This window comes from Thermaerobacillus caldiproteolyticus (assembly GCF_013761245.1).
In the GTDB taxonomy this organism is placed as follows: domain Bacteria; phylum Bacillota; class Bacilli; order Bacillales; family Anoxybacillaceae; genus Thermaerobacillus; species Thermaerobacillus caldiproteolyticus.
Genome location: NZ_JACDUT010000013.1, coordinates 1 through 57005 on the forward strand (window position 1 = coordinate 1; position 57005 = coordinate 57005).

The following is a 57005-nucleotide window of genomic DNA, read 5'->3' on the forward strand; positions in this document are numbered from 1 at the left end:
AAAAAATTAAACAACCTGAGTCCTTATGAATATAGGACTCAGGCTGCTTAAATGTTCTTTTTTATTCCTGTCTACTTGACAGGGGTCACTTCAATACAAAGGTGGTCTTCCATTTGCTTTAGAATCAACATTAAAGTTTAACAGAACAATAAGAAAGTGTCAGTCCCGTTCGGCTCACAGCGTGTCGGCTGCTTGAATTAACAGCTTCGCTGACACGCTTCCGGTCATCGCAGGCACAGCTAGTAGAAACAAGCATTTCTCGTTGGAAGAGGAGATACCCGCTCTCCTTACCTTTCTTAATGATTCCACTTATACGTCCAAAAACGCTCTGTTTTGAGCCATTCAAGCGCGTCTTGGCCTCGTTTCGCTGCTGCTTTCATCAGTCCCTCCGTTTGCGATCGATGCGCTTGGATGGCTGCGATTTTTTTGTCAATGACCGCGCTGACATCACGGACGATGTCGGGTTGTCCGAGTTCTTGTTCGCAGTTTTTCGCGAAAGCGATGCAATGGACGGGCGGACGCTTTTCTAGCGGCAGGCGTTCGAGGGCGCGGATGACCGCGGCACCGCACGCGTCATGGTCGGGATGGACGCTGTAACCGGGATAAAACGTAATGATCAGCGACGGATTCGTTTCAGAGATGATTGCGCCAATGTGGTCAGCAAGCATATCTTCGTCTTCAAATTCAATCGTTTTGTCTCGGAAGCCGAGCAAGCGCAAATCGCGAATACCAATCGCTTGGCATGCGTCTTCTAACTCTTTTTTTCGAATGAGCGGCAGCGTTTCGCGATTGGCAAAAGGCGGCGTTCCCATGTTTCTCCCCATTTCTCCAAGCGTCAGGCAAGCGTATGTAATCGGTGTTCCCTCTTCCGCGTGCAATGCTAATGTCCCAGATACACCAAACGCTTCATCATCGGGATGTGGAAACACGACCAATATATGTCTTTCCATTTTCAACATCCTTTCATTTTAAAATGGTTCATGGCTTAACTGTAACGCGACAGCGAGTCTTCCTTCGTAATCGTGGCCTGCCAACAGCAATTGTCCTTTGTCCGTGACTTCCCAATCCGTCAAACCTTCTGCATACACCCAGCCAAAATCAAGCTTCAATCCGACGCGGTAAGGTCCTTTTCCAACAATTTTTCCGTGGCTAAAACGAATACGGCCGTTGCGAATGTAAGCCCCCGCTGAGAAAAATCCTTCATTATGGTGCGACGCATACGCTCCGTTTGTTGTTTCTAAATGTAAATACACATCTTGATTCGCAAAACGATTGAGAACAGTCTGTACTTCTTGAATGTTAATTGGCTGCAAAAAAGCTCCCTCCTCGAGCCTCATTTTTTACTATTTTACATGAAAGAGGCACACAAAAGGAAACATTTCGCCTGTACGAATGTTTTTGTTTATAATAAAAAAGAAAGATATGCGAAAACGTAGCTTCATAGGTTTAGAAACTTGCACCAAAATGAGGATGAAAGAGGTGGTTTCGATGAGTTTTCATGGGGAAGGTGTAACGTTTTTAAACATAGATGGCACTTACGTTTCGCAGCAACAACTTCTTCGCATGCCGCATGAATGGATCGATTTGACGGATGTAGCTCATACGAATTTGTATTGTGAAGCTGAGTCATTGCGTGAACTTGAAACGCGTATCCGTCAACGCACTCGAAGAGGACTTGTCTTCATCGGTAGCGGAAACTATCATTATATTTCTTATTTGCTATTAAAAGAGATCAAGCAACCATTTACACTTGTCTTGTTTGACTACCATACTGATATCGGAACCGAGCAGGAAACGATGATTTCGTGTGGTTCATGGGTTTCTTATGCATTAAACAATATTCCTTTACTGCAGAAAGTAATTATAATAGGACCAATATTGCAGCAACATCCTCGTTTTTCTTCTAACATCACGATCTTTCCGAATGAATATCCATTGCTTTCTCCAAAACTTCTTTTGTCCAATATTCCATCTGAGTCTGTTTATATTAGTATTGATAAAGATGTGCTTTGTCGCGATGAAGCGGTGACAAATTGGGAACAAGGAACGATGACATTATCGTCTTTACTGGCATGTCTACATCAGCTGCTGTCTTACAAACGGGTAGTCGGTGTTGATGTGTGCGGTGAGTATCCGCAAGCTTCAATTGATGTGCTCCATCCGGTTTGCCGTGAAGCAAATCGAAAAAACGAGCATGCGAACTTGCACATTGCAGAAACGTGTCTGCAACATGTTGCATCACATCCGCGCTTTGCCTAATATCATTCTCACGCATTAAGCCCGGTCTTTTGCTTAAAAAGAAAAACCGGGCTTTTTTTTGTAAACGTGCGAAGGATAGTATATCAATAAATGATCCGAAATGTTTTTTCATTAGGGATGGGGGTGATGTCTTTTATTTCGATATTTGTTACTTTCGCAAACGGCGATCCTTCGTGCAGTTTTTCAATAAAGGATTGAATGGCTTCTTCGTTACCTTGTACCTCTAATTCCACTGTTCCGCTCTCATTATTTTTGACCCAGCCAGTTAACTGTCGTTTTGTGGCTTCGTATTGAGTAAAGTAGCGAAAGCCGACCCCTTGAACACGACCGTCAACGATGGCATGCAACCGTCTCATTTTCGTTTCCTCCTTGCATTTCTTTACAAAAATCATACAACAGCCCAAGCTATTTTGCATACGTTGAATACGTGAAACGATATTGAGTTTGACGGAGGGAAGATGATGCATCATCAAGAAAAAGCCACCGGTATGTACGCGCAAAAAGCGGTGATGTATGATTTGCTGGCTTGCTATTATAAATACCGTGATCCTCAAAAGCATATGATGTATTACCAAAAGCATTACGAATATATGAAAAAGTTCATGGAAGCGTACCATGAGCGTGAACAAGATGAAGATGTAAAAACGGCGATGGTCCGCGTATTCCATGCGTCACCAACCGCAACAGCAGTCGATGTGTATGTGAATGGACAAAAAATTCTTCAAGGATTCAAATATAAACAAATAAGCCAATACGTCAAAGTTCCGACCGGAGAATATCGAATTGAAATTTATCCATCCGGACAAACAGATCGCCCTGTACTCAGGCAAACTGTCTATATTTTACCAAGCTTGCGTTATACACTTACTGTCATTGATACAGTCGATCGGTTGCGGTTATTTTCATTTTTTGACAACCCATACGTATCGTATGGAGAAACGAAAGTGAGATTTGCTCATTTATCTCCTAACGCCCCGGCAGTTGATATCACGGTGAAAGGGAGAGATGTGCTGTTTGACAATGTACGTTACAGACAAGTAACCGATTATAAAAAAGTACCAGTGAATGAACGGTTAGACTTAGAAGTGCGTCTAGCAGAAACGAGTGAAGTCGTCTTACTGGTACCAAATGTGCGATTTGGCGCAAATAAATCATACACAATTGCGGCAACAGGATTAGTGAAAGGATCACCAGAATTAAAAGTAGTCTTAATGGAAGAATAGGTGAAGGTGAGGACAGTGAATGAAAGTGTCCTCGTTATTAGTATGAAGGAATTACATGTTGATAGTGAAAAAGAACAAGGATATCTGAAACGTCAGACACCCTTGTTGACTAGGAGCAGCCTGTTCACTTTTTCTTTCACAATTTCTTCAAGGAGGGGATGGTACCCTAAATAGTTGCATAAAATCCATTGTTTGTTGGACGACGAAAGGGAACGGAGCTTTGTTTCGATTGTTTTCATTAATACACCCGTAAATAATAAATAAGGAACGACGAAAATGTTTTTGTACGAAGAGCGACTTGCTTCGCGCAAACCATCTTGAAGAGATGGTCGAATGGCGGCTAAAAAGCATACATCGACACGCGGAACATTTGTTTTTTCTTGAAGCAATTGTGCGATAGTGGCGATATCTCGCCTTGTATCAGGGTCGCTGCTGCCTCGCCCGACAAGAAGAATCATTGCATCATCATCGGGCGATACGGATTGCTCAGCGATTCGTTCGGTTACAATTTGTATCATTTTTTCATGGACGCCGAATGGCTCGCCTAGAATGATATCAAGATGAGGATAGCGCTGTTGAGCTTTTTTGATTTCTTCTGGAATATCGTGTTTGGCGTGTCCTGCTGCCAAAAGCAAGACAGGAATGACGGCGATGCGTGTCGCTCCCTTATGGACGCATAGATCAATTCCAGTTGCAATATCCGGTTCCGTCAGTTCAATGAAGCATGTCTCTTGAATCGAAATATCGATGTTCGCTTGACATCGTTTTACAAATGCAATTGCTTCTTCACAGGCTTTCGCAATGCGACTGCCATGGCAAACGTATAATACGGCTTGCATGATGCACCTCGTTAAAATGCTTCGTTAGCTAGTGGTTGTTGTTGCAGTAATAGTTGTTCAAACCATTGGATTTTTTCTCGCAATGTGACAACTTCTCCAATAATAATCATGCTTGGATTTTTGATTTGGTGTTCGTTGACGACTTCGACAACCGTACCAAGCGTGGCAGTCACTGTCCGCTGTTCAAGTAATGTTCCCCATTGGATAACGGCCACCGGAGTTGTAGGTGATTTTCCATATTTCATCAACTGGTCACGAATGTATGGAAGGTTACTGATTCCCATATAAATTGCTAACGTATCGATGCCTTTTGCAAGGCTTTCCCATTTTATTTCTTCATGGCTTCCGTCTCGCTTATGCCCCGTAATGAAGGCAACGCTTGAGCTGAAATCGCGATGGGTAACAGGAATGCCGGCGTAAGCAGCTGCTGCAATCCCGGAGGTAATACCAGGAACGATTTCAAACTCAATGCCGTGTTTCACAAGTGCTTCTGCTTCCTCACCGCCTCTGCCGAATACGAATGGATCGCCCCCTTTTAAGCGAACGACTGTTTTTCCTTTTTTTGCATGATGGATAAGAAAATGATTGATTGTCTCCTGTTGCATCGTATGATAGCCTGGCAGCTTTCCGCAAAAAATGAGTTCCGCTTCCTTTTTGGCGTATGCTAACAATTCCTCATTAATGAGACGATCGTATAAAATGACATCGGCTTGTTGGATATATTTGAGTCCTTTCACGGTAATGAGTTCCGGATCGCCAGGACCAGCTCCTACCAAATACACTTTGCCCATCTTCGTTCAGCCCTTTCCTTTTCGATTAACGGCGGGGTTCACGATAGACAATGAACCCACTGCCGCGACGAATCGGTTTTTTTTCATGAAGAGAAATATCAATAAAGTCAGGTATTTTTAAAAAATGTTTTTCTAGTTCTACTTCAACGAGACGAAACGCTTGTTCATCATCGTGTGCCGCAATGACCACGTAAATGATGTCTGTTTGGGTTGTTACTTCAAACCGATAAAGATTCATCATTTCTACCTTTAAGCAACAGTGCTTAGTTGTTGTAAAATGCGGTCTAACTCAATTTGTAGAGTCTCTAAGCCGACACGATCAAGATAGTCTAAAAACGCTTCGCCCGGTAGTTTTGTTTCTTTGAAATAGGTTAGTAGTTGTAAAAGTACTTCTGGAAGTTGTTCGGCGTCAACTTTCCCTTTTAATTTTTCGTTGAATTTGCCTCCGTTTCGTAATGTACCGCCGACGTAAATTTCGAAAGCTTCAACCATACCTTTGTCCTTTGTCTTCATTTTAATTCCTTGCAAGCCGATGTCGCCGATTTGTCGCTGACCGCATGAGTTTGGACAACCGACCATATGGATCCGTACCGGAACATCAAGCTCCAGATGGTCATCTAAATATTCCGCAATGCGCCGCATACGCTCTTTTGTTTCAACGATTGCTAAGTTACAAAACTCTATGCCAGTACAAGAGACGGAATAACCGACGAACTTTTTGGGACGAATGGTAATCCGCTTAAATACTTTTTCTTGTAGCACCGCATCGACATTTTTATCTGGAATATTCGGAATAATTAAGTTTTGCGAGTTACAGAAACGAACTTCGCCGTTACCGTATTGACGGGTGATTCTCGCAATCTCAAACACTTCATCCGCGCTTAAGCGGCCGACCGGTACGTTAAAGCCGATATAGTTGAGCCCTTGCTGTTTTTGTGGATGAACGCCGTAGAAGTATCCTGCGTTCCAGCCTTTTTGCACATCTTCTCCCTTAGATGGAAGCGGACCAGTGAGTTCGAGAAGCTTTTCTTTAAATTTTTCGACGCCCCAGTCAGCGACAAGGAATTTGAGGCGGGCGCGATGGCGTTTTTCGCGATAACCGTAGTCACGGAAAATGGTTGTTACAGCGATCGCCACATCTTTCACTCGATCCGGTGTCACGAAGACATCAAGTGTTTGTGCAAGATGTGGAGCGGATGATAAACCGCCGCCTACTTTGACATGGAAGCCGAGTGTTTCTTTTCCGTCAATCACTTTTTTCGCCGGCGTAAACGAAAGGCAATGAATCTCGGCATTGGCCGTATTATAGACGTTTGCGCTGATGGATATTTTATATTTGCGCGGTAAGTTTGAGAAATCCTCATTATGTTGGAAAAACTCGTATACCTCCCGAACGATTTCTCTTGTATCGAACAGCTCATCTGGGTCGATACCAGCGATCGGGTTGCCAACGATATTGCGGGTAATGTCACCACAGGCGCCGGCAGTGGACAACCCAACCCGTTTTAATCGATCGAAAATGTCAGGAATTTGCTCGATTTGCAGCCAGTGAAATTGAACAGCCTGACGGGCTGTAATGTCAAACAGGCCACGACCGTAATCACGGGCGATTCCTGCTAATGTTTCTAGTTGTTCGTTATTTAAAATGCCGGAAGGGACGCAAACACGCATCATAAAGTAGCCAGCTTCTTTTGGGCGCTGCAAGTAGAGACCCGCCCATTTAAAATAATCCCATTCCTCTTGCGGAATGGATGCGAACCCATGTTCAGCATAGTATGGAATGTCTTCGAAAATTTTTAGACCATCTTTTTGTAATTTTCTCAACTCCGTTTTGTTTAAATTTGGATTGTTGGCCCATACTTTTTCATATGCCATTTATGACTCCCCCTTAATAAAATGTCGATCGCGCAAGTACGCAATCACTTTATTTACACATTCCTCAATGGAGTGAAGGTGTGTTTCAATCGTTAATTCGGGTGAAACCGGCTCTTCGTATGGTGAATCAATGCCGGTAAAATCGCGGATTTCACCGTTTCGAGCTTTTTTATACAGCCCTTTTGGATCACGTTTTTCACACTCTTCCAGTGGGCATTTCACATAAATTTCAATAAACTCATTATTCTCAACTAAACTGCGAACGAGTTCCCGGTCTTGTGCAAAAGGAGAGATGAAAGCCGTTAAGACGAATTGACCGCTATCGACGAATAGTTTGGCGACTTCGCCGATACGGCGAATGTTTTCAGTACGGTCTTTGGCAGAAAAACCTAAGTCTTTATTTAAGCCGTGCCGAATATTATCTCCGTCTAATACGTAATTTTGAATGCCAAGCTCAAATAGTTTTTTCGAGACAGCGTTGGCCACGGTGGATTTACCGGAGCCGGAAAGGCCTGTAAACCATAAAACGCAGCTATGATGACCGTTTCGCTTTCGCCGGTCTTCTTTTGTAATTGTGGTGTGATGCCAGACAATGTTCGTGCTCAATGTAGCTCCCCCTTTAATGAGTAGAATGGGAAACGGCTTCGCGTTGCTGTAATCCCTTTATGAGTACTTGAACAACTTCAGGGCGGCTGAATGTGCTTGGAGGTACTTGGCCGTTCCGCAACATTTCGCGCACTTTGGTTCCGGATAAAATGACATGGTATTCACGGTCATGCGGGCATGTTTTCGTTGATGCCATCGCTTCGCATTTCGTGCAATAAAAGCTATGTTCAAAAAATAGCGGAGTAATGCCGAGCTCTTCTTGTGTGAAATTCAAGAAAATTTTTTGGGCATCATATGTCCCATAATAGTTGCCGACACCGGCATGGTCGCGTCCGACGATGAAATGGGTGCAGCCAAAGTTTTTGCGTACCATCGCGTGGAAAATCGCTTCGCGTGGTCCGGCGTAGCGCATCGCTGCTTGGAAGACGCCAAGAAAAACTCGGTCTTTCGGATAATAGTTTTCGAGTAACACTTGATAGCTTTCCATACGAATATCGGCCGGAATGTCATCGGATTTCGTTTCACCGACCAGTGGATTTAAAAATAAACCATCAACAGTTTCAAGGGCGCATTTTTGAATATACTCGTGAGCTCGATGGACTGGGTTTCTGGTTTGGAAGCCGACGACGGTTTTCCAGCCAAGTTCGGCAAAATGCTTTCGTGTTTCCACTGGGTCGAAATAGAATTGAGCAAATTTGCCTTTATTAGTGCGTTTGACAAGGGTTATAGGCCCGCCGACATACACGTTCGGTTTTTCAAATAATTTCTTTACGCCTGGATGATTTAAGTCATCGGTTTTGTAGACAAGGAGCGCTTCTTTTTGTTTATCCGGTTGATAAATTTCTTGAACCTCGATGACTCCGTATACGTCGCCATCATAAACAAGCTTTACCGTTTCGCCGACGGAGAGCTCTTTTGCCTTTTCTTCGTTGATGGCAAGCGTAATCGGAATGCTCCAAACGGTACCGTCAGCAAGGCGCATCGTTTCAACGACTGCATTGTAATCTTCTTTTCTTAAAAATCCGGTAAGCGGGCTATAGCCACCGATTCCGATCAGTTCAAGATCGCTTAGTTCTGCGTTGCTGAGCGGAATTTCTTTGTGAAGGGAGTCAATAGGATAATCGGGATTCCAACGGTTGATTAATGTTCCTCCATGTGGAATGCTTACGCTCATTTTTCATTCCTCCTAGTATATTATTCGTATTGGATAACTATGCTTTACTATTAAATGCCGCTGCCATCTTCATATAAAGACCGATTTTCTTCGGCCATCGTTTTCTTTAAGCTGATGATGCCAAGAGTGGCAAGACAGACGCTAAAAATCGCTACGATCGTGTAAAGGTCGCTGTCTAGCAGTAATTTGACGAGACTGTAAGAAATAACAAGCGAAAAGATCGGCGAAATAAGCCAAACTTTTAATAATTGAATGACGACTCGTTTTTGCCAAATGTAAAATCCGGTTTTCGCCGTACCGATGCCAATGATGGCTGATGTTGTAATCTGTGTTAATGGTACCGGTAATCCAAAAATGGATGAGATGATGACGAGAATGGCACCGGTACCGGAAATAGCGATTCCTTCAAACGGAGAAAAGTTGGTAATCTTTTTTCCGTTCGTTTCAAGCACGCGCCTTCCTAGTAAAGTGGCGCCTAACGCAACGAACAATCCGCCGAAAATCGTTCCGTCTGTCACGGAAATTAATCCGGCACCGACTAGTGGCCCCACCGCATTAGCAACGTTGTTCATTCCGGCTGAAAATGCCTCGAAAAAGCCGGTAATAATGAGTAGTGTCATAAAACTTTTTTGCCACGTTCCTTGTTCGACTTGAGGATACTTTTTCTTGAGCTTTAAAAACCATTTGCCGACGACGAAGGTGAACGCGAACGCGATAATGGGAATGATCACCCAAATGGAAGCAATGAAAAGAAGTTTTTGCACGTATAAAGCTTGATAGGCGACTCCAACGCCGACAATAGAGCCAACAGTAATTTCGCTCGTTGATAAAGGAATGCCCATAATGTTCGCTGCAAATAAGGAGATTGCTGCAGCCGTTAAAATAATAATGACAATTTTAATCGTTAAAATGGATGAAGGAATAATGCCGGAGCCAATGGTTTTGACGACTTCACCTCCGCCGAGACTTCCAAGAAATACACCAAGGCCGCAAAGAAGAAGGGCGATATACTTTTGTTTAATTGCTCCGGACCCATAAGCAACTCCCATTGCGGCCGCCGCTCCGCTTGCCCCAATGTTCATCGCGAAGAAGAAGGAGACGATAAAAGCAATGGTGATTAACATGTTTTCGGCTCCTCCTATGATTCATGAAGACCGCATTCGATTTTTTCATGTCCGGCCCATCTTCCCGAGCGTAAGTTTTCTAAATCATAAACAGGGGAAGTGCATGGTTCGCAGCCGATGCTTGGATAGCCTTTATCATGGAGCTCGTTGTACGGAAGCTCATGCTTATGAACATAATTCCATACATCTTTCCATGTCCAATGAATTAATGGACATATTTTAATCGATCGGAATTTTTCGTCTTTGTTTAAATACTCGACATGTCGACGTGTGGACGATTGTTCGCGCCGCAAGCCGGAGATCCAAGCGGACACACCGGTTAATACTTCACGCAACGGCACGATTTTGCGCAATTCACAGCACTTATTCGGATTATGTTTCCACAATTCATCGCCAAATTGTTTTGCCTGCTCGTCAAGTGATAAGTTTGGTTGTTTCATAATGATGCGAAGAGATGGATATTTCTTTTTTACTTTTTCAATCGTTTCATAAGTTTCACGAAAATGAAGCCCTGTATCAAGAAAGACGATTTCGGCATCCGGTTTTACTTTGGCGATCAAATCGATTAAGACGATGCCCTCAATACCGAAGCTACAGGCATATACGATATCATCTTGATAATGGTCATATGCCCAAGCCAAAACATCTAATGCTCCTTTTGTTTCATTGTCACTTGAAAATGACGGTTTTTCTTCGTCCCACGTATGATACGTTAACATATGTTGTTCCCCCTACATGTGATTGCTATAAAAAAAGGCGATCTTCCCCTCTATGGTTTGCATGCAAAAAAAGGGAAGCCGCCTCTAGTTTGTCTAGTCAGCGTACTTTTTAATTTATCTTAATCTTACTTTCTCGTTTTTTTCCAGCTGAATAATTTTACCGTCTTGAATAACAAGAGTAATAGAACCAAACTTCATGGAATCTAACATTTCCTTAATTTTTGTAAAAATGGTCTCGAGTTGTTGCTGATCGTTGCCCACAACAGTCCCTCCTTGCCATCTTGGCTTTTCTTATTGTCTAGCTCGGCAGTTAGCTCTTCTGAGTCCAATCGCTTTCACGCCCTGAAGCGCACGTGAAGAACAATAGGATCGAGAGAGAATCACACTGCCTTTGACTTTGATAATAAAAAAACTTTCCATTTCGGAAAGACTGAAGAGGTAACGTATTCTACCTTATCTCCCCAAAATGGTTCCCATTTGGCTGGATTTAGCACCTTGCTTCTGAAGAAGTAGGTTGCCGGGGTTCATTGGGCCAGTTCCCTCCGCCGCTCTTGATAAGTATGGAATTGACTAAAATTTTAACATAATTCTTTCAAAAGTCAACCCGAGTTTTTCGATAGGAATTATTTTTAGATAGAATAAAAAGGGAGGTGAATGAAAAAGAAACCGCCCTCTTGAAGCGAACATTGTGGCTATAAAGCCGCTGTTTTATACGTTTGATGACAACGCTCACTTGTGCTGTAGTTCCATACGCATAAATTTTTCTTGTATTTGCCCTATAAATCCCGCAAAGCAGTATACATAGGTGGAAAGCGTCTCTGTTTGCTTTTCGTAGATGACATCCATACATTTTGGGTCAAAGCCGAGATGTTTTAATGCCCGCTGTAACATTTCGCCTTCGTCGCTTTAATTGATAATGGGAATTCCTGATGATGCAGCCGCTGTTTTACGATTTCTTAATGTTTGATGTTTCAAGATCTGGCAATTCCATCAGTGCGGAGACCGTACGCTTTGGAAAAGCCATAACCGCATCTTCTGTTTCTTCACCAAAAATGCCATTCGCTCCATACCTAGGAAGAGGGAAGACAAGGCGAATGAAATCTTCTTGAATTTTTTTCACAAAAGGTCTGTGATTTCTGATTTTTACAAGTAAATGTGATGATGCTCCTTTGACCTGTGGTTGCTTTACTGTTTTTTCATCTCTTTGTTGGAATGTGTCTGTTTACATCTTGAATACATCCATCCTATGTCACACCATAAAGACAAAAGGCATCAAGCGGATCGGTTCCTCGTTCTGGATCTAATGTGCGATGCGCGACAATGTGTTTCGTTGGATCGAGTCCGAAGATATGCATGGTGCCAGACATAAAGCTTGTGCGCCTCATAAAAAATTAATACGTTTCCTGTAACGGAGTTCCATCCCAATGAGCCGAGATTTCTTGTTGGTTGACGATAAAAACTTGACATTTCTAATTTTTCGCTTGAACGCGTATTTCTGTAGTTGATATAATCTTTTGTCATTTCGTACACCATGTTTGTCCATTCTTCTTGGCACTGTACGTGTGTTTTAGCGTATGTGACAATCGCCAAGTTTGTTAAAATAAAAAAGGACGGAATGCTCCATCCTTTCTATTTTTTTCGTAAATTTCCCAACTCTTCCGCAATGGCTTGCATTTCGCTTGGGCTAAACGTTGCTTTTTTCATGACCATCTCGTAAATGTCTTTTAACTCGTCATACCATTCTTCGGAAAAATGCGACGGTTTAATGGCATCGAAGTTTAATACTTTCAGTTTCTCTTTTATTTTTTCCACCATATATTCAACATTTTCAAAGGATTTCTTCGATAAATCCATTTTTGTCATTCCCTTCTTCTTCATAATTACGTTTATTGTAACACACATTTTAGACAATAAAAGTAGTGAAAGGTATGCATCGCTATTTTAATTTTGTTTATAATGGGTATCGAAGGGAGATGTAGAAATATGGTGAAAGTGCTATTTGTCTGCTTAGGAAACATTTGCCGTTCGCCGATGGCGGAGGCAATTTTTCGGGATTTAGTAAGAAAAGAGGGGCTAGAGGGAAAAATTACTGTTGATTCTGCCGGAACGGGAAACTGGCATATCGGGAATCCACCGCATGAAGGGACGCAACGGATTTTAAAAGAAAATAACATTGATTTTACGGGAATCCAAGCACGGCAAGTCAATGAAGAAGATTTGCAAACATTTGATTATATTATCGCGATGGATGCAGAAAATGTCGGAAGTTTACGGCGTTTAGCTGGTTATAATAAAACAGGATTCATCGGTCGCCTTCTTGACTTTGTACCAGATAGTGATATGGTTGATGTACCAGATCCATACTATACTGGAAATTTTACAGAAGTATACGAATTAATTCAAAAAGGGTGTCAACATTTGCTTGAAACGATAAAAAAAGAGAAAGGACTCTAGCCAGAAAAGGGGAGAGGAGAAAGTGAAAAAAAGCTCTAAGTTATGGCGAAATGTGATGATCGGTGCTGCGATCGGTGCTGCGATTTCGCTCTTTGATCGAGATGTGAGAGCATCACTATGGCAACATCGGACGGATGGCATACGCCAATTGCGCCAACGCATACAACAATATCGTCAATCGCTCGAATCATTGAGAGAAGATGTAATATTTACAGCAGAAAAAATAAAAGAAATAGCGGAAAAAACCCCTGAAATCATTGAGATATTAAAGGAGACGTACAGTTGGAATCCCCAAATGAAAAAGTGAAGGGGGAACAGTCCATGATGATTAATTTGACATTCATCCGTGAAATGGCGAGACGATTTCACGAGGATGAAATTCCTCGCTTATCAGCGGAGTTAGCGTATTTTTTTCTTCTTTCTCTATTCCCTTTTTTAATTTTCTTATTTACATTGTTGGCCTACCTTCCTTTGCCGCATGAGGATGTCTTGTCGTTAGTACGGCAATATGCGCCAGAGGAAGCGATCCATTTAATTGAGGCGAACATTCACAAAATTATGGATTACCAAAATGGAAAGCTTTTGTCCCTTAGTATTATTGGTGCGATTTGGTCAGCTTCTAATGGAATGAATGCGATTGTTCGCGCCTTTAATCGCGCTTACGATGTTGAAGAAAATCGGCCGTTTTTCATTGCGAGAGGCGTTTCGATATTACTTACGTTTGGCATGATTTTTGTCATCATTGTCGCATTATTGCTTCCCGTTTTCGGGAAAACGATAGGGCTGTTTTTGTTTTCTGAGTTTGGCTTTTCCCATACATTTTTAACAATTTGGAATGCGTTTCGCTGGGCGGTCAGTTTTGTTATTTTATTTATTGTGTTTACGGCTTTATATTATTTTGCCCCAAATAAGCGACTGTGCTATGCCGATGTCGTTCGCGGCGCTCTGTTTGCGACGATCGGTTGGATCATTACCTCGCTTGCTTTTTCCTATTACGTCGGTAATTTTGCGAATTATACCGCCATGTATGGAAGTCTTGGCGGCATGATTATTTTAATGGTTTGGTTTTACTTATCCGGAATGATTATTATTTTGGGCGGTGAAATGAACGCAATTTTCGATTGCGAGCGTAAGGGAAGAAAGCGAGAGCGTTAACATGTACAAACTTCCTTTCATAAGCAATGAGGAACAGGAGATAGTAATAACTGTAGGCCGTTTTATTCAAGATGAGGAGGGCTTCTGAATGACGAAGCGTACGAAAAAAGACGGTGGCACAAAGCAAAAAGGAAAAAATAAGCCAAAGCATAAAACAAGCAGCAGTGCCAACGGACAAAACGGATATCATTAAAAAAGAAAGGGCTGTCATATGTCGACAGCCCTTTTATTCAGCAATTTCTTCATAATGGTAATATGTCTGATTATAAATGTGTTCAATTTCGGCATCGGTCATGTAGACGAGCTGTTCCCGTGCGATTCCTTTCATTTTTTCAATAAAATCAATCATATTTTTCCGTTCCGCTCTACTCATTTGCCATCGCTCCTTTATTCTGTTTTAAAACAGTTTCTTTTTATCTTGCTTGTATTATATAACAGAACAGAAGAGCGGTCAACACCATTTTTGAAAAATAAGCAAAAAAATTGAGGTCATTTAGCAGCGACCTCGTGTTTCTTGTTATATAACAACATAATAAAAACAAAGAAAAGAAGAAAACTGATCGTAATAAAAAAGCTTCCATTTTGCTGATATTGCATAACTACTCCTGTAATAAAAGGACCACTCATGCTTCCAACGCTATAAAGAATGCCACATAGAAGGTTCCCAGTTGGCAATAGGTGCTTTGGAAGCAAGTCAGCCATATACGCAATCCCAAGCGAAAATAAGGAGCCGACAAACATTCCGGCAACAAAAAAGCAAGCAAATAAACCAATAAGTGAATGAACGAACAACCATGCGATTAGAAAGCTCGCACTGCCGATCAATAAAGCAAACGCAACAACGAATTTCCGTTGAAACCGATCGCTTAATAAGCCAAGCGGCAGTTGAAAGACGATACTCCCGATGGAAAAGGCGGGTAAAATGATAGAAACGTGCTGGATGGAAATGTGTTCCCTTAGGGCGTAAACGGGAAAAATTCCATGAATCGATGCTTCTAAAAATCCGTATGCCAATGGAAGTAATAAAGCGACCCATGCATATTGCCACACATTGAAAAAGCGGCGAAACGTATCAAAAAAGCGGGAGTGTTCTTCTTCTGTCTCCGGATGTTCATTTTTCAATAAAAACACGGTGAGCCATCCAACCAAGCTGAGCAACGATGACAATAAAAATGGCAATGCCTCGTTTATTTCTACGAGTGATGCCAACAGCGGCCCAACAGTAAATCCGATTCCAAAAAACAATCCATACAATGATAGGTTGCGACCGCGTCGATGAGGAGGAGAGAAATCCGTAATCCACGTTTGCGTCGCAAAATGAAGCATATGGTCGCCGATGCCGATCAGCAGCCGTAATAAAAACCAAAAGAAAAATGAATGCCATAGTGGAAATAAAGCGAGTGATAGTAGTACAATAAAACCACCCAGTATAATAATGAGGCGGTATCCATATTTTCGCAACGGCTTTTCCATCAAAGGCGAGATAAGTAATACCCCGATATATAACGATGTTGCATGTATCCCATTTACCGATGAGGAAACCCCGTTTTTCTCTAATAAAATGGAAATTAGAGGAAGGAGCGTTCCTTGAGACAAGCCGGAAATTGCAACAATACTGACTAAAATCCAAAACCGCATCATGCATACCCCGTTTTTCAAAAATACTATCTACCATAGTACATCGTCTCTGATTTGATGACAACAAAAAGAGGTGACACAAATGGAATTTACGATGAAAGAAGTAGGGTTTCAAACGACGTTGCCGTACGGAGAATTACATGTTGCTGGCGACGAAGCATACGGCTTTCGTCCTTATCAGCTGCTTGCCGCTTCCATTGCTGTGTGCAGCGGGGGCGTATTGCGAAAAGTATTAGAGAAAAAGCGGTTGCATGTGGAGGATATGACGATTCGTGCTGATGTCAAAAGAAACGAAGCAAAGGCGAATCGGATTGAAAAGGTTCATCTTCATTTTGTCATTCAAGGAAACGGGTTGCGTGAAGAACAGATAGCGAAATCGCTCGAGGTGGCGAGAAAAAATTGCCCGATGGTTCAATCTGTAGAGGGAAGCATTGAAGTAACGGAATCATTTGAGTTAGTCACAGATAGAAAGGTTGAATGCGGATGATAAACAAAGTGTTTTCGTTGATCGTGCTGATTGGTGTGCCGCTATCGGTCATAGGCGGGCTCCTTCATTGGCCGGCTGTGATCATGTTTGCTGTTTACTGCTTAACGATTATTGGATTAGCAAGCTATATGGGGAGAGCAACCGAAAGCTTAGCGATTGTCGCGGGTCCGCGCATTGGTGGTTTGTTGAATGCGACGTTTGGTAATGCTGTTGAATTGATTATTTCGATTTTTGCATTAAAAGCAGGGTTAGTCGAAGTCGTGCTCGCGTCACTGACAGGTTCTGTGCTCGGGAACTTATTGTTGGTGGCGGGATTATCCTTTTTTGTGGGAGGACTTAAGCATAAGCGTCAGGAATTTAACGTATACGACGCGCGTCATAACGCCGGATTGCTAACCTTTGCGATTTTGGTTGCTTTTGTGATTCCAGAAGTGTTTTCTATCCATATGTCAAAGGCGGAAACGTTATCGCTTAGCGTTGGCATTTCTATTATTATGATTGCTCTTTATTTGGCGGCTTTATATTTTAAACTTGTCAGCCATCGCGGGGTATACCAACATAAATCAGATGAAGTGGAAGAACACGAAGAACCGGAATGGACGAAAGGAAAATCGATTGCTATTCTAGCGCTCGCGACTGTAGCGGTTGCTTACATATCGGAGAAACTTGTTCATACATTTGAAACTGTGGCAGAATCGTTTGGCTGGAGTGAACTGTTTATTGGGATCATCATTGTCGCGATTGTCGGCAACGCAGCGGAGCATGCTTCCGCGGTCATTATGGCGTACAAAAATAAAATGAATGTAGCTGTGGAGATTGCGATCGGTTCGACGCTGCAAATTGCGATGTTCGTCGCTCCGGTGCTTGTGCTCGCGTCGCTTTTGTTTCCAACAAGAATGCCGCTCGTATTTTCACTGCCGGAATTAATTGCAATGGCCACTTCAGTGCTATTAACGATCGTACTTTCCAACGATGGAGATACGAACTGGTTTGAAGGAGCCACTCTGCTTGCTGCTTATACGATTATGGGCATTGGTTTTTACTTATTATAGAGAAGGAAGTTCATTTCAAAAAAGGGGACTCTGTGAAAAAAACAGAGTCCCTTTGTTATTTGGGCAAAACATGTATCAAATAGGAGGAAAAACATATAGATCTTCATGAAAAGAATGACTTACTAAATAATATAGCATACTACATTTATTTTATGAATATTCTGAACAAAAATAATAAATTTTTTCTTTATGGATAAACCGCCTTTTTTTGAAAAAAATAACGTTGAAAGCAGCTATGGAAAGGAGTGCACAAGATGAGAAAATGGAGTTTTTGCTGTCTCATTAGCGTATTTATTGTATATTCATTTGCTTTAGCCGCCGGCGCTGCTCCAAAACAGGCAGTCCCCAACTCGATTGTAGATATATCAAAGGAAAATACGTATCCAAATCCAACGCAAGACTTACCTTATTTACAGCCAAGCAAGTTTGCCAAACAACTCACTAACTCATCTAACGCAAAAATCGAAAATCCGGAGCTCATTCGCTTGTTAAACGAATCATCGGTTTCAAGTACACCATTTGCCATCGGGTATCGTGCGACCATTTATTTAGGACAGTGGCCGCTGAACTACCAATCATTAGAGACATCGACAAACTGGGAATACCAAAAAATAAATACAAACGTGTTGGACAACCGGGGCGGCAATGCGCCGCAAAAACTTTATTATAAGCAAGAAACACTAAAACATGTACGCGGCGGATTAACAGCCCAAGTTCCGAACGAAGAAGCAGTAAAAAAGATGATGTTGCTAAAGGCGATGAAAAAAACAAACTTGCCACTGGCGTTTAGTACCGTTGTGGGGATCGGAACAAAAAAAGACCAACCGTATCAAGTTCCTGTCAAAAAACTTGGATATTTGTATGCATATGCCCCAGCGGTAAACGAAAAAGGGAAAGTCACATATGGGGAAGTATACATCGTCTTAAAAGGGAACAAAAAGAAAATCGTTGTTAAAAATGTGACGACCCAAGGAGTCGGTGCATGGATTCCTGTACAAGATCGGCTTTCTTTCTCGTTTACCGTGAGCGACCAGCCTAGATAAAAACGTCAAGGGAGAACCTTGACGTTTTTACTTTGTAATGCGCGCTTTTCGTATAGTAAAGTCGATGTCTGGATAATAGCAGTTTTTGACAAGCACGTTCGGGCCGAGACATTGAACGGATGGACAATGACAGTTCAACTGTTTGGCAAGGCGAGAATTCATCCATTTTTCATACGCTTCTAGCAATGTATTGTGCTGAATGTTTCCGAGCGTCGGTTCATCACCGAAATCGGTGACGATAATATCGCCTGTAAAAATGTTCACATTTAAGCGGGATCGACCATCCGGATCATTGCGAACGGTCACGTTTTTACTTGAATATAAACGCTTCAATAAAGCCAAGTCTTCTTCGTTATCACTGCAAGGATAAAATGGAAGCGTTCCAAACAGCATCCATACGTTTTCGTCGCGAATATCGAGAAGATGATGAATCGCTTTCCGCAATTCGTCAAGACTTAACGTTTCTAGGGCGCTAGCAAAATCGCTCGGATACATCGGATGCACTTCATGACGCTTACAGTGCATCTCTTCAACGATTTGGCGATGAATTGCTTCTAAGTGTGGGAGAGTCCGTTTATTTAACATTGTTTCTGCTGATACAATCACTCCCATGCTCGCAAGTGCTTTGGCGTTTTCAATCATCCGTTCAAAATACTTCTCGCGCTGCGCGATGCTTGGCTTGCGCTCCATCATCGCAAATCCGCCCTCAACAAAATCTTCCATCGTTCCCCAGTTATGCGAAATATGAAGCACGTCTAAGTAAGGAATAATATTTTCATAACGTTCTAGCTCTAGTGTTAAATTTGAGTTGATTTGTGTACGCACTCCACGTTCATGGGCGTATTTTAATAGAGGAACAACGTATTCTTTTACCGATTTTAACGAAAGCATCGGTTCTCCGCCTGTAATGCTTAACGAGCGTAAGTGAGGAATTTCCTCCAGCCGTTGAATCAATAATTCAAGCGGTAACGCTTCCGGGTCTTTCGTTTGCAATGTATAACCGACAGCGCAATGTTCACAGCGCATATTGCATAACGTGGTTGTCGTAAACTCAATATTTGTTAACTCCAATTGGCCGTATTGCTCAATATCTAAATACGCTTCCCATGGGTCAAAAGACGGTGTAATCGGTTCGAGTGTAAGACGGTTCATATAAATCTCCTTTTCTCTGTAAATTCCTTGACCAACGTTAATTATGAAAAACGATATAGATGGTTGTCAATTTTTTAAGCAGCGATCGTTATCACAACCTACCACTAAACTATGGACTTGAATCTCGGAATATGTGCAAACACGCAAAGAAAAAATAGCAACAAACAGATTTTTATTTTTTCCAGCGCAATCCGTTTTCTTTAGTCACGAAAAAAGAGTATAATAAATAAGAAAATTATTCTAAATATTAATACATAAGACGACCAAAGGGGAAGGGGCGTTTAGTGTGGAAAAGTTTCAACAAAGCATGTATCAACTTATTGTAGAAACGTCAACGAAATTGCCAAAAGATGTGCGCCGGGCGATTGCACGTGCCAAAGCAAGAGAAAATGCCGGTACACGTGCAGAAATGGCGTTAACAACGATTGCTGGCAACATCAAAATGGCGGATGAAAACGTATCGCCGATTTGTCAAGATACAGGTCTTCCGACGTTTAAAATTAAAGTGCCGGTCGGCGTCAACCAAATTAAGATGAAAGAGGCGATCCACGCTGCAATTGCTCAAGCAACAAAAGACGGCAAACTTCGTCCGAACTCTGTTGATTCATTAACAGGAGAAAATAGCGGTGACAACCTTGGCGTCGGCGTGCCTGTCATCAAATTTGAACAATGGGAAAAAGACTATATTGATGTCCGTTTAATTTTGAAAGGCGGCGGCTGTGAAAATAAAAACATTCAATATAGCTTGCCTTGTGAGTTGGAAGGACTGGGACGAGCCGGCCGCGACTTAGACGGCATTCGCAAATGCATTTTACATGCGGTGTATCAAGCTCAAGGTCAAGGCTGTAGTGCCGGATTTATCGGGGTCGGTATTGGCGGAGACCGATCTTCCGGTTATGAATTAGCGAAAGAGCAGTTATTCCGTTCGGTTGATGATGTCAATCCTAACGAGCAACTTCGTCAGCTCGAAGAATACATTATGGAAAATGCAAACAAGCTTGGTATTGGAACGATGGGATTTGGCGGGGAAACGACATTGCTTGGCTGTAAAATCGGTGTTATGCATCGTATCCCGGCTAGCTTCTTCGTCTCCGTTGCATATAACTGTTGGGCATTCCGCCGTCTTGGTGTGAAAATCGATCCGGAGACAGGCGAGATTCAAGAATGGTTCTATCAAGAAGGAGAAGATGTCGATTTTGCTAGGGAGCTGGAAAAGGCAGAACAACCCGCAGCAGCACAGCTTGGCGATAAACGTGAAATTGTGTTGGAAGCGCCGCTTACAGAAGAACAAGTACGGAATCTCAAAGTCGGCGACGTTGTTCGCATTAACGGAATGATCTATACAGGCCGCGATGCCATTCATAAATATTTGATGGATCATGACGCTCCTGTCGATTTAAATGGACAAATTATTTACCACTGTGGGCCGGTCATGTTAAAAGATGAAAGCGGTAACTGGCAGGTCAAAGCGGCAGGTCCAACGACAAGCATTCGCGAGGAACCTTATCAAGGTGAAATTATGAAAAAATTCGGTGTCCGTGCTGTCATTGGGAAAGGTGGAATGGGTGCCAAAACGCTTGCAGCGTTAAAAGAACATGGCGGCGTATATTTGAATGCCATCGGCGGTGCGGCGCAATATTATGCCGACTGTATTAAATCCGTGGAAGGAGTTGATTTATTAGAATTCGGCATTCCGGAAGCGATGTGGCATTTAAAAGTAGAAAACTTTACCGCTGTCGTGACAATGGATTCACATGGCAACAGCCTGCATGAAGATGTGGAAAAGTCATCATTAGAGAAGCTGGCACAATTCAAAGAGCCGGTATTTAAATAATTAATCGCGAAAACCGCTAGCGCTTATCTGCTAGCGGTTTTTTGAAGGATAAGAAAATATAAAATTTGAACCTCCGGCTCCAGCAACCAATCAGTTTACTTCTTGAATCAACATCGGTGCAAAGTTTGCGCAAATAATGACGCTTAAGAGTTTTTGCGGTCAAATCAGTCTTCTTTGAAGTGCAAGCACTTTTTACGTGGAAAGAAAATTGGCTCATCGCGTGAGCCAGGATGATGACATTTCGCTGTTTGCTCACCGGACACGGGCAGTTTTTAAATGAAATTAGGGTATTTGTCTTTTTTTATGTAAAAAAATGGATTGATTAAACTGCCAATAAAAGAAAAACCTATTTTTAGCAACATGTTTAAGGGGGAGAACAATGAAGAAATGGATTGTTGTTGTATCATTATGTATGATGACCATATGTATCATCCTGCCTTATCAAGCAAACGCAATGTCCAACAAAGCGATTCACTGGGGGTTTAAGAGAAGCGAGAGTCATAAACCTCCTTCCGCCGGCAAAGAACTTGATGATTTACTGGCGAAATATGACGCGTTTTATTTAGGAAATCCGAATAAAAAAGAAATTTATTTAACATTTGATAACGGCTATGAAAACGGGTATACGGCGAAAATTTTAGACGTGTTAAAAGCCAAGCACGTGCCAGCGACGTTTTTTGTCACAGGGCATTATTTAGAAACCGCGCCGGATTTAGTGAAACGAATGGTAAAAGAAGGTCATATTGTCGGTAATCACTCGTGGCATCATCCCGATTTAACACAAGTCAGTGACGAAAAGCTGCGAAAAGAATTAGAATCTGTTCGTAAAAAAACAGAAGAGCTAACAGGACAAAAGGGGATGATGTACCTCCGTCCACCGCGGGGCATTTTTAGCGAGCGAACGATGGCGATTGCTCGGGATCTTGGATATTACCACGTATTTTGGTCGCTTGCATTCGTCGATTGGCATATCGATAAGCAAAAAGGATGGCAATATGCTTACGATAATATTGTGAAACAAATCCATCCAGGAGCGATTTTATTGCTTCATACCGTTTCAAAAGACAATGCCGATGCCTTAGCGAAAGTGATTGACGATTTGCGCAAACAAGGTTATACATTTAAAAGCCTCGATGATTTAATGATGGAAAAAATGATGCTTCATCCGTGGCTATTTACCCTTTGAATGTTTTGTTCAAAGGGTTTTGTTTGGCTTATAATAAAGGAAAAAAGGATGAAGATTGATGTGGCAAGAACGAATCGAAGTAGCTGCTCCATATAATTTTTCTCGCGCATTAGAACGCTTAGCGCTTGATCCGCTATCGCATGTTGATGTAGAGCAGCAGCAAATTACCGTTCCTCTTTATATTCGAGATATTCCTGTTGCGGTTTCTGTACAAAGTATCGGAACAAAGGATTCTCCGTGCTTTCTTGTGACGGCGGCACATTCTCCTTTAAAGGAAGAAATTCTAACGCGCATTTCGCATATTTTTCAATGGGACACACCGCTTACGCCGATTCACGCTCATTTCTTAAAAACAGAATTAAAACCGCTTTTTATCAAGCATGAAGGAACGCCGCTTATATTGGAATTTGATCTTTATTTTTGCCTAATGAAATGTCTTATTCATCAGCAGCTGAACTTAAAATTTGCGTATCGGCTTACCGAACGATTTGTGAAAACATTTGGAAGAGAAATTGACGGTATATGGTTTTATCCACGTCCCGAAGACATTGCCGCACTCAACTATGATGAGCTCAAAAAACTGCAATTCAGCGGGCGAAAAGCCGAATATATCATTGATACATCCAAACTCATTGCAGCAGGAAAAATCAAGTTAGACGAGTTGGCGAAGGCGAGCGATGAGGAAATAACGAAAACACTACTGCAGATTCGCGGCATCGGTCCGTGGACAGTGCAAAACTTTCTTTTATTCGGGCTCGGAAGACCGAATTTGTTTCCAAAAGCAGATATTGGTTTGCAGAGAGCATTGCAACAGCTTTTACATCTTAATGAGAAACCATCTACGGAACAGATGGAAGCGATAAGTAAAAAATGGGAGCCATATTTAAGTTATGCTTCTCTGTATTTGTGGAGAAGTATTGAATAGAGGAGTTGGAGATATGGACAAAGCGACAATTCACATCAAGAAAGGACAACAGTTTCCGCTGACGATTAAGCGCCTCGGCATTAACGGGGAAGGTGTCGGTTATTTTAAAAAGCAAGTGGTTTTTGTGCCGGGGGCGCTTCCGGGAGAAGAAGTAGTCGTGGAAGCAACGAACATTCATCGAAAATACGCAGAAGCGAAAATCAAAAAAATCCGGAAACGCTCGCCGTATCGCGTTACACCGCGTTGTCCCGTTTATGAACAATGTGGTGGCTGTCAACTTCAACATTTGGATTACGAATCCCAGCTTCGTGAAAAACGTGATATCGTTATTCAAGCGTTTGAGCGCCATTGCCGTCTTCCTATTGAAACGCTGCGGATTCAACCGACGATCGGCATGGACAACCCTTGGTATTATCGCAATAAAAGCCAGTTTCAAGTCGGAAAGAGAAAAGAAAACGTCATTGCCGGCCTTTATGGGCTTAATTCTCATCAATTAATTGATATATCGGAATGTTTTATTCAACATCAGGCAACGAATCGCGTCACCAATATCGTCAAAACGATTTTACAAGACTTGCGCATTCCGATTTACGATGAGAGGACACGAACCGGACTTGTGCGGACGATTGTCGCAAGAGTCGGCTTTCATACGGGAGATGTGCAGCTTGTACTGATCACAACGAAAAGAGAAATGCCGCGCAGAGAGCTATTCATCGCAGAAATAAAGCGCCGACTTCCGGAAGTCAAATCGATTGTGCAAAATATTAATGGAGAGAAAACATCTCTCATTTTCGGCAAAGAAACATTGTTGCTAGAAGGGGAAGAATACATTCAAGAAGTGCTAGGAGATTTATCGTTTGAGCTGTCAGCGCGAGCATTTTTTCAATTAAATCCGATTCAAACGGTGAAATTGTATGATGAAGTGAAACGAGCCGCAGCATTGACGGGGAACGAAAAGGTCGTCGATGCATACTGTGGAGTCGGGACGATCGGGCTTTGGCTTGCGAAAGAAGCGGGGGAAATTCGCGGAATGGATACGATTCCGGAAGCAATTGAAGATGCGAAGAAAAATGCGGAAAGACACGGGTTGACAAATACGATGTATGTGACGGGAAAGGCGGAAGTGCTGCTTCCTCAATGGATCAAAGCTGGGTGGAAGCCGGATGTTATCGTCGTCGACCCACCAAGAACCGGATGTGACGAACAATTATTAAAAACCATTCTTCAAGTAAAGCCCAAAACCGTCGTTTACGTCTCCTGCAATCCATCAAGCCTAGCACGAGACGTTGACACGTTATTGGAGCGATACACTATCGACTACATCCAGCCTGTCGACATGTTTCCACATACCGCCCATGTGGAGTGTGTGGCGAAATTACAGCTCATATTGTAACCAAAAAATAAACTGCTTTTCTCAGCTAAAATAAACACTCCGACTCGGACGGCCAAAAATCAATTTCCGAAATCCGGGTCGGATCTAGTTTAAATTCTCACCATATCAACAATTGGGAAATACCCCCGATCGAAAAAATTTATTATAAATCGAAAAAACTATGGAAATTCACGATATTTAGTTTGAGTAGATACCTATTTTGTGATTATGAATTTTTTTTTGCGATCAAGGAGTGGCTGAATCTGCCTAAACCGCTTGCTTTGTTATCTCCGTATGTGATGTTTGCTTGTATATTAACAGTTTGGTCATTGACGTGCGTCATAACAACATCAACTTAAAGAGCGAGAGCTTCATCTTTAGCCAAATCAGAAGTAAGTTGCTTGGAGAGTTAGCGCGATATATTCTGTTTCTAAACTTCCAACTATAGCTGTTCTACCGATTGTTGCCTCATGACTTACTAAGACATCACTCTCTATTGCAAATTCTTTTTGGGAATTTTTTTGATTGAACATAATAATGCAACTACTCCCATCTTCTGTATAGAACCGGCAGTAGTCCAAGCTATTTTCTAAATCTAGGATATCCCCCGCATCCGAGTGTTTTTAATCGCATAAATCGATACATAAGAGCGGCATGTCTGCCTTTCTGGGTATGCGGATTCATTTTAGAGCGGAGACAATCCATAAATTCGTAATCGCACGGACAAGATGGTATTCCTCGTTTTAGACAAAGGTCGTGTCTCATGCAGCAAGCATCTACATCGTTAATCGGTGCACCTGGTCCGCTACATCCTGGTCCGCACCATCTATATCCCGGAAAAATACAAAAACCCGGCGAATTCTTTCTCCTTGTTTTTCTGTACAAAATGTCACCTCCTAGAACATCTTTTTAATAAATTATGAAAAAATTTTTATAGTGAAATTCCAAAAGCCCTGATATATGTCAACTTGGTGCAACATCCTTTCAATATGCATATGAGAAATTCATAGCTGGCGAAAGAAAATGACCATTAACAGTAAAAAAGAAGCTACAACAATTTAGGCAAGCACTGTTAATCCTAATGAAAAATGCAATTTTAGATATAGAAAAATGGAAATATAGAAGTGACTGCTTTTTATTCTGAAAAGAAAAGTAACATCATCATAGTGATTTCCAACAATCGATTTTATTTCCGCCTGTTTTTCTTTGTATCGTTTCAGTTCTTTTAGGAGAAAGCCGATTATGTGGTTAATGACGCGCTGGGAAGCCCCTGTTTTAAAATCCTCAAATCGAAATCCACCTTCGGAGTAAATTAAGTTTCGCCGAATATGAGTTCGCGAGTTGGCAAAATCGATGTCTTGCCATTTAAGCCATAAAACCTCGCCTCGACGCATCACGGTATAAGCCGCAGTGAGAAAGAGCATATAGTATATGACATTTTCTAATTTAGCCAAATGTAATAAAAAATCGATTGAGTTTTTCCCGTGTCCATGTCACATATGCTCTCTTTCTTCCTTGGGGGATGTTCACTTTTATGATAGAAATAGAAGGGGATGATTTTATGGATGAGAAATTCATAAGTAGAAAATTAATAAACCTATAAAACAAAATAAAAAAGAGGGATTTTAGTAATATAAAGGATAAGCTGAAATTAGATATTTTATATTAGAAAATATACCGAATCAGACATGTCACAGCTTAGCCAGTCAATGTTGATCACTGCTCGTAGTTACTAATAAGTTTTAGAAACATTAGGCTTTGTTAAACGTTAATGTTGATTTTCGTTATTTTTATTGAACTAATAAACTACATTATTCTTGTAAAGATCCCAATGCTATCATCAAGAGAAGTTGGAGGGAATCTTGTGAATCAGACTTTCGACAAACAACCTGTTGCATTTGTTACAGGAGCTTCAAGCGGCTTTGGTTTGCTGACAAGTGTGGCACTTGCCAGCGAAGGCTATCGCGTGCTGGCTTCAATGAGAGACTTGGATAACAAAGGACGGCTGGAAGCAGCGGCTAAAGAAGCGGGTGTAACAGATCGGATTGAGATAATCCAATTGGATGTGACCGATTTTTCCGCCGCGGAAGCTGTGATTCAGGATGTGATTCACCGTTACGGACGAATTGATCTGTTGGTGAACAATGCGGGGTATGCAGCGGGCGGCTTCACGGAGGAACTTGCTGTTGAAGAATGGCGGCGGCAATTTGAAACCAATTTTTTCGGTTTGGTGGCAGTGACGAAAGCTGTTTTGCCGTCGATGAGGAAACGCAGAAGCGGCAAGATTGTGAATATAAGCAGTATTAGCGGACGGATCGGATTCCCCTCTATGGGACCTTATGTGGCATCCAAGTTTGCGGTGGAAGGATTCAGCGAGTCTTTGCGTATGGAGATGCTACCGTACGGCGTTCATGTAGTTTTGATTGAACCGGGATCCTATAAAACGGATATCTGGTCAAAGGGGATGGGAGCGGTAACGATCAATCCGAATTCTCCTTATGTTAAAGAGATGAAGGAAATTTTGAAATATGTCAACCAAGTTGCTGACACGGCACCTGCTCCGGATGAAGTGATCCAACAAATTGTGCAAGTAGCAAAGTCTCCCTATCCGAAATTGCGGTATCCGGTTGGCAAAGGCGTGAAGTTAGGAATTGTCTTGAAAAATGTACTGCCGTGGAAGTGGTGGGAGCGGATAGTGACAAAACGTTTTTGGAAGGGATCATGATGGAAAAAGATAGAGTGAAGAGCCGGAGTTTACGGTTCAGCAAAATTACAGTCCGACAATATTTTTTGTTACTTCACTAATGGGGTTCGATAGTTCAATTAACCGCTCTTATTATAGGCGGTTTTTCTTTTTGTCAAAAATCAACAAACGATAACAGAGCTAAACATTAAAAACATAGAATGTAATATTTCTCGTTTAAATGATGCCATACCATTGCTTGTGAGAAGTGTTGAGATTGCGGAATCACTAAAAGAATCAATCGATGTTGCTGTTTCTAAAACGAAAAAAGAAGCGGAAAGTAGGTGGAGAAAAGTAATGGATAAAGTGAATTAATTAACAGCAGATTGCAATACAAGGATTTGCCAATGCAGTAATGGAGTTAGTTCAAAAAATATTTACCTAATAAATCATCCTTCGGGGTGTTTTTTTATTTGTATAATGAAGGAAAATATCTCCTTTTGTTGAATATTAAAATTGGTGATGATATATGAATGTTGAGACAAAGTACATTATTAGATGGGGTATTCCGGGATGGATCTATATTATTAGCCTAATTTCTTATTTCATCTTTAGTACACCAGAATTATTAGTCAGTCTAAAAACTAAATATGGTTTAACAATCCTGAGTTTAAGTGCGATTCTTGCAGGGATTGGAGTTCCAGTTGGTTATCTTATCCATCAAATAAGTATGCTTTTTGGTTTTGTTATAAGTCATAAATGGGACAAGTATTTTAAGGAAGAGTATGACTTAGACAGTAAAATTATTGGTGCTGACAACGGAGAAAAAATTAGAGAAAGGTATCGTCATTTATTATCACGGGTGCATGAATTAAGAGCACTAAAGTATAGCAATGGGTTATCTATGTTAACGGTTGTAGCTATACTATATTTGTATTCAAATACATTAGCTGGCTTAATTATTTCAGCCATTAATTTTTTATTCGTAATAATTGTCCACGTTAATCAAAAATATTTCGAAGCAAACTTAAAATTTTTTATAAAAAGAACTATCGAGCGCCATTAATGGCGCTTTTGCTTTTTTCTCGGAGGGCCGAGCAAGCCTAAACTTTGTTCCAATCCGACTGAGGAAGGTATTATGCATAGCACAAAGAACAACAAGATAAGGCAGAGCGACATCGATATTACGATGAACGTATTTGTGATAAGAAAGCGCGTGAGTTTTACCATAGCAGCACGTACAGGAAGCAGTGTTGATGCCAGAACCGGTCTTAAGAAGAAGCGAATCACGTCAGCAGATGTTGATATTGTTTCTGTTAAGATAGATTGGTCGTTACGCTTATCATTGAGCAACGTGCATATGAATATGTTGATCGGCCATTAACACCAGAAGAGGAATTGCAACAATTAAAAGAACGAATAACACTGATGCAGCAAGCATGAGACGACTTGCGATCAGGAGGTATGTAAGAGGGCTGTAGATTTTGGACAAGCGGCATATTTAGTACAACGTATTTCTAGACGGAGCATATACTTATGACTTGTGATTAGCAGACGGCCGGACTTGAAAGAGAGGATTGGCGCTTACTTGAGAGAAAATGGACGACAAGATTTAAGTACACAATAGGAATCGTGAAGTAATGCTTGTTCAACTAAATGACAGGTTAGATGAAGAAGGGAGTTCAGCATAAGAGTATGTTATTATAGGTAAAAACAGTGGCAGTTAAGGTGAAAGTAATGAAAAGGGTGAAGAAAATGAATGAACAGATTATCAAATGCCCTGGTTGCGGGCTAATGCTACCCGATCAATGAATAGAATTGCCGTATCGTTTTAATGCGACGGGAGAATGTTACCAAAAATACAGTGAACTTAGCCTGTATACGATGAGTAAACAAGACATCGATTTTGTGCATCAGCACGCTATCGATGCATACAGTGCACAGCACGCAGGCGGTGGTATGAAAAATATCACAATTGCTTTTTCATTAATTGGATTATATTATGCGGTTGAGCTTGGTTACACTGGAAAACAAGTGCAGCGAGTGCATATGCTGCTTAGTCGACGAAAATATAACTGGCCGTCGTTACAACTCCCCAGCAAGCCCTATTCACTAACTGTTAATGACGTTTTGAAAGAGCAACCAGGGAAAAATCGAGATGCTATGCTTAGAGAATGGATATATGATGTGTGGCAGTGTTGGGAACATCAACACAACTGGGTAAAGAATATTTCACAATCTTTGTTAAAATAGATTGATCTAAAAAATACTCTTATAGAACTAACGAGCTAGTTGAAGAACAGGTCAACATTGAAAAGATGTTGACCTTTTTGTTTTGCATTAGGACGATACAGTGTCATAAGTACTGCTTTATAAAGCATCCTCCTCTTAAAATAGTGGGTAAATATGCTGTGACGTTAAAAGGAGGAAAGCGGGGTACCTGTAAAATTATCAAATCTCTATAAAAAGTTAAACCGGCGGTGGCTGCGTTTGCAGTTGAGAAAAAGATTAGAACAGCATCTTAATTTTTGAGGTTTGGCAGTGGTGTATGTGTTGATTCTTCAGGAATACATGTGGACTTGACGGGAGTTTGCAATAAAAAATAGTATGTGTAAGTTCCAATAAGTAAATATGCATGAATGAAAATTTTGTTATATCTGAAACCATTTTTCCAAAAAATGCGTATAAAAATGTGTAATATGATGGAAAAGCGAGGGGTTGACATCATGTCTAGCAATGATTTAGGAGTGATTATTTTCTTGGGGATTATGGGGTTAACTTCCCTATTCTTAGCATTAAAGTACAATAAAAGTTTTCATTCAAAGTTTGTTGAACAAAATTTTGGTTCAGGTGACCAAACCGGAGGCCTTTTTCTTCTAAATGCACTAAGACTTCTCTTACCATATTGGGTTTATAGAATCATTTTAACTTTAATAGGAATCTGTTTATTATTTGGAGATTTTATACTTGTTATGAAGTTGAAAAGTTAAATCAATTTTATATAGTTGAGGATTTTATTAATCTATCTCCTAATTTTTCTATGCTGTTTAACAAAAAGAGAGGATAAATTTCATGCTGGGATTATTACTATACCTATTGCTATGGTTTGTAGTGATGAATATGATGTAGCAGTGTTAAAAATTCCTGAAAAAGATGGTAGTTGAGCCATTTATACAGCTTCCAAAAGAATGGAAGGTTATGGGGGGAGATGAGATTGTAACTTTTCGTTTACCTCCTCGGAGTCATAGCAATCCCTTTTTTACCAAATCTATTTTCCAGGATAGTAAGTCAAATCAATAACAATATATCAAATAAGAAGTTTAGAGGGATTAGCATTTAATATGGAAACAAAAAGTTCAGAAGAGGAATTAACAAGGAAGATAGTTGTAAAGCTAGAGATCAAAGAAGGAAAAGACATTGAGATGAGTTTCTTATATGGAGATATGAAAAACCTAGGGTTGTAATAGGAAACAAAATGACAGTTGAGTTTCCTTGGATGCGGAGGAGCCGAGGTTATAGGCTTAAAAAGGAACAAGGTCATTATAGGGTGTACAAGTACCAGATTATTCAAGCGGGTGGATTGACCTTGTTCCATTAAGATTTATTTCCACTATTGAAGTGCTTGATACAAAAAATAAAAAAAGCCAGGACTTCTTTCGGCATATGCAATGGCCTTCTAACTACATGATAACAACAAGGGGGGAGTGGGGAAACGATTTTCTCAATTGTCGTTTTTACGCGATACGAACGGAGAAAAAACAAACGAAGCAATCGAGACAGCGTTTGAAAAATATCGCATGTATATGCTGACGATTCCGGGCGAATTCCTGTCACGCGTGGCACAAACGTACTCTCTCGTGCTGCCAAGCGACACGAATGCTTTTTATTCATCTACAGAAAACGCGGCAATCAAAAAAGCAGACTTCGAACGAGAACGTGATGAGCACATGGAGAGAATATGCAGTGAGGTCAATAAACTCAATGCAATCGAGAGGGGAATAAATCATTAAACGATACACGTCCTTAGAAGCATTTCTTCATTAGATAAGCGATATATCGGTTAAAATACATTCATAGATAAATGTTGGTCATGATTTCTTTAATAGTCTTAGTATTATTTCACGATCGCCTTCTGGGTTTATGGATTCTGAATGTTTATTGTTCTATAAAATGGGGATGCATCCCCATTTTATAGGTTAAATTTATGAACCACTTCTCGCAATTCTTCTGCCATCGTTGCAAGCATTTTTGCTGAAGAAGTAATTTCCTCCATCGAGGCCAGCTGCTCTTCTGTAGAAGCAGCAACTTCTTCAGATGTAGCTGCATTTTCTCTTGCAATCGCCGTAAGCTCATGCGCTGTCGATGTTACTTCTTGTACTCCTGCAGAAATTTGTTGAGCGGTTGCAGAAATTTCTTCTATTTGTGGCGCAATATCTTTCATATTTTGAACGATTTGTGCAAACTTCTCAGCTGTTTCTTTTGATGTTTCAAGACCACTTTCTACGTTTTTCGAAACTTCCGACATAGATTTTACAGAGTTTTCTGTGTCATATTGGATTTTTGTAATTAAGTCGGCTATTTGTTTTGCTGATGTTTGCGATTGTTCAGCAAGTTTTCGTACTTCATCAGCTACGACTGCAAAGCCTTTTCCGTGTTCTCCCGCTCTTGCTGCTTCAATTGCTGCATTTAAAGCAAGAAGGTTTGTTTGATCGGCAATTCCACTAATCACATCAAGAATTTTGCTAATCTCTTTTGAACGTTCATATAAAGACTTAACTATTTTGTCAGATTCGATAACCGCTGTGTAGATTGAATTCATTTGCTCAACTGTACGTACAACAGAATTTCCGCCATCTTCAGCTTGTTGAGTAGTTTGTTTTGCGAGCTCTGTAACCTGATTAGAACTATCGGCAACCCGGATAATTCCTTGTGCAATTTCTTCTAACGAAGTAACATTTCGCTCAATTTGATTCGTTTGCGTTTCAGCTCCGCTTGCCACTTGCTGAATCGCAGAAGAGACTTGTTCCGTTGCTGCTGTTGTCTGATCTGCGCTTGCTGTTAATTCCTCTGAAGATGCAGCTACTTGTTCCGCTGTATTTCTTACTTCACCAACGATATTTCGCAAGTTTGAAATCATTTCATTCATTGATTGAGTTAATTGACCAATCTCATCGTTTGATTTTGTTTCAAGCAGTTTTGCTGATAAATCTCCTTCTGCTACCATTTTCATACGTTCTACTACCTGGGAAAGCGGTTTTACAATCATGTTGGAAAGGACAATGGAAATCGCCAAGCTGAGAATAATAGAAATAATAGTGAGGGTTACTATAAAGGTATGTCCGTTTTCTGTTCCATTCGCAGTTAACTGATTAAGTTCTTTTAAACCTAAAATTGACACGATGGTAAACAATAAAATAACAACGAAAAATCCACTAATAATTTTTAATCGAAGGCTCTTCATCATTCATCCTCCACTCCTAGGTTTTCTTTCAGCTCTTTTAGCTGCTCTAAATAAATGAGTTCATCATTGCCTAACAATTTTTCTACATCTAATAGGATTAAAATTTGATTTTCTAATTTTGCTATTCCATATAAAAAATCGATTTTTTTGTTTTGGGTAATAGTAGGCGTAGGTTGAATTTGTTCTCCGGCGATATCCATTACTTCATTTGCGGCATCGACAATAAGCCCTACATCTATCTCCTTGATTGTTACTACTACTAATCTCGTTTGATCAGTATACGAATTCGATTCTATTGAAAGGCGTTGGCGTAAATCGATTACAGGAATCACATTTCCACGCAGATTCATAATCCCTTTGACATAGGGGGGAGTATGAGGAAGGACTGTGATACTTTGCAATCGCTCAATAGAACGAACTTGGTGAATATCAATTCCAAATTGTTCGTTATGTAGTTTGATAACGACACATTTTATGTTCTGCTCCATCATCACAACTCCTTTCTAAATTGTAATTACTTAAACTAAAAAACTGTCCTCTAACATCTAAAGAGGACAGTTGATTAGACAATGATAAGAGCCTTCTTAAAAAATCATAATGATTCTTCATAAGAAGGGCAACTGGCTGGCGTGTCTATTGAAAGTAGATTTAGCCCCTTTAGCTTTGCGTCCTACCCTTTCGAGTAGTTTGCCGATCAATATTAAATTGTTTGTATAAATTTGTAGAAATTTGTCTAATAATACTGCAATAAGATATTAGCAAAGTTTATAGTAAAAATGATATAGCTAAATAGAGCTATTTTTTGATATATATTGACAAAACAAATAGTATTGTTGGACTATTAAACAAAAATATTCAGGATATAAGCTGTGTTTCTTTAGCGTAAAAACGGATGAGATAAAGCCTCTTGGTGCCCAAGAGGCTTTTGCTGTGTGTGCTCTTTTTAATAACGTGGTTATGTAAAGAAACTAACGAGATCTGTATAAGATCTCGTTTTTGTTTTGAGATTCTTCACTTTTTACAGATGTCATACAGAAAATGAGGTCTGGTGCAAATATAATGACATCTTGAAAACAAGATCTCACTTCTAAGATTTTATTAATGTATTTTTTGCAAGAGAACTACAACTGTTTTCTGCTGAGGCGACTGCATTTCCAAAGGGCCTAATGGTTGCGCCACGAGGGGTACCTAGCTTACAAGAAGATGTAAGTCCTAGAAACATCCTAATGATACCAATTGTCATGCTAGAGAGATCACTTGTAAAGGCTGTATCCTCGTTGAAGGTTAATACGTACATATGACGGTGGGATACAATATATAAGACTGATAATGCAGTTGTTCTTTGCTGATTGTAATAATAGACCTAAATAGGTTTGATTCGGACTCATGAGAACAAGTGCTAGAGATAATCCTGCGGCCATAAGGATCGCAACAGACACTTCTGAATATGTTCGATAGGCATTACTCATATATTCAATGACAAGTGCACCAACAATGATGACAAGAATAGTGACCATATTTATTAAGCCAAGCGCACCTCCACTAGGGAAATGTGAGATAGTGTATCAGCCATTAAGGACTGCCGCCGGGAGTTATAACGGCAATGAATCCATCAGCCCAAAATGCTCGTTGCATGAACCCAAAGTGAAGCATCTCCATTGGGTGTTTTCCTTTCATGCGACAGGGAGCATTGCATTGGTTAGGAAGCGGTGCTTTTCTTGTTGAAGTAATAGGCAGTAAAGTCGAAGGAGGATAATCTTTAAAGAACGAGAAATGTTAATGGTAAAAAATAGTGATCGATGGTGGGATCAATGAAAATAAGAGATATTTTTAGTGATTTACCAACACTTGAAACAGAGAGACTTATCCTTCGTAAATTTACTTTAGATGATGTAGAGAATATGTTTGGTTATGCTTCTAAACCAGAAGTATCAAGATTTGTACCTTGGGAGGCGCATCGCTCCGTTGAAGACTCATATAATTTTATAAACTATATCCTAAAGCAATATGAAGTGGGAAAGTTAGCTCTTTGGGCAATAGCGTTAAAGGAGAATAATAAAGTAATTGGTACAATTGATTTTGTTGATTGGTCTCCAAGTCATTATCGTGCTGAGATTGGATTTATACTATCGAAGGATTATTGGGGAAAAGGTCTGAATGTTGAGGCTGGAAAAAAAGTAATTCAATTCGGTTTTAATAGAATGGAGCTAAACAAAATTGAAGCTCCTTGTATGGTTGAAAATGCTCGTTCTCAAAGGGTTTTACAAAAGTTAGGGATGAAGTTGGAAGGAATATTACGGGAAAAATATTTTATAAAAGGAAAGTTTCGTGATATGGCTGTTTATTCAATTCTCAAAAATGAGTATAAAAATAAATGAATGCATATCTTCGTCGGGATCGCGATGTCCCATTTGACAGCCAGCCGAGCCGGGCGAGATTCGTGGATGGTGAAGGTGAAACAGAAAATCTCAGGGATGTTTTGCCAAGAAAATGTATGTCTTCTGTCGGATCGGAAGCATCATCTCGATGTTGCGAAACAGGAAAAAAGGATATTAGAAAATCGCTCAGCAAATGATGACTATTCTTAACAGGGGGTTTTTGTATTGAAAACGCCCTGTTTTTGTTGCATTTTTGTAGGCTGGCTTGGCAGTAATGGGATGAGTAGCTATCTTTCAGAATCTGCTTTGTTAAAATTTAATGTTGATTTATTAGTAAATATAGGTATAATTGGCTTGAAATGAAACTTTTTAGCATTTAAATTGTAAAACTGGGATTAAAGGGAGGTGTTTTTGATGAGAAGGTTTATTTTATTTGCGATTAGTTCTATACTTCTATTTTCAATGTTCCAAGTTTTATCAGGATGGATTTTAACATTAATGTATACCCCTAATATGTCAGATGCTTGGAGTAAAAATGCTGGTTTACCGCAAGAAGTTGTGTTCGGTGGAAGTGATTTTATGCCTACGCTTTTAGTCGCTATTATTTCCGCTACAATAGCATTTTTTATGTCAAAAAGGGGTGTCTTCTTCAATTACTGGTGTAACCGATGAGAGAAATTAGTTCTTGCGGTCTTTTGGTGAATGATCTCATAAGATTTCCATAGAAACTTTTATTATTTTAAATAATAAAGACTGTAAAGAACCTGTTTTTCTAACTAGGCTGTACATCATTCGTTTCATTGTTTTCAACTGGTTAATTTGTCCTTTTAGTACATCATTGCTGTGCAGAAGAAGAAAAGCATGTTTGATAGCCTGCAAATTATTATGCAAGCGTAAATGGCTGTTTTGCATCAGAAAAGATGATGACGCTGTAAAAAAATTGTAGTCTTCTTGACGAACTGTTTGCGATAATCTTGAACTATTTCATAGATTGGTCGAACGTTTTAGACATCGCTTCAGATCGATGGTCTCTTTCTCGGAAGTTGATGACGCGGGAGTGCATATCCAATAAACGAGTAGTTTCCGTGAAACCCAGTACGCCAAAATAGGCACATGGTTTCGTTTTCGATTTCTTCGAATAATTTGCGCTGCCTGCCGTTTGCACAGTATCTATATAGTCTTCTTTGCTGATGAGAAAAACAATGTCATTGCTCGGCCTAATCCATGATTCGTTGAAGAAATGATTGAATCGGTGTTTTTTTCAGCGTTGACCAATCGATGGTGTAGTCGTTAGTACGAACGAACCAATAAGAAGGATTGTGAATTTGAGTGTATGAGGAAATTAATGAAATAAATGGAATTAGAAGGCTAAGTGACGATTGCTAACAATTGATGTTGCTTAGTCACTTTTTTGTTTTTAAAAGGAAATTGATAGGATAAATGGAGTGAATAATTCATATATTATCTAGTCATAAAGAACGAGAAAAAGGAAAGAGTGGGTAATTTTCTTTTCAAATGTTCGTAAAACGTGCTATTATGACTAATGGTCATATATTCCTAATATTCAGAAGTATGGTTGTAAAAATAAAAAATGGGGTGAGTTGAGTACAATTGAGCGCGAGGGAATTGTTACAGAATGTTCAGGAAGCGTATGCATCTTTGATCGGGTTGCCACTCATCATGATAGATTCTGCTTATACGTCGTTGACGTCGGTGTCTAATGCAGATGAATTTAGTGAATTAATCATGTTTTCGGAGAGTAAAGATTTGCAGAAGATGCTAGCAGAACAATGGGAAGATTATTTGCAATTAACAAGCCCAACGGTAATCGATTTAGTGTTTCCAGGGGCCAAAGGGATTATTACTCCTGTCATTGTTGAAGAACAGGTCTATTGTTTTATTTTGGCTGGTCCTTTTATCATAACTGGGAGCCATCTTGAAACGAGAAGAGGAGCCGGAGATAAAGAACGCTGGAACCGTTCCATTATGTCAGCTAGTAAATGCTCTTTATTAGATATACAAGCTAGAGTGAGAGTTCTAGAGAAAATGTCTCATGTTTGTGCCCGCCTTGTTGAAGGGGAAAAACGAAATAAGCGTTATCTTCACTGCTTACGTTCTCTACATGAAGCTGTGGGGTATTATGAGAAGCAGCAAACGTTACATATAACGTCATATCTCCGTATTTTTTGTCAATTTCATCCGTACATTCATTTTGCAGCCTATGCCAAAAGAATCGATGAAAAACGTTTTGTTATTGAAGACATTACTACAGAACAAAGTGACAAAAAATGGTTGGGGACTATATATACAACTGATCATCCGATTATGAAATATCTTGTAGAACGACGTGAGCCTCTTTATTTAGAAAATGTATCGGCGAAGTTTGAATTTGCGGATTGGATGAATAAAGAGAATGAGTTAAAAACGTTATTTATCTATCCACTTACACAAAATGATTCCATTTCTGGGGCAATTTTTGTTGGAAGTAAAGCGAAAGCCCGGTTTGGTCAAGAAATCAAAGAGTCGGGGCATTTACTTGCGAAATTATTTGAGATGTTTTTATCCTATCAATATAATCAATGTAATCGGAACGAAAAACGTTATTTATCTGCCCTTGAGTCGTTAAACGACATGTGCAAGGTTATGAACATGATGAACAATGTGGATGAAATTTTACATATGGCTGCGCATTTAGCTCTTGAATTTGCTCAAAGCGATTTTTCAGCCATTTTTCTCAATCATCCTAATGAGCGAAAGGTAATTACCGATACAGCTAATTCTTCCTATCGACAGTTTCATCACTACTATGATACGGTTTGGTCTCGTTATTTTCAGCAACAACAAGATTTTTCTTCTGCCTCACCGAATGTTTATAAAACGGGATTTGGTATAATGATGGAATTTCCATTTTACATTCATAAACATATTCAAGGGGTATTGGCTGTACATGTTATACAGACGAAACCATTAAAAGAAATAGAGGCGTATCTTTCGCTGTTAACAACGATGCTCACCTTCATTTTACAACGAGTAATGCAGCCAGAGGAACGGGGGCTATCGATTCAAAAGTCGTTTTTCTCAGAACTGTTAACTTCAAGGGAGATGGATGTATTAAAATATATTGTACAAGGTTATAGCAACCGTGAGATTGCTGAGAAACTGTATATTAGTGTGCACACCGTTAAAAACCATATTACAAATATTTTCCAAAAATTAGGAGTTACTGATCGCTCGCAAGTCATTGCAATGGTTTATCAACTGAATTATGGGGAATATGAATGGAAATAAATATAACGCAGGAGAGGAGGATAGGAATATAGGAAAGAGAAAGTAAGGATTCCGATTATAATTAAGGTAGTAGCTAGTCGGGGAAGGAATGATTGAAAGATGAGGGCATACCGGATCGAGTGGAGTGCTATAATTGAAGATCGAACCGTGTTAGATGGAAGAAGTCTGGTATATGCCGATTCGCCAGAACAGGCTATCGATCAGCTAATCGTACAAAAGACAAAAGAATATCGCTTGAAATCGGAGTGGCTGCGCATTCAAACAGTTATGGAACTCCCCTATTTGCAGACAGATGAAATAAAAAGCGGAGGTGCTGAGAGCAGCTCTTGAAGCATTAAGAGCCAAGCATAAAGCAGCCTCCGCAAATGGGGAGACTGCTTTTTCATCCTTATTGATTGTCGCGTGCTTTGTTTTGACGAATTCCTGCAGCTGCTGCGCGAGCTTCTGCTTCTAAATCTTCATGATCCGCCAACTCACGAGAATATTCGACATCTAGACCATCTGATTTCAATTGTTTCGGAACTTGTGGAAGAGATGATTTGTTTTTATCACGAGATTTTTGTCCTCGAGATCGGCCCATAACCAATGCCCCCTAAACACGGTAGTGTGAATCATTCCGATTCATCATTTAGGATGGCTTGAAAACATAAAAGTATACATGGCATGTTTGTTTAATGACGTGCTTTTTTTGCGGTATAGCCGCCTGCTTGGTCCGCTAACTTAAAATCACGAGCGTATGTGATCTCTTGTGCACTGGTTAGGGTGCTTTTTGTTTTGTCGCGTTTTCGTTTGTCTGCCATGAGCGTACTCCCTCACTTTATGAAAAATTGGTTTGTTTATATAATTAACCATTTATTATCATTTTATGCACCAATTCTGTTTATGAAAAATAAAAAGAAAAGGGAGCACTCAATGCTTATGATTGAGAGTCCCTTATCTTTATGCTTCTTTCCATTTCTGTTCTTCTTCAATGGTAGAAGGGCATCGCATCATATAAAGTGTATAGTTATCTTTGGAAATCTCATATAAGTTGTAAATGTCTTCACCTTGATTTATTTGCTCTAATAAGCTTTTTCTTGTTTCATTGGCCAATGTCACATAAGGCAATTTTTCCGCCGCTTTTATCGAGCGAACATTGACTTTACGAATGCGCAAAAAAATGGTTTGAATGGATCGTTCATAAAATAGCTCGTTGAAGAAGGCGTCTTTTGCGCGTTGGTTATATCCTTTTCCGTGATATGGCTTTCCGAGCCACGTGCCTAAAAAACCAGCCCCGTCTTGTATATCAAATAAGCTAATCGTACCGATCGGATTGCCCCACTCGTCTAAAATGGTTCGTGAAATCAGCTCTCCGCGTTCTTCCGCTTCAATTGTTTTTTTGGTCATAAATAAAAACTCTTCATAAGAACGGGCTTTTTGGCGCACGAAAGGGAAGACCTCTGGGTGCACCATCAGTTCGTAGAGCGCATGACAATCTTGAAGCTCACGTTTTTTCAACATGTTCTTTCCCTCCTATCACGAGGGCAGTTCGCACGTGGGGAAACCACCCTCGAAATTTTTTAATATATTTCAATCAAAAAATTTCGGGGTGGGAATCGAACCCACTAGAACCAGCATCATCTTGCTGGTGGCGCACCATTTGCCTTCCCTTTTATGACTGTCTATATCCAGTTGTGAACGAATAAATTCCGTATGGTATAAAGATCTTCTTCATCATACACGATTATTTGAAAAAAAGAAATAGGTTTTTTGTTAATTTTTTTTGTATATTATTTCTCCATTTACCATTGTTAAAATTGGTTTTGCAAGATAATGGAATGGATGGAAATTCCATAAGACGATGTCTGCATCTTTTCCGACCTCTAGGCTGCCAATGCGGTCGTCCACTCCTAAATTGCGAGCGGGGAGAATTGTAATTCCTTCCAGCGCTTTTTGCTCATCTAAGCCTTCGCGAACAGCAATGGAAGCGCAAATGTTTAAATATTGAATCGGGGTATACGGATGATCGGTTGTAATCGATACTTCAACTCCTGCCTCAGAGAGAATGCGATATGTCGTCCAGCTTTTATTGGTAAGTTCAACTTTCGAGCGTCTTGTTAACGTTGGGCCGACAGAGACTTTTAATGGTTTTCCTTTTAACTCATCAGCGACAAAATGGCCTTCCGTACAATGCTCAATCCGTAAATCTAAATTGAATTCTTCCGCGAATCGCACCGCTGAGATAATATCATCAGCGCGATGAGCGTGAATGCGGACCGGAATTTCCCGTTTTAACGCTTGAATAATAGGGGCTACGCGCAATTCTTCGGGATGGTCACAATATTTGGCTTTATAAAAAGCTTCGCGTAACATACCCATAATTCCCATGCGTGTAATCGATTCTTTATTGCCATTGCTATGAATGCGCTTTGGATTTTCACCGAGTGCGATTTTCAATCCGGCTGTTTCTTTAATCATCATTTTGGCGATGTTTTTCCCATACGTTTTAATGACTGATGTCGTACCGCCAATTACATTGGCGCTCCCCGGCATAATATGAACGGTCGTAATCCCATGAGCAATGGCATCACGAAAACCTGGATCAAATGGATAGACGCTATCTATTGCTCGAATATGCGGAGTCATTGTCTCAACCGTTTCATTGGCGTCATTTCCTGCCCAGCCAGTTCCTTCATCATATAAACCTAGGTGTGTATGAACATCGATAAAGCCGGGAAATAAGTACATTTTGTTGCAATCAATAATTTCGGTTTCTGAATCGGCGGGGAGCCTGTATCCTATTTGCTTGATTTTCCTATTTTCTACAAGTAAATCAGCTTGTTTCATCGGTTTTGAGGTAATCGGATAAATAGTTGCTTGCTTAAATAATATTTTTTTCATGGTTAACTCCCTTGCTATACAATTAAAATCGTGTTGTTATTGTAGTATGTCCCGGAGAGCCTCTTCAAGAACAGGAAAAGAAAAAGTAAAGCCAGCTTCATTGAGTTTTTTTGGCAATACTTGTTGCCCTTCAAGAATAAGCATGCTCATTTCTCCAAGTAAGGCCTGAAGAATAGGGTGCGGTATAGGAAGCCAATGTGGGCGATGAAGCATTCGTGCGATCATTTTTCCGAATTGTTCCATTCGTACTGGGGAAGGAGAGGTTATGTTCACCGGGCCAAAAAGATCACTGTTATTTAAAATATATTCAAGAGCGCGCACAACGTCAGTAATATGGATCCAAGATAGCCACTGTTTTCCTGAACCAATGGTGCCGCCCACCCACCATCGATAAGGGGTGACGATCCGTGGCAAAGCACCTCCATTTTTACCAAGAATGATCCCGAATCGGGCGAAAGCGGTACGAATGCCGAAAGACTCTGCTATTTTCGCTTCCTCTTCCCATTTTTTCACCGTTTGGGCCAGAAAATCATCGCCGATATGAAGGCTTTCTTCGATAAATGTATCGTGTAATGATGTTCCGTAAATACCGATGGCACTGGCGTTGATGAACACACTCGGCGGGCTGGGTAAGCGGGTCAAGAGATCAATGATACTTCTTGTTGCCGATATTCGGCTGTTTATAATGCGTTCTTTTCGCTTTTTTGTCCATCTTCCGCTATTAATTGGTTCGCCAGCTAGATTAATGATGGCGTCAAGAATAGGAAGTTTCGTTTCTGGGCGGTCTTTTGGCGTGAGCCATTCGATATAGTGAATGTTTCGTGTTGTGGACGAACGGACTGTTCTTGTTAATATGTAAAGGTCGTGACCTTTGTTTTGGAGATAATGTGTCAATGCTTTGCCTACAAATCCTGTTCCTCCGGCAATTGCGATGTTCATGGACAACCCTCGCTTTTTAATCTCTTTTTTACATGTTTCGCTTTGTCTATACGTTATTCCTTTTTTTATATGTTACGATAAATAATGAGGTGTAATCGAAATGGCTATCATTACAAAAATCGCTGTTCAAAAAAAGAATCAAGAGCGTTTTATGGTTTACATTGAGAAGGAAAACGGAGAAGAGGTCGCGCTTAGTGTCGATCAAGATGTGCTTATTCAGTTTCGATTAAAAAAGGGAATGGAAATTGATGAATTAGATTTACAAGAAATCGTATATGCCGATGAGGTACAAAAAGCGTACCATACCGCCTTGTATTTTCTTTCATATCGAATGCGTTCGGAAAAAGAAATTATCGATTATTTAAAGAAAAAGGGCGTTGCTGAAGCAGTTATTCGCGATGTATTACATAAGCTGCGAGAAAACCGCTATGTCAACGATCGTGAATTTGCTTACGCCTATGTTCGTACACAAAAACAAACAACGACGAAAGGTCCCGTAGTGATTCGCAACGAGCTTGAAAAATTCGGCATTGCGGAAGAATGGGTTGAAGAAAGCCTTCAATTATTCACATTTGAAGAACAGCTTGAGGTGGCGCGAAAGCTATACGAAAAAGCAAAAAAGCAGCAGAAAAAGCTGTCTTCACAGCAATGGAAGCAGCATGTTAGACAACTCCTGCATCGCAAAGGATTTTCACAAAATGTGATTGATCATATCATCGTGGCGTGCATTGAACGCCAAGACGATGAACAGGAGTGGGAAGCGCTTGAATATCATGGGAGAAAAGCGCATCGCCGTTACGAAAAGTACGACGGGTATGTATACGAACAAAAGATGAAACAAGCGCTTTATCGAAAAGGCTTCCCTCTTGACATGATTGAACGGTTTTTACAACTGTTAAAGGAGGAACAATCGTAATTAGGAAAGGATGATTTCGGGTTGCCCGTTTTCCAAGGCTATGATTTGTTTGGCGACTTCTTGCGCAGAACGAAGGCGGGAGCGGTCTTTGATATGGTCCGTTCCTTGCCAAAACGGAGTATCCATTCCGCCCATATATACCGCTGTGACAGAGATATTTGTTTGTTCGAGCTCTTTCACAAGGCTTTCGCTGAATCCGCGAATCGCAAATTTTGTTGCGACATAGACCGATTCGTTTATTTTTCCTCGTAAACCGGCTGTAGAAATAATGTTGATGACTTTTGCTTTTGGAAGCGTTTGAAAATACGGTAAAAATGCTTTTGTCATATAAATAGTGCCGTTTACGTTTGTTTGAATCATCTCATTGATTTGTTCATGAGTGAGTGATGAAAACGGTCCAAAATAACCGATTCCTGCGTTATTGACTAAGCATGTGACATGATGATCTTGAATGATGGAGTTGACTGTTCGATAGACTTCTTCGTAACAACGAATATCAAGCGGATACGCGAATGCTTCACCGCCCAAGCTTTCAATCTCTTGTTTCACCTCAATAAGCGGCTGTATTCGTCTTGCGGTTAGAATGATGCTGTATCCGTTTTGCGCATATTGTAGCGCTAATTCTTTGCCTAAGCCCGTACCGGCTCCTGTGATAACAATAGATTCCATATTCACATCTCCATTTCGTTATGTTGTCTTTTTTATCATATAATAAAAACAAGGGGGAATACAGGGTGAAACAGTGGCATGAACAAAAACGCTATAGTGAAATGACAGAGCAAGAATTAAAACAAGAAATTGCAATATTAACGGAAAAGGCACGCAAAGCGGAACAAATGGGCATGGTGAACGAGTATGCGGTGTATGAACGAAAAATTGCGATGGCGAAGGCATATTTGTTAAATCCTGACGATTTCAAACTAGGCGATATATACGAAATTGACGGCGATCCCGGTTCATTTTTTAAAATTCGCTATTTAAACGGTGTATTTGCATGGGGATATCGGTTAAACGGGGAAGGGAAAGAAGAGGCACTGCCGATTTCACTTTTGCTTAAGCCGTAAGGAAACCAGAGAACGGAAATCGTCTCTGGTTTCAAAACGTTACGATTGTTTACGGGTTTGACGCTCAAGAATAATTAAATCGAGCGTTTGCTGTGTTTCCCCATTCACTTGCGAATGGGAATGTTTTGGATTTGCCCATGGTTGCTGAAAAGGATTAGAGTATAGATTATCGTAAAATTTTTTACGAAAATGGTGACCCATAACGTGACACCTCTCAATCGAGATAAGTTTGAGCGTTAAAATTGATCGGCCCGCTTACCGGAAGCATGCATTCGCTCTTGTGGATGGGTATTGATCGTGCCGTTTGCTCGTTTCGAAGCATATTCTGCTTTGGCGCGCGGCTCGCCTTCTAACTTATTATTGTTTTGGTTGGGAAAGCTGTGTTCTTTATTCCGCATCGTTGCATTCCCTCCTTCGCATTCACTCGTGTTGATGACCAACACGTATTTTTATTATGGAACGTTTCTTTCGTCTTATGTGTTCAAATATTGGTACGTGAGGTGAAAAACAATGACAACCATGAACGATTACTTTGAACGGTTAACGAACTATTTATTGGAAAAAAATGATTCGCTTGCTTATGCACAAGCACGGACGTGGGTCGAATTGTTATGGGAAGATTTTGAAACGACCTATGCTCGCGCTGGATATTCATATAAAGGAAAAGAACTAACAGAAAGAGTGGTGCGTCAATGGATCGACCAATATGGCGCACGATTACATGAGTTTCAAACGACGAATCCGAAATACAAACATTTGCTTAACCAAGACGATTATTTGAAACATTAAAAGAGCGGCTGGTCAATGCCAATCGCTCCTTCGTTTGTGATATGGGGTTACGTGTCGTGTATGGAAGAACAAGTTAGTTTGGAATCAGCTCGAGTTTTTTGCGCAACTTTCCTTCGCTAAAAATCCATCCTGTATATGAGCTGACAATATTGAGATCGCGGTCTAACTGAACAACAGCAATAAACGGATAGTAGCCTTTACTTCGATAACGTAAATCGGTAAATCGCACTTCGTAATGGTCGCTATATTCATGTACTTCCCAGCGGTAGACAGGTGAGAACGATAAAAAGGCCGATAAATTTTCGTCTTTTTTTGCTGCTTCAATGACTGGATTGTTCGGAATTGGACATTTTTCAAATTTATCTAATAGATGAATACGACCGTTTTTCGCACGCCCGACATAAAAATAATCTTTTGCTGTAATTGCTAAATGCCATTCACGAAAGCGAAATGTTGGTACTGTAATGATATGTTCGACTTCAGGGATTTTTTTGTGAATGGCTTGCTTAATATATGCTTGTTGACGAAATCGAACAACATAATATCCTGCGAGCACGATGTAAATCGTTAAAAATGTATAGCCGGGATGAGCGCCAAGAAACATGGTTCCGATTCCAACGAGATGAAGGGAAAAAATAATCGGATCAAACGTATTAATCATGCCAAAGGCGATCCACTTTTTTGTAAATGGACGTAACGCTTGCGTACCGTAAGCATTAAAAAGATCGACGAACACGTGAAAGGCAACGGCGATGAATGTCCATAGCCATAGCCGAAACATGCTGACTTCTGGATAAAAATAAAAAATGATTCCGGTAATCAAAAGAGACCATAACCATACAGCAGGAATGGAGTGAGTAATTCCACGATGGTTTTGAATATATGTTGCGTTGTTTTTTAGTTTTAGGATCGTATCTAAATCAGGTGCTTGTGAACCAGCTAAAGTGCCGATTAAGATCGCCTGCGCTAACATGGGATCGTGAGCGATAACAGGGTCTAATGTGGCGATACTGCCTAATGCGACTCCCATGACGATATGTGTTCCTGTATCCAATGACAAAAGACCTCCTTGTAATGGTTCTAGTTCATAGTATATCCATGTCTTTTTTCAACGATTGGACAATTGTAATGAAATCGTGGAATTTTTTATGGAATAGTACGTACGTAGGTGGTGAAAGGCTATCTCTTATGTATAAGGATATTTTCACTATTTGGTAGATGATTTGTTTTATCATGTATATCAAAGTGCAAAAAAGTAAAAGCCTCTCTAATGATGGCAGTGATAGTTGATACCATTGTATCGTCAGTCTACCATAGAGCGTATTGATTGACCAGGATCTGCGTGTGAACGATGTGGGAGAAGTTTTCGTGGAAGCTTTTTATGTTATAGACACCTTTCTTGTAGGAGTCATCATCTCTCACAAGAAAGGTGTCTTTGATTTTATTGTTGGAGAGGCATGTGGTTCCTGATTGGATTTATGACATTAGCTCCATCTTACATTCGACTATATGAAGTTTATACATTTTTATTCCCATTTTGGTGTATGCTACTGTTAAGCAAACTTCAGGGATTACACTTCTTTTAGGCCTTTTCCTATTCCTTTAAGCAGTGAGATGATAAATCGAATAGCTCGATTCACGTCGGGGTCGCGTAAAATACTAAGAAGTTCGAACAAAGTGATTTTTTTGCCGTTCGTTTGCAACTGTTCATATGCTTCTGTTATTCCTAAAGCCGTACTTTGCAAAAATTTCGTTGTTATGCCGGGATCGATTTTTGTTAATACACCAGATAATTCCATGAGATTGTTAACGAGCGTTGTGACTGGTTTTCGATTTGCTTGTTCAATAAGGATTTTCGCAATGTCCTCTTTTGCTTTCAACATGGCATAAATAGCTTCTAGAATTCCGCTTTCATGCAATTCTTGGAGAATGTTGAGTATCTCGCTGACAGCAGGTTCTTTTTCCGATAGAAGAGCTTTAAGCTCCTCTATCGTCTTTTTCCGCTTTTCTTTTTCTGTCATTTCTTGTTTACGAATGGTTGTAATCGGTTTGGCCATGTCATTGCACCTCCTGTACATCGTCTGTCAAATGAACATAGCCTGGACGCTTCCATTTTCGCTGAACTTCAACGCCTTTTCGCGGATTTCGCTTTTTAAAGCGCGGATTAGTGCGAGGAAGCGGTGTTGGTCCATCTACTTCTAACACATGCATGCGAACTTTTGCTTGTTTATAGGCCGGTGTATTTGTACGGTGATCCGTAGCTGGGCCTGTTAATAAATTAATTGCGCTTTCGTTTGTCGTTGAGTGCATTGGAAGATAGAGTTCGTTGTCTTTTACGCGATCAGTGACTAATACCCGTACTCTAATGCTTCCAAACGGGGATTCCAAACGGACGAGAGAGCCGTCTTTGATCCCTCTTTCTTTGGCGAGTTTCGGTGATACTTCCACGAAGACATCTGGAAGCTTGGATTGAATACCGGAAGATTTATTCGTTAGATTTCCTTCATGGAAATGTTCAAGTAAGCGTCCATTGTTGATATGAAGATCATACTCATCTGGGAATTCAGCTGGTTTTACCCAATCAGCTAACGCGAATCGCGCTTTCCCATCTGGGAAGTTGAAACGTTCTTTATAGAGAAGCGGTGTATGGGAGCCATCGAAGCTTCCCCAGCACAAACTGTTCCATCCCTCCAAGTTCTCATAATGAGCTTGAGAATAGAGAGGAGCTAGTCTGGCAATTTCATCCATAATTTCTTTTGGACTTGCATAGTTCCAGTCCGCCCCCATTCGTTTAGCAATTTCTTGGATAATCCACCAATCTGGCTTCGAGTCTCCTAATGGCTCAAGGGCTTGATAAAAACGTTGGATACGACGTTCTGTGTTTGTGAATGTTCCTTCCTTCTCTAAACTTGGTGCTGCAGGTAAAACGACGTCAGCAAATTGGGCTGTTCTTGATAAGAAAATATCTTGTACGACTAAGAAATCTAATTGAGAAAGCAGTTTCTGAACATGGTTGGCATTTGAATCGACTAGTGCCATATCTTCCCCGATGATGTACATTCCTTTTAGTTTTCCTTGTTCAATGGCTTCAAGCATTTGGATGTTATCTAGACCTGGTTTGCCATCAATTTTTACACCGTATGCTTTTTCAAATTTTGCACGTGCAATGTCATCAGTGATATGCTGATATCCTGGGAGCCATGCCGGCAATGATCCCATATCGCAGGCGCCTTGTACATTATTATGTCCGCGAAGAGGGAATGCTCCTGCCCCCGGACGCCCGTAGTTTCCTGTGGCTAATAAAAGATTGGAAATTGCGGCGGATGTATCGCTGCCACCAGTATTTTGGGTTACTCCCATTCCCCAAAGTATGCATGTTCCATCTGCTTCATGGATCATCGTTGCAACGCGAATTAAATCTTCTTTAGCAATGCCTGTCATTTCTTCGGCATATTCTAACGTATATTTCTCCAATACTTGTTTAAATTCATCAAAGAAATGAACACGTTCACGGATGAATGCCTCATCATGCCAGCCTTGATCAATAATATATTTCGTCACGGCCATTAACCATACTTGGTCGGTACCTTGTTTTGGACTAATAAATAAGTCAGCTCGCTCAGCCATTTCATGTCTGCGAAGATCAGCGACAATTAATTTTTGACCATGTAGCTTATGAGCTCGTTTTACGCGAGTCGCCAAAACAGGGTGACCTTCACTCGGGTTTGCCCCGATAATGATGACAAGACCAGCGGATGCGATATCTTGAATTGTTCCTGAATCTCCGCCCATTCCTACTGTACGGAACAATCCATCCGTAGCGGGAGACTGACAATAGCGAGAACAGTTATCAACATTATTGGTTTCAAATACTTGACGAGCCAATTTTTGCATAAGGTAGTTTTCCTCATTGGTAATTTTTGAGGAAGAGATAAAACCAAGTGCGTCACCGCCGTACGTCTGTTTAATTTCACTCAATTTTCGTACGACAAGAGAGAGAGCTTCTTCCCATGTGGATTCTACAAATACATCACCTTGGCGAATTAACGGTTTGGTAATTCGTTCTTCACTATTTACAAAGTCCCAACCAAATTTCCCTTTTACGCAAGTAGAAATTGCATTGACTGGCGCTTCAGAAGTTGGTTGGATTTTTAAAATTTTACGACCTTTTGTCCATACTTCAAAAGAACAGCCGACTCCACAGAATGTACAGACCGTTTTTGTCTTTTTGATACGGGTTTCCCGCATCGCTGCTTCAATTTCAGAAATGGCGAAAATGCCGCTATAACCTGGTTCCACTTCTTTTACGAAATCAATCATTGGGTTTAACAGATCTTTGTCCAATCCTGTCATAAATCCGGCTTCGCCTAACATCGATTTTTCCATTAATGCATTACAAGGACATACAGTGACACATTGTCCACAGCTTACACAAGAGGATTCATTAATCGGTACCCCGTCATCCCAGATGACCCGTGGGCGTTCGGCTTCCCAATCGATTGATAACGTTTCGTTTACTTGTAAATTTTGGCATACTTCTACACATTGGCCGCAGGCGATGCATTGATTTGGATCATAACGATAAAAAGGATGGGACATATCTACTTCAGACGGGTCTACCTTTGGCCGATATGGGTATTTTTGATGCTCAATCCCCATTAGCTCGGCGGTGTTATGCAATTTACAGTTTCCGTTATTGTTATCACAGACCGTACAATAAAGTAAATGGTTTTCAAGAATTCGATCCATCGCTTCCTTTTGTGCTGCCTTTGCTCGCTCAGATGATGATTGAATATTCATGCCATCTAGAGCAACAGTGGCACAGGCGCGTACTAATTTTCCATCTGCCTCAACAATACATGTGTCGCATGTTTGGATGGGATCAACTTCAGGAACATAACAGATTTGCGGATGTGGAATATGGTTAGCGTTCATCGCTTGCAAAATGGTCGTCCCAGCTTTCACTTTGTAATCGGTTCCATTAATCGTAATCGTAATTAATTGATCATCCACCAAGAAAACCCCCTTTAGAAAATAAAAAACTCCACCATGAAACAATCTGGTCATAGTACATTCGACAGATTGATCATGGTGGAGTAGCTCTTTAGCATGAATATAACTAAATCGCCAATCCGCCAATTGGTAATGAGGTAGAAACATAACAAGTTTCCTTATTATGTTTCCACTATTGTCATGTCTATTATATTACTATACTCTTTGTAACACAACCTATGTGTTTGAAAGGAAAAAAGATTTCATCAAAGCTTGAATTGTATTTGTTTGTTCGCGAAGAATTGGATTCAGTTGAATAATGTTCATGTCGTCTATACTTTTGGCTACATTGAGGTAGATAAAATCAAAGGCTGTTTTGGTGTACTTAATGGCATCCTGAAATGTTTCGATTTGTTACGGATTGTCTGTGAGCATTCATTTGATTCCCTTTTTGTGACTTCTAGGATTATAATTTTACACAAAGGAAAGGGGGGGTTCTACATGTCAAAGAAAGAAGCGGCTTTCAATGATATCATCCGAAAGGTTCGCAAACAGCTGTTTGGAAAGGGGCCAGAACGAATTAAAACGCATTTTATTGAGAATATAGCCGTAACAATATTGCACGGAAATTTAACGCCAACGGAAAAATTTATTGCGCAATCACGAGAAGGAAAGGAAATGGTTCATACTGCTCGGACGAGCATGATTCAGGAAGTGTATGCAAGGAAGGTGCCGGATGGATTGGAAGATTTAGTAGGTTCGAAGCTACTTTACTTATTTTCAGATATTAACGTAGAAGAAGATATTGCTGTTTCTGTATTTATATTTGAAGATAAAATTGCAGAGCAATAGAAAAGCAGAAACAAACAGAGGAGCGAATCCAATTTTGACGTTTGGCTATCTTTCTCGAAAATATAAAATACAAAATCCGAAATAATGTGTCATTCCTTTGCTCATATCAACCATTCAAGTAAAATTTCATATTGTTAAATAATGCGTTTTCATGTTAGAATAAACATGAAAAGTTTGGCTTGGTAATAGAATGGGATTCTGTTATCAGTTAAGCTTTTCCCGATACACAACTGAAGCCGTTGGTTTTATCACAGCGTTCCTGTGTTGAAACTACCGCCACTTCTCTAAATATACCAAATAGTAGAACTATTTTGTATTTAGAGAATGTGGCGGTTTTGTTTTTTATATAAAAGGTTTTTATCTTCATGCTTTTAATTATTTTTAATAAAGATCCGAATATAATGGTGACAAATGTTTTTGAACGGAAAAAAGAGGTGATAGTATGGGCAAGTCAGTGACCCATTCGCAAAAAATTATCAAATATAAGGATAGTGTATTCCAAAAATTAGATGACGAAGTGGCTGTAGAATATCCACTTACTATCGTGGTGGATGGAGAAGAGTTTGCTACCATGGTGTGTACACCGACTCACCTTGATGAGATGGTTATTGGTTTTTTGGCATCCGAGGGGCTCATTCGTGTTTCTGATGAAATAAAGTCGCTAACGATTGATGAATCGCGTGGTTTTGCTTACGTAGAATTAGCAACGAAACGGTCGATTAGCAAAGATTTTTACTCTAAACGCTTTATTGGTTCTTGCTGCGGAAAAAGTAGACAATTTTATTTTTATAATGATATGAGGACAGCCAAAACTGTAACGAACCAGACTCGTGTTACGGTTGATCAATGCTTTCATTTAATGAAACGATTACAGGAAAGCTCGTCCGATTTTCAAGCGACTGGAGGCATTCACAATGCAGCCTTATGTACGCCGAGTGAACTCGTCGTGATGCGTTCTGATATTGGTAGACATAACACGCTAGATAAAATTTATGGATATTGTTTACAACATCGACTTTCGTTGGCAGACAAGGTAATAGCCTTTAGTGGCCGAGTTTCATCAGAAGTTTTATTGAAAGTATCTAAAATTGGAATTGGTATTATTTTATCTAAATCTGCGCCGACGACATTAGCTCTAGAATTAGCAAGGGATTTAGGAATTGCGGTCGTGGGGTTTATTCGCGATAGTACGCTAAATGTATATACTCATTCTGAAAAAATCATAGATGTCGATGGGGAATGTTTCCCTGAATAGTTTCAATACCATTCTTTGTTAGAAAAAGGAGGAAGGGGTTATTGGCATATCGTACACCATCTCAAATTGCTCAACTAACGATCGAGATAGGAACACGTAAAGCGAAGCAGCCTCTTTTGACCCAGTTAATTCTAGGATTTTTGGCTGGTGCGTTTATTGCATTAGGGTTTCTCTTGGATATTCGCGTTATCGGGAATGTCCCGAAAGACTGGGGAAGTTTTGCGAACTTTTTAGGTGCTGTTGTTTTCCCGTTAGGCCTGATCCTTGTCGTCATTGCCGGGGGAGAACTGTTAACGGGGAACATGATGTCGATGACTTTTGCTATGTTAGCGAAAAAAATTACGATTAGAGATGTCATCAAGGGATGGTTCTGGGTAACGATCGGTAATTTTGTTGGGGCCGTGTTTGTTGCTTATGTCTTTGGACATGTCGTTGGATTAACCTCTGAAGGCCCTTTTTTAGCGAAGACGCTAGCCATTGCTGATGCGAAGCTAAAAGATACATTTATCCAAGCTTTTTTCTCTGCAATCGGCTGTAACTGGCTAGTGGCGTTAGCTGTATGGCTTGCATACGGAGCAGAAGATATCGGTGGAAAGATTCTTGCGATTTGGTTTCCGATTATGGCGTTCGTAGCGATCGGATTCCAGCACGTCGTTGCGAATATGTTTGTAATCCCAGCTGCGATATTTGCTGGGCATGCTACTTGGACAGATTGGTTTCGCAATTTTGTTCCTGTCTTTTTAGGAAACGCCGTTGGTGGAGGGGGATTCGTTGCTCTGCTCTATTGGTTAGCTTATATGAAAGAATTGAGATATGAGACGATGATAAGAGTTCTAAAAAAAGAGGCGAAATGACAGTAAAGACATCTTTTCCTGTAATGGATGTTTGTCCTGTGGGATAAGATGTCTTTTTTGTATAGGCTTAGCCTCTTAGTTACAGCTTGTGATGGATGGTTTGCTTCATTTATGATAGTTGGTCTTTTCCTTTTATATTGACTATTTTCGATTATCCAAATTTGGAAGTTAAGTACCGTCAAGCACAGTTATGATGCTGGGACTAAGCTTAATAAAATAGGAATATTTTGGTTATAATTTTTAAATTAACTAGATTGCGTATACTTATTTTTCAATCTACATGGATAGGAGAAAGTGATATAATCAACATGTGTCGTTAGTTTACCATCTTGGAGGAAGCAACGTGAACGAAAAAGTAAAACGATTTGTTGAAGGGTTTTTAATTGACACATTTCAGCGTGATTTAATTAGCTGGTTTGAAAAAGAACAGCGCGATTTGCCTTGGCGAAAAGATACAGATCCTTATAAAATATGGGTTTCAGAAGTGATGTTACAACAGACAAGAGTCGAAACGGTTATTCCATACTTTCATCATTTTATGGAACAGTTTCCGACTTTAGAAGCGTTAGCGGATGCCGATGAGGAAAAAGTGCTAAAAGCGTGGGAAGGACTTGGGTATTATTCACGCATACGAAACTTGCATGCCGCTGTTAAAGAAGTGAAAGAACGATATGGCGGAAAAGTGCCGAATCGAGTCGAAGAGTTTTCTAAGCTAAAAGGTGTCGGGCCTTATACGACTGGAGCCGTATTAAGCATTGCATACGGCATTCCTGAACCGGCTGTCGATGGCAACGTCATGCGCGTGCTGTCGCGTATTTTTCTTGTATGGGACGATATTACGAAAGCGGGAACAAGAAAACTGTTTGAAGGGATTGTCAGAGAAATTATTGATGAAGAAAATCCTTCTTATTTTAACCAAGCGCTAATGGAACTTGGGGCATTAATTTGTATTCCGCGAAATCCAGCCTGTTTGCTTTGTCCGGTGCAAGCGCATTGCCGAGCGTTTCATGAAGGAGTGCAGGGGGAACTACCGGTCAAAACGAAAAAAACGAACGTCAGAGAAATGCCGATTGTGGCTGCGGTTGTCCAGAATGAGTGTGGCAAGGTGCTGATCCATAAGCGTGACAGTGAAGGGTTGCTTGCAAATTTATGGGAGTTTCCGAACTGTGAAGTAGTCCATTCACGAGAAAATCCGAAAACGCAACTGGAAATATTTTTGAAAGAGGAATACGGAGTAACGGTCCAGCTTGAGCAGCCGTTCGCGGCTTTAGAGCATGTGTTTTCGCATTTAATTTGGAATATTGTTGTCTACTATGGTAAAATCGTTAGCGACATTGTGGAAACAGAGCGTCTCAAACTTGTTGATGAGCATGAAATTAGTGAGTATGCATTTCCTGTTTCTCATCAACGCATTTGGCACGAGTACAAGGAGAAAGGAACAGGTGGATAGTCTCCACCTGTTTTTAGTCATACGATAGCTGTGTGCCTTGCGTATAGGTGGCTTCGTTTCGTTTCAAACCGCCGCGCGCTTCAATTTCTTCAATAATTTCGCGGTGAATCGTTTGTCCTTCTGCATTTAAATATGGAGCGATTTGTTGAAACGAATGATGAAAAAAAGCAAGTTCACTATCTTTCCATTCCGATTTTGAAATCATGGAAAGCTCTGTCATATCACGACCAACGTACATGGCTGTACCTCCTTTTTTCATAGTTTAAAAAACAGCCTATGTATTTATACATAAAAAAGTAAAGGGGAAAAATCGATGAGTGAAAAAGTAGCTGTTGTGACCGGAAGCAGTCGCGGAATCGGAAAAGCGATTGCTCTTCGCCTTGCTGAAGAAGGATATCATATTGTCGTGAACTATGCGAGAAGTAAGGAAGCGGCATTACAAACAGCACAAGAAATTGAAGCATTAGGGAGAAAAGCGCTTGTGGTGAAAGCGAACGTAGGAAAAGTGGAAAAGATTAAAGAAATGTTTGCGCAAGTGGATGAAGCGTTCGGCCGCGTAGATGTGCTCATTAACAACGCTGCTTCTGGTGTATTGCGTCCAGCGATGGAACTTGAAGAATCACATTGGGATTGGACGATGGATATTAACAGTAAGGCATTATTGTTTTGTGCTCAGGAAGCTGCGAAACGAATGGAAAAAGTCGGAGGCGGGAAAATTGTTAGCATTAGTTCACTTGGTTCCATTCGTTATTTAGAAAATTACACAGCAGTAGGTGTCTCAAAAGCGGCAGTGGAATCATTGACGCGCTATCTAGCTGTTGAATTAGCGTCGAAAAATATTTCCGTTAATGCCGTTTCTGGCGGTGCGGTTGATACAGATGCATTAAAACATTTTCCGAACCGCGAAGAGCTGCTAGCAGATGCAGTGGCAAAGACACCAGCGGGACGAATGGTAGAACCAAAAGATATTGTAAATACCGTCATGTTTTTACTGTCGGAGCAAGCCGATATGATTTGCGGTCAAACGATTATTGTTGATGGTGGAAGATCTTTACTTTTGTAATTTTTATGGATAGAAACGTCACCTTCTGGACACATTAAGTCACGTGGAGGTGATAACGATGGCAAAACAACCGAACAAAACAGCAGCAGGCACTAATGTTCAAGAAGTAAGACAACAAAATGCTCAATCTGCACAAGCTGGCGCAGCAGGTCAATACGGTACAGAATTTGCGTCAGAAACAAGTGCACAACAAGTAAAACAACAAAACGCTCAAGCGGAAGCTCGCAAAGCGCAAAATTCAAGCAAATAACAACATTAGACAGGCGCTCTTTTTTCGGGAAGGGCGCCTGTTTGCTTCTCGACAAAAGTTACCACAACTTTACATATATAGTCAAAGGAGATCCCTCTCTTTTTCCCGAATGTAATGAGTATAGGATGCGGAAAGGGGAGAGGAACGTGGAGCCTTTTGACCGTTTAGTAAGTGAACAGTTAAAAACGATGGATCAGCTATTGTTTTTACAATCGGAAATCGAGCGTTGCCAAGCGCTTGAAGAAGAGTTAATCGAACTGCAGAACGAAGCGAAATTGCAGTCGATTCAAGAAGAAATTCAACAAATGAAGCAACAGTTAAAGGAAATTCAAAGAGTGTTTGAAAAGCAGACGGAAGAGGTTATTCAATCATATCAAAGACAGTATCGCCGCGTTTGCGAGCCATCTCCACATCTTTGATGGCTCTTTTGTTTTCATTTCCAAACCGAACCGTTATAATAAAAAAAGAAGTGCCCAGATGAAAGTAGGGAGAAAAGATGGCAGGCTATCCTGTTGAAGGAGAAATCATTCAAATCCATAGTTATAAGCATAACGGTTTGATCCATCGGGTATGGGAAGAGACAATGGTGTTAAAAGGGACTCCCACTTATATTATCGCTGCAAATGACCGAACCATTGTGACGGAGGCAGATGGACGGACATGGGTTACAAGAGAACCAGCCATTTGCTTTTTTCATGCAAGGCATTGGTTTAATATTATTGGAATGATTCGTGAAGACGGAATATATTACTACTGTAATCTTAGTTCGCCGTTTGTGTGGGACGACGAAGCATTAAAATACATTGATTATGATTTAGATGTGAAAGTCTTCCCTGATATGACGTATGTTCTTCTTGATGAAGATGAATACGAACGGCATCGCCGCGAAATGAACTACCCAAACGTGATTGACCGCATTTTAAAAAACAACGTGCGAAAGCTCATAAGCTGGATTCATGAAAGAAAAGGTCCGTTTGCTCCGG

The 57005-nt window shown here is 40.5% G+C and carries 66 protein-coding genes and 2 riboswitches (1 of these 68 running past the window's edge); of the genes, 33 read left to right on the plus strand and 33 right to left on the minus strand.

Annotated elements, in window-relative coordinates; genetic code table 11:
• Positions 1-296 precede the first annotated feature (296 nt).
• Positions 297-950, minus strand: coding sequence for a bacillithiol biosynthesis deacetylase BshB2 (gene bshB2 / locus HNR31_RS15815; protein ID WP_181557154.1), 654 nt, complete (start codon positions 948-950; stop codon positions 297-299).
• A gap of 18 nt (positions 951-968) precedes the next feature.
• Entirely contained in the window at positions 969-1313 is a 345-nt protein-coding gene (locus tag HNR31_RS15820) for a YojF family protein (protein ID WP_181557155.1), read from the minus strand.
• 175 nt (positions 1314-1488) lie between these two features.
• On the opposite strand from HNR31_RS15820, the gene HNR31_RS15825 reads away from it, so the two are divergent.
• On the plus strand, positions 1489-2259 hold the full coding sequence (locus HNR31_RS15825; protein WP_181557156.1) for an arginase family protein: 771 nt from the start codon (positions 1489-1491) through the stop codon (positions 2257-2259).
• 83 nt (positions 2260-2342) lie between these two features.
• Here the strand turns inward: HNR31_RS15825 and HNR31_RS15830 are convergent, their stop codons facing one another.
• A complete protein-coding gene (locus tag HNR31_RS15830) occupies positions 2343-2615 on the minus strand; it encodes an acylphosphatase (protein ID WP_181557157.1) in 273 nt (90 codons plus the stop codon).
• Positions 2616-2720: 105 nt separating this feature from the next.
• On the opposite strand from HNR31_RS15830, the gene HNR31_RS15835 reads away from it, so the two are divergent.
• Positions 2721-3482, plus strand: coding sequence for a DUF4397 domain-containing protein (locus tag HNR31_RS15835; protein WP_181557158.1), 762 nt, complete (start codon positions 2721-2723; stop codon positions 3480-3482).
• A 92-nt stretch (positions 3483-3574) separates the two neighbouring features.
• On the opposite strand, the gene HNR31_RS15840 is transcribed toward HNR31_RS15835, so the two are convergent.
• The 12 genes from HNR31_RS15840 to HNR31_RS15890 all read right to left on the minus strand — a co-directional run bounded on the left by HNR31_RS15840 (position 3575) and on the right by HNR31_RS15890 (position 12464).
• Positions 3575-4321 (minus strand): sirohydrochlorin chelatase, encoded by a 747-nt coding sequence (locus tag HNR31_RS15840; protein ID WP_181557159.1) that lies wholly within the window; start codon positions 4319-4321, stop codon positions 3575-3577.
• Positions 4322-4332: 11 nt separating this feature from the next.
• A complete protein-coding gene (gene cobA, locus HNR31_RS15845; RefSeq protein WP_181557160.1) occupies positions 4333-5112 on the minus strand; it encodes a uroporphyrinogen-III C-methyltransferase in 780 nt (259 codons plus the stop codon).
• A gap of 25 nt (positions 5113-5137) precedes the next feature.
• Positions 5138-5350: a DUF3906 family protein gene (locus tag HNR31_RS15850; RefSeq protein WP_181557161.1), complete on the minus strand. Its 213-nt coding sequence runs from the start codon at positions 5348-5350 to the stop codon at positions 5138-5140.
• A gap of 11 nt (positions 5351-5361) precedes the next feature.
• The gene (locus HNR31_RS15855) at positions 5362-6987 is read right to left on the minus strand and encodes a nitrite/sulfite reductase (protein ID WP_181557162.1); all 1626 of its coding nucleotides are present in this window, start codon (positions 6985-6987) and stop codon (positions 5362-5364) included.
• Positions 6988-7593: an adenylyl-sulfate kinase gene (gene cysC / locus HNR31_RS15860; RefSeq protein WP_181557163.1), complete on the minus strand. Its 606-nt coding sequence runs from the start codon at positions 7591-7593 to the stop codon at positions 6988-6990.
• Positions 7594-7606: 13 nt separating this feature from the next.
• Positions 7607-8767 carry a sulfate adenylyltransferase gene (sat, locus tag HNR31_RS15865; protein ID WP_181557164.1) on the minus strand — a complete coding sequence of 387 codons (1161 nt, stop codon included), beginning with the start codon at positions 8765-8767 and terminating at the stop codon, positions 7607-7609.
• A 50-nt stretch (positions 8768-8817) separates the two neighbouring features.
• Positions 8818-9891: an inorganic phosphate transporter gene (locus HNR31_RS15870; RefSeq protein WP_181557165.1), complete on the minus strand. Its 1074-nt coding sequence runs from the start codon at positions 9889-9891 to the stop codon at positions 8818-8820.
• Positions 9892-9905: 14 nt separating this feature from the next.
• Positions 9906-10610: a phosphoadenylyl-sulfate reductase gene (locus HNR31_RS15875; protein WP_181557166.1), complete on the minus strand. Its 705-nt coding sequence runs from the start codon at positions 10608-10610 to the stop codon at positions 9906-9908.
• Positions 10611-10724: 114 nt separating this feature from the next.
• Positions 10725-10841: a YezD family protein gene (locus HNR31_RS15880; protein WP_228485735.1), complete on the minus strand. Its 117-nt coding sequence runs from the start codon at positions 10839-10841 to the stop codon at positions 10725-10727.
• Positions 10842-11060: 219 nt separating this feature from the next.
• Positions 11061-11171, minus strand: a riboswitch (SAM riboswitch).
• A 385-nt stretch (positions 11172-11556) separates the two neighbouring features.
• Positions 11557-11730 (minus strand): hypothetical protein, encoded by a 174-nt coding sequence (locus tag HNR31_RS15885; protein WP_181557167.1) that lies wholly within the window; start codon positions 11728-11730, stop codon positions 11557-11559.
• A gap of 124 nt (positions 11731-11854) precedes the next feature.
• On the minus strand, positions 11855-11977 hold the full coding sequence (locus HNR31_RS18985; protein WP_258561114.1) for a hypothetical protein: 123 nt from the start codon (positions 11975-11977) through the stop codon (positions 11855-11857).
• Between the two features lie 262 nt (positions 11978-12239).
• Positions 12240-12464 carry a DUF1128 domain-containing protein gene (locus HNR31_RS15890; protein ID WP_181557235.1) on the minus strand — a complete coding sequence of 75 codons (225 nt, stop codon included), beginning with the start codon at positions 12462-12464 and terminating at the stop codon, positions 12240-12242.
• A 129-nt stretch (positions 12465-12593) separates the two neighbouring features.
• Between HNR31_RS15890 and HNR31_RS15895 the strand changes: the two genes are divergently transcribed.
• From HNR31_RS15895 to HNR31_RS15905, 3 genes are read left to right on the plus strand one after another with little or no spacing between them, the layout of a single operon-like run.
• A complete protein-coding gene (locus tag HNR31_RS15895; protein WP_181557168.1) occupies positions 12594-13064 on the plus strand; it encodes a low molecular weight protein-tyrosine-phosphatase in 471 nt (156 codons plus the stop codon).
• A 22-nt stretch (positions 13065-13086) separates the two neighbouring features.
• Complete coding sequence (locus HNR31_RS15900; RefSeq protein WP_181557169.1) at positions 13087-13371, plus strand: hypothetical protein; 285 nt, start codon at positions 13087-13089, stop codon at positions 13369-13371.
• A gap of 14 nt (positions 13372-13385) precedes the next feature.
• Positions 13386-14219: a YihY/virulence factor BrkB family protein gene (locus HNR31_RS15905; RefSeq protein ID WP_181557170.1), complete on the plus strand. Its 834-nt coding sequence runs from the start codon at positions 13386-13388 to the stop codon at positions 14217-14219.
• Between the two features lie 226 nt (positions 14220-14445).
• On the opposite strand, the gene HNR31_RS15910 is transcribed toward HNR31_RS15905, so the two are convergent.
• Positions 14446-14592 (minus strand): BH0509 family protein, encoded by a 147-nt coding sequence (locus HNR31_RS15910; protein ID WP_181557171.1) that lies wholly within the window; start codon positions 14590-14592, stop codon positions 14446-14448.
• A gap of 116 nt (positions 14593-14708) precedes the next feature.
• Positions 14709-15857 (minus strand): MFS transporter, encoded by a 1149-nt coding sequence (locus HNR31_RS15915; protein WP_181557172.1) that lies wholly within the window; start codon positions 15855-15857, stop codon positions 14709-14711.
• Positions 15858-15939: 82 nt separating this feature from the next.
• On the opposite strand from HNR31_RS15915, the gene HNR31_RS15920 reads away from it, so the two are divergent.
• From HNR31_RS15920 to HNR31_RS15930, 3 genes are all read left to right on the plus strand, one after another.
• Positions 15940-16344 (plus strand): OsmC family protein, encoded by a 405-nt coding sequence (locus HNR31_RS15920; RefSeq protein ID WP_181557173.1) that lies wholly within the window; start codon positions 15940-15942, stop codon positions 16342-16344.
• Positions 16341-17396 (plus strand): calcium/proton exchanger, encoded by a 1056-nt coding sequence (gene cax, locus HNR31_RS15925; RefSeq protein WP_373367383.1) that lies wholly within the window; start codon positions 16341-16343, stop codon positions 17394-17396. Before HNR31_RS15920 ends, cax begins: the two co-directional genes overlap by 4 nt.
• A gap of 254 nt (positions 17397-17650) precedes the next feature.
• A complete protein-coding gene (locus tag HNR31_RS15930) occupies positions 17651-18439 on the plus strand; it encodes a YfkD famly protein (RefSeq protein WP_181557175.1) in 789 nt (262 codons plus the stop codon).
• Positions 18440-18466: 27 nt separating this feature from the next.
• On the opposite strand, the gene yfkAB is transcribed toward HNR31_RS15930, so the two are convergent.
• Complete coding sequence (gene yfkAB / locus HNR31_RS15935) at positions 18467-19591, minus strand: radical SAM/CxCxxxxC motif protein YfkAB (RefSeq protein ID WP_181557176.1); 1125 nt, start codon at positions 19589-19591, stop codon at positions 18467-18469.
• 286 nt (positions 19592-19877) lie between these two features.
• Here yfkAB and HNR31_RS15940 point away from each other — a divergent pair, with 286 nt between their 5' ends.
• The 10 genes from HNR31_RS15940 to HNR31_RS15990 all read left to right on the plus strand — a co-directional run bounded on the left by HNR31_RS15940 (position 19878) and on the right by HNR31_RS15990 (position 31601).
• Entirely contained in the window at positions 19878-21425 is a 1548-nt protein-coding gene (locus HNR31_RS15940; RefSeq protein WP_181557177.1) for a fumarate hydratase, read from the plus strand.
• Positions 21426-21837: 412 nt separating this feature from the next.
• Positions 21838-22611, plus strand: coding sequence for a delta-lactam-biosynthetic de-N-acetylase (gene pdaA / locus HNR31_RS15945; RefSeq protein WP_373367384.1), 774 nt, complete (start codon positions 21838-21840; stop codon positions 22609-22611).
• Between the two features lie 58 nt (positions 22612-22669).
• The gene (locus HNR31_RS15950) at positions 22670-23536 is read left to right on the plus strand and encodes a DNA-3-methyladenine glycosylase family protein (RefSeq protein WP_181557179.1); all 867 of its coding nucleotides are present in this window, start codon (positions 22670-22672) and stop codon (positions 23534-23536) included.
• Between the two features lie 13 nt (positions 23537-23549).
• On the plus strand, positions 23550-24929 hold the full coding sequence (rlmD, locus tag HNR31_RS15955; protein WP_181557180.1) for a 23S rRNA (uracil(1939)-C(5))-methyltransferase RlmD: 1380 nt from the start codon (positions 23550-23552) through the stop codon (positions 24927-24929).
• A gap of 1843 nt (positions 24930-26772) precedes the next feature.
• Positions 26773-27633, plus strand: a complete 861-nt coding sequence (locus HNR31_RS15965) for an oxidoreductase (protein ID WP_181557182.1) — start codon at positions 26773-26775, stop codon at positions 27631-27633.
• Positions 27634-28120: 487 nt separating this feature from the next.
• Complete coding sequence (locus HNR31_RS15970) at positions 28121-28657, plus strand: BA5345 family protein (RefSeq protein WP_181557183.1); 537 nt, start codon at positions 28121-28123, stop codon at positions 28655-28657.
• A gap of 72 nt (positions 28658-28729) precedes the next feature.
• Positions 28730-28975: a hypothetical protein gene (locus HNR31_RS15975; RefSeq protein WP_181557184.1), complete on the plus strand. Its 246-nt coding sequence runs from the start codon at positions 28730-28732 to the stop codon at positions 28973-28975.
• Positions 28976-29409: 434 nt separating this feature from the next.
• Positions 29410-29844: a DUF5946 family protein gene (locus HNR31_RS15980; RefSeq protein WP_258561115.1), complete on the plus strand. Its 435-nt coding sequence runs from the start codon at positions 29410-29412 to the stop codon at positions 29842-29844.
• Positions 29845-30317: 473 nt separating this feature from the next.
• A complete protein-coding gene (locus HNR31_RS15985) occupies positions 30318-30581 on the plus strand; it encodes a hypothetical protein (RefSeq protein ID WP_181557185.1) in 264 nt (87 codons plus the stop codon).
• 714 nt (positions 30582-31295) lie between these two features.
• Positions 31296-31601, plus strand: coding sequence for an ArpU family phage packaging/lysis transcriptional regulator (locus tag HNR31_RS15990; protein ID WP_181557186.1), 306 nt, complete (start codon positions 31296-31298; stop codon positions 31599-31601).
• 179 nt (positions 31602-31780) lie between these two features.
• Here HNR31_RS15990 and HNR31_RS15995 read toward each other — a convergent pair whose 3' ends face one another.
• The 3 genes from HNR31_RS15995 to HNR31_RS18995 all read right to left on the minus strand — a co-directional run bounded on the left by HNR31_RS15995 (position 31781) and on the right by HNR31_RS18995 (position 34569).
• Positions 31781-33052 (minus strand): methyl-accepting chemotaxis protein, encoded by a 1272-nt coding sequence (locus tag HNR31_RS15995; RefSeq protein WP_233414548.1) that lies wholly within the window; start codon positions 33050-33052, stop codon positions 31781-31783.
• Entirely contained in the window at positions 33052-33540 is a 489-nt protein-coding gene (locus tag HNR31_RS16000) for a chemotaxis protein CheW (RefSeq protein WP_220129571.1), read from the minus strand. The genes HNR31_RS15995 and HNR31_RS16000 overlap by 1 nt, the downstream gene beginning before the upstream one ends.
• A 124-nt stretch (positions 33541-33664) precedes the next feature.
• Positions 33665-33754, minus strand: a riboswitch (cyclic di-GMP riboswitch).
• Positions 33755-34305: 551 nt separating this feature from the next.
• Positions 34306-34569 (minus strand): metal ABC transporter permease, encoded by a 264-nt coding sequence (locus tag HNR31_RS18995; RefSeq protein WP_306465168.1) that lies wholly within the window; start codon positions 34567-34569, stop codon positions 34306-34308.
• Between the two features lie 294 nt (positions 34570-34863).
• Here HNR31_RS18995 and HNR31_RS16010 point away from each other — a divergent pair, with 294 nt between their 5' ends.
• The 4 genes from HNR31_RS16010 to HNR31_RS16025 all read left to right on the plus strand — a co-directional run bounded on the left by HNR31_RS16010 (position 34864) and on the right by HNR31_RS16025 (position 39048).
• A complete protein-coding gene (locus HNR31_RS16010; RefSeq protein ID WP_181557189.1) occupies positions 34864-35430 on the plus strand; it encodes a GNAT family N-acetyltransferase in 567 nt (188 codons plus the stop codon).
• A 414-nt stretch (positions 35431-35844) separates the two neighbouring features.
• Positions 35845-36102, plus strand: coding sequence for a hypothetical protein (locus HNR31_RS16015; RefSeq protein WP_181557190.1), 258 nt, complete (start codon positions 35845-35847; stop codon positions 36100-36102).
• Between the two features lie 939 nt (positions 36103-37041).
• Positions 37042-38718: a helix-turn-helix transcriptional regulator gene (locus HNR31_RS19205; protein WP_220129572.1), complete on the plus strand. Its 1677-nt coding sequence runs from the start codon at positions 37042-37044 to the stop codon at positions 38716-38718.
• A 99-nt stretch (positions 38719-38817) separates the two neighbouring features.
• The gene (locus HNR31_RS16025; protein WP_181557191.1) at positions 38818-39048 is read left to right on the plus strand and encodes a hypothetical protein; all 231 of its coding nucleotides are present in this window, start codon (positions 38818-38820) and stop codon (positions 39046-39048) included.
• Positions 39049-39106: 58 nt separating this feature from the next.
• Here the strand turns inward: HNR31_RS16025 and HNR31_RS16030 are convergent, their stop codons facing one another.
• From HNR31_RS16030 to HNR31_RS16050, 5 genes are all read right to left on the minus strand, one after another.
• A complete protein-coding gene (locus HNR31_RS16030; protein WP_181557192.1) occupies positions 39107-39298 on the minus strand; it encodes a YfhD family protein in 192 nt (63 codons plus the stop codon).
• A 91-nt stretch (positions 39299-39389) separates the two neighbouring features.
• The gene (locus HNR31_RS16035) at positions 39390-39518 is read right to left on the minus strand and encodes a YfhE family protein (RefSeq protein WP_181557193.1); all 129 of its coding nucleotides are present in this window, start codon (positions 39516-39518) and stop codon (positions 39390-39392) included.
• Between the two features lie 139 nt (positions 39519-39657).
• Positions 39658-40218 carry a GNAT family N-acetyltransferase gene (locus tag HNR31_RS16040; protein WP_181557194.1) on the minus strand — a complete coding sequence of 187 codons (561 nt, stop codon included), beginning with the start codon at positions 40216-40218 and terminating at the stop codon, positions 39658-39660.
• Between the two features lie 252 nt (positions 40219-40470).
• Positions 40471-41598, minus strand: a complete 1128-nt coding sequence (locus HNR31_RS16045; protein WP_181557195.1) for an amidohydrolase — start codon at positions 41596-41598, stop codon at positions 40471-40473.
• A gap of 36 nt (positions 41599-41634) precedes the next feature.
• Positions 41635-42537, minus strand: a complete 903-nt coding sequence (locus HNR31_RS16050; protein ID WP_181557196.1) for a TIGR01777 family oxidoreductase — start codon at positions 42535-42537, stop codon at positions 41635-41637.
• A 100-nt stretch (positions 42538-42637) separates the two neighbouring features.
• Here HNR31_RS16050 and recX point away from each other — a divergent pair, with 100 nt between their 5' ends.
• On the plus strand, positions 42638-43453 hold the full coding sequence (recX, locus tag HNR31_RS16055) for a recombination regulator RecX (RefSeq protein WP_181557197.1): 816 nt from the start codon (positions 42638-42640) through the stop codon (positions 43451-43453).
• On the opposite strand, the gene HNR31_RS16060 is transcribed toward recX, so the two are convergent.
• Positions 43454-44122 (minus strand): SDR family NAD(P)-dependent oxidoreductase, encoded by a 669-nt coding sequence (locus tag HNR31_RS16060; protein WP_181557198.1) that lies wholly within the window; start codon positions 44120-44122, stop codon positions 43454-43456. It abuts the gene before it with no gap.
• 20 nt (positions 44123-44142) lie between these two features.
• Here HNR31_RS16060 and HNR31_RS16065 point away from each other — a divergent pair, with 20 nt between their 5' ends.
• Positions 44143-44517, plus strand: a complete 375-nt coding sequence (locus HNR31_RS16065) for a YfhH family protein (protein ID WP_181557199.1) — start codon at positions 44143-44145, stop codon at positions 44515-44517.
• Positions 44518-44556: 39 nt separating this feature from the next.
• Here the strand turns inward: HNR31_RS16065 and HNR31_RS16070 are convergent, their stop codons facing one another.
• On the minus strand, positions 44557-44718 hold the full coding sequence (locus HNR31_RS16070; RefSeq protein WP_181557200.1) for a YpzG family protein: 162 nt from the start codon (positions 44716-44718) through the stop codon (positions 44557-44559).
• A 35-nt stretch (positions 44719-44753) separates the two neighbouring features.
• Positions 44754-44915 (minus strand): small, acid-soluble spore protein K, encoded by a 162-nt coding sequence (locus HNR31_RS16075; protein WP_181557201.1) that lies wholly within the window; start codon positions 44913-44915, stop codon positions 44754-44756.
• 121 nt (positions 44916-45036) lie between these two features.
• On the opposite strand from HNR31_RS16075, the gene HNR31_RS16080 reads away from it, so the two are divergent.
• Complete coding sequence (locus HNR31_RS16080) at positions 45037-45306, plus strand: YfhJ family protein (protein WP_181557237.1); 270 nt, start codon at positions 45037-45039, stop codon at positions 45304-45306.
• A gap of 73 nt (positions 45307-45379) precedes the next feature.
• Here HNR31_RS16080 and HNR31_RS16085 read toward each other — a convergent pair whose 3' ends face one another.
• The 3 genes from HNR31_RS16085 to fdhF form a co-directional block, all read right to left on the minus strand.
• On the minus strand, positions 45380-46360 hold the full coding sequence (locus HNR31_RS16085; protein WP_181557202.1) for a metal-dependent hydrolase: 981 nt from the start codon (positions 46358-46360) through the stop codon (positions 45380-45382).
• Between the two features lie 517 nt (positions 46361-46877).
• Positions 46878-47363 (minus strand): helical membrane plugin domain-containing protein, encoded by a 486-nt coding sequence (locus HNR31_RS16090; protein WP_181557203.1) that lies wholly within the window; start codon positions 47361-47363, stop codon positions 46878-46880.
• 1 nt (position 47364) lies between these two features.
• Positions 47365-50319, minus strand: a complete 2955-nt coding sequence (gene fdhF, locus HNR31_RS16095; protein WP_181557204.1) for a formate dehydrogenase subunit alpha — start codon at positions 50317-50319, stop codon at positions 47365-47367.
• 480 nt (positions 50320-50799) lie between these two features.
• Between fdhF and HNR31_RS16100 the strand changes: the two genes are divergently transcribed.
• The 4 genes from HNR31_RS16100 to mutY all read left to right on the plus strand — a co-directional run bounded on the left by HNR31_RS16100 (position 50800) and on the right by mutY (position 54709).
• A complete protein-coding gene (locus HNR31_RS16100; RefSeq protein WP_181557205.1) occupies positions 50800-51150 on the plus strand; it encodes a Na-translocating system protein MpsC family protein in 351 nt (116 codons plus the stop codon).
• Positions 51151-51592: 442 nt separating this feature from the next.
• Positions 51593-52405 (plus strand): formate dehydrogenase accessory sulfurtransferase FdhD, encoded by an 813-nt coding sequence (gene fdhD / locus HNR31_RS16105; RefSeq protein WP_181557206.1) that lies wholly within the window; start codon positions 51593-51595, stop codon positions 52403-52405.
• A 41-nt stretch (positions 52406-52446) separates the two neighbouring features.
• The gene (locus HNR31_RS16110) at positions 52447-53259 is read left to right on the plus strand and encodes a formate/nitrite transporter family protein (RefSeq protein ID WP_181557207.1); all 813 of its coding nucleotides are present in this window, start codon (positions 52447-52449) and stop codon (positions 53257-53259) included.
• Between the two features lie 343 nt (positions 53260-53602).
• A complete protein-coding gene (mutY, locus tag HNR31_RS16115; RefSeq protein WP_181557208.1) occupies positions 53603-54709 on the plus strand; it encodes an A/G-specific adenine glycosylase in 1107 nt (368 codons plus the stop codon).
• A 13-nt stretch (positions 54710-54722) separates the two neighbouring features.
• Here mutY and HNR31_RS16120 read toward each other — a convergent pair whose 3' ends face one another.
• Complete coding sequence (locus tag HNR31_RS16120; protein ID WP_181557209.1) at positions 54723-54947, minus strand: cytosolic protein; 225 nt, start codon at positions 54945-54947, stop codon at positions 54723-54725.
• A 75-nt stretch (positions 54948-55022) separates the two neighbouring features.
• On the opposite strand from HNR31_RS16120, the gene fabL reads away from it, so the two are divergent.
• The 4 genes from fabL to ntdP all read left to right on the plus strand — a co-directional run.
• A complete protein-coding gene (gene fabL, locus HNR31_RS16125) occupies positions 55023-55772 on the plus strand; it encodes an enoyl-[acyl-carrier-protein] reductase FabL (protein WP_181557210.1) in 750 nt (249 codons plus the stop codon).
• Positions 55773-55830: 58 nt separating this feature from the next.
• A complete protein-coding gene (locus tag HNR31_RS16130) occupies positions 55831-56022 on the plus strand; it encodes a gamma-type small acid-soluble spore protein (RefSeq protein ID WP_181557211.1) in 192 nt (63 codons plus the stop codon).
• A gap of 146 nt (positions 56023-56168) precedes the next feature.
• Positions 56169-56441 carry a YgaB family protein gene (locus HNR31_RS16135; protein WP_181557212.1) on the plus strand — a complete coding sequence of 91 codons (273 nt, stop codon included), beginning with the start codon at positions 56169-56171 and terminating at the stop codon, positions 56439-56441.
• Positions 56442-56518: 77 nt separating this feature from the next.
• Positions 56519-57005 carry the 5' portion of a nucleoside tri-diphosphate phosphatase gene (gene ntdP / locus HNR31_RS16140; protein WP_181557213.1) on the plus strand. 47 nt of this gene lie beyond the right edge of the window, so the window shows 487 of its 534 coding nt (coding positions 1-487); its start codon is at positions 56519-56521; the stop codon falls past the right edge of the window.

Coding starts and splice junctions, on each gene's coding strand:
- bshB2 (WP_181557154.1), bottom strand. CDS start 950: ATGGAAAGACATATATTGGTCGTGTTTCCACATCCCGATGATGAAGCG.
- HNR31_RS15825 (WP_181557156.1), top strand. CDS start 1,489: ATGAGTTTTCATGGGGAAGGTGTAACGTTTTTAAACATAGATGGCACT.
- HNR31_RS15830 (WP_181557157.1), bottom strand. CDS start 2,615: ATGAGACGGTTGCATGCCATCGTTGACGGTCGTGTTCAAGGGGTCGGC.
- HNR31_RS15835 (WP_181557158.1), top strand. CDS start 2,721: ATGCATCATCAAGAAAAAGCCACCGGTATGTACGCGCAAAAAGCGGTG.
- HNR31_RS15840 (WP_181557159.1), bottom strand. CDS start 4,321: ATGCAAGCCGTATTATACGTTTGCCATGGCAGTCGCATTGCGAAAGCC.
- cobA (WP_181557160.1), bottom strand. CDS start 5,112: ATGGGCAAAGTGTATTTGGTAGGAGCTGGTCCTGGCGATCCGGAACTC.
- HNR31_RS15850 (WP_181557161.1), bottom strand. CDS start 5,350: ATGAATCTTTATCGGTTTGAAGTAACAACCCAAACAGACATCATTTAC.
- HNR31_RS15855 (WP_181557162.1), bottom strand. CDS start 6,987: ATGGCATATGAAAAAGTATGGGCCAACAATCCAAATTTAAACAAAACG.
- sat (WP_181557164.1), bottom strand. CDS start 8,767: ATGAGCGTAAGCATTCCACATGGAGGAACATTAATCAACCGTTGGAAT.
- HNR31_RS15870 (WP_181557165.1), bottom strand. CDS start 9,891: ATGTTAATCACCATTGCTTTTATCGTCTCCTTCTTCTTCGCGATGAAC.
- HNR31_RS15875 (WP_181557166.1), bottom strand. CDS start 10,610: ATGTTAACGTATCATACGTGGGACGAAGAAAAACCGTCATTTTCAAGT.
- HNR31_RS18985 (WP_258561114.1), bottom strand. CDS start 11,977: ATGTCTGGCACCATGCATATCTTCGGACTCGATCCAACGAAACACATT.
- HNR31_RS15890 (WP_181557235.1), bottom strand. CDS start 12,464: ATGGATTTATCGAAGAAATCCTTTGAAAATGTTGAATATATGGTGGAA.
- HNR31_RS15895 (WP_181557168.1), top strand. CDS start 12,594: ATGGTGAAAGTGCTATTTGTCTGCTTAGGAAACATTTGCCGTTCGCCG.
- HNR31_RS15905 (WP_181557170.1), top strand. CDS start 13,386: ATGATGATTAATTTGACATTCATCCGTGAAATGGCGAGACGATTTCAC.
- HNR31_RS15910 (WP_181557171.1), bottom strand. CDS start 14,592: ATGAGTAGAGCGGAACGGAAAAATATGATTGATTTTATTGAAAAAATG.
- HNR31_RS15915 (WP_181557172.1), bottom strand. CDS start 15,857: ATGCGGTTTTGGATTTTAGTCAGTATTGTTGCAATTTCCGGCTTGTCT.
- HNR31_RS15920 (WP_181557173.1), top strand. CDS start 15,940: ATGGAATTTACGATGAAAGAAGTAGGGTTTCAAACGACGTTGCCGTAC.
- cax (WP_373367383.1), top strand. CDS start 16,341: ATGATAAACAAAGTGTTTTCGTTGATCGTGCTGATTGGTGTGCCGCTA.
- HNR31_RS15930 (WP_181557175.1), top strand. CDS start 17,651: ATGAGAAAATGGAGTTTTTGCTGTCTCATTAGCGTATTTATTGTATAT.
- yfkAB (WP_181557176.1), bottom strand. CDS start 19,591: ATGAACCGTCTTACACTCGAACCGATTACACCGTCTTTTGACCCATGG.
- pdaA (WP_373367384.1), top strand. CDS start 21,838: ATGATGACCATATGTATCATCCTGCCTTATCAAGCAAACGCAATGTCC.
- HNR31_RS15950 (WP_181557179.1), top strand. CDS start 22,670: ATGTGGCAAGAACGAATCGAAGTAGCTGCTCCATATAATTTTTCTCGC.
- rlmD (WP_181557180.1), top strand. CDS start 23,550: ATGGACAAAGCGACAATTCACATCAAGAAAGGACAACAGTTTCCGCTG.
- HNR31_RS15970 (WP_181557183.1), top strand. CDS start 28,121: ATGAATGTTGAGACAAAGTACATTATTAGATGGGGTATTCCGGGATGG.
- HNR31_RS15975 (WP_181557184.1), top strand. CDS start 28,730: ATGCATAGCACAAAGAACAACAAGATAAGGCAGAGCGACATCGATATT.
- HNR31_RS15985 (WP_181557185.1), top strand. CDS start 30,318: ATGTCTAGCAATGATTTAGGAGTGATTATTTTCTTGGGGATTATGGGG.
- HNR31_RS15995 (WP_233414548.1), bottom strand. CDS start 33,052: ATGAAGAGCCTTCGATTAAAAATTATTAGTGGATTTTTCGTTGTTATT.
- HNR31_RS16000 (WP_220129571.1), bottom strand. CDS start 33,540: ATGGAGCAGAACATAAAATGTGTCGTTATCAAACTACATAACGAACAA.
- HNR31_RS18995 (WP_306465168.1), bottom strand. CDS start 34,569: ATGGTCACTATTCTTGTCATCATTGTTGGTGCACTTGTCATTGAATAT.
- HNR31_RS16010 (WP_181557189.1), top strand. CDS start 34,864: ATGAAAATAAGAGATATTTTTAGTGATTTACCAACACTTGAAACAGAG.
- HNR31_RS16015 (WP_181557190.1), top strand. CDS start 35,845: ATGAGAAGGTTTATTTTATTTGCGATTAGTTCTATACTTCTATTTTCA.
- HNR31_RS16025 (WP_181557191.1), top strand. CDS start 38,818: ATGAGGGCATACCGGATCGAGTGGAGTGCTATAATTGAAGATCGAACC.
- HNR31_RS16030 (WP_181557192.1), bottom strand. CDS start 39,298: ATGGGCCGATCTCGAGGACAAAAATCTCGTGATAAAAACAAATCATCT.
- HNR31_RS16035 (WP_181557193.1), bottom strand. CDS start 39,518: ATGGCAGACAAACGAAAACGCGACAAAACAAAAAGCACCCTAACCAGT.
- HNR31_RS16040 (WP_181557194.1), bottom strand. CDS start 40,218: ATGTTGAAAAAACGTGAGCTTCAAGATTGTCATGCGCTCTACGAACTG.
- HNR31_RS16045 (WP_181557195.1), bottom strand. CDS start 41,598: ATGAAAAAAATATTATTTAAGCAAGCAACTATTTATCCGATTACCTCA.
- HNR31_RS16050 (WP_181557196.1), bottom strand. CDS start 42,537: ATGAACATCGCAATTGCCGGAGGAACAGGATTTGTAGGCAAAGCATTG.
- recX (WP_181557197.1), top strand. CDS start 42,638: ATGGCTATCATTACAAAAATCGCTGTTCAAAAAAAGAATCAAGAGCGT.
- HNR31_RS16060 (WP_181557198.1), bottom strand. CDS start 44,122: ATGGAATCTATTGTTATCACAGGAGCCGGTACGGGCTTAGGCAAAGAA.
- HNR31_RS16065 (WP_181557199.1), top strand. CDS start 44,143: ATGTTGTCTTTTTTATCATATAATAAAAACAAGGGGGAATACAGGGTG.
- HNR31_RS16070 (WP_181557200.1), bottom strand. CDS start 44,718: ATGGGTCACCATTTTCGTAAAAAATTTTACGATAATCTATACTCTAAT.
- HNR31_RS16075 (WP_181557201.1), bottom strand. CDS start 44,915: ATGCGGAATAAAGAACACAGCTTTCCCAACCAAAACAATAATAAGTTA.
- HNR31_RS16080 (WP_181557237.1), top strand. CDS start 45,037: ATGAACGATTACTTTGAACGGTTAACGAACTATTTATTGGAAAAAAAT.
- HNR31_RS16090 (WP_181557203.1), bottom strand. CDS start 47,363: ATGGCCAAACCGATTACAACCATTCGTAAACAAGAAATGACAGAAAAA.
- HNR31_RS16100 (WP_181557205.1), top strand. CDS start 50,800: ATGTCAAAGAAAGAAGCGGCTTTCAATGATATCATCCGAAAGGTTCGC.
- fdhD (WP_181557206.1), top strand. CDS start 51,593: ATGGGCAAGTCAGTGACCCATTCGCAAAAAATTATCAAATATAAGGAT.
- HNR31_RS16120 (WP_181557209.1), bottom strand. CDS start 54,947: ATGTACGTTGGTCGTGATATGACAGAGCTTTCCATGATTTCAAAATCG.
- fabL (WP_181557210.1), top strand. CDS start 55,023: ATGAGTGAAAAAGTAGCTGTTGTGACCGGAAGCAGTCGCGGAATCGGA.
- HNR31_RS16130 (WP_181557211.1), top strand. CDS start 55,831: ATGGCAAAACAACCGAACAAAACAGCAGCAGGCACTAATGTTCAAGAA.